Below are 57,671 nucleotides of genomic sequence, written 5' to 3' on the forward strand. Positions count from 1 at the left end.
ATAGCAAAACCCAATAGTAAAAACGGGCTAGTGTTTTGGGCAAAGTAATGTCGCTTCATTGCAAAGTTTAAACACGGAATAAAAACAGCAATACTTGCAAATGCAATTAATAATGCAACTCCCAACTCTCTGCCAAATACACTTAACGTTTGTGTTGCAGTAATTGCGGATTCAGGATTTTTTGCAAGCAGAATAAATATTAAAAATATAGGCACACATAAGCCATCGTTTAAGCCACTTTCAGTATTAATACCTTCGCGTATTTTTTCAGGCACTTTTGTATTACTTAATAACCCCTTACTTAACGCCGCATCGGTTGGGGTTAATATAATTGCGATAAGTGCTGCTTGAATTAATGAAAGCTCAGCAAATAAAAATAACGCAGTAGCAATCCCGAGTAATAGGGTTAAAGGTAAGGCAACAAATAAAAGTAAACTAGGATATTGAAAACTATGCCTTAATACTCCTAATTTTGACTTTGCTGCATCGGTAAATAAAAAGATACTGAGCGTTAATTCTATAAAGGGCAGTAAAAACCGCAAGCCATTTTTAAAATTTTCACTTTCGTTCGGAGCTATCAATGCTAGCAGTATCCCCCCTATAACAAAAAACATCGGCCCGGTAATTTCTGTTTTTTCTAATTGGCGCAGTGTTATAGAATAAATTAAAAATAATGCACCAATAAAAGCAATAACTAAGTATTCCATTAAATCTTCCTTTTTATTCCAGACTTTGCCCGTTCTTTAATATTTGTTTGAATATATATTTGATCGGTTGTGGCTATTTTTGCGTGACCTAAATCTTCAGATAAATGCTTTAAAGGTCGAGTTTGTGCGTCATGCGTTGCACCGGTATGTCGAAGCCAATGTGCAGTGGCCGCCTCTAATTGTTCCGCGTCATCTTTAAAGCCATCATCAAGTAATGACTGCTGAGCAATATCAAAACTTTGTTGTACTAAACGACGAATTTGTCTTACTGTCATACCACCTTGGCCACGAATTTTATGTACTAACGGGTCGGATTCGTCAACACGGGGCAGGGCAGGCAAACCACGGTATAACCGATAACGTTTTAAATACTCAAGAAAATCATCACTTAAAGTTACATCTCGTAATTTATTTCCCTTACCCATTATGCGTAAAAACCAAAAGCCATCGTTATCTTGCCAAAAATGAGACATAACAGGTGACCATTGTGGACGTTCTGATAATTCTGATATACGTAAATATAATCCTTTTAAACAGGCGAGAGTAAAAAGGTTTCTTTCATATTCTGGTTTTTGTTCACACAGATCACGCGTTACACCAAATACGTATTCCCATTGAATATCGCTTAATGTATCGGGAATTTGTATTTGTGATTGTACAACCAAGTAGGGACTGTTTTTCTTAACAACAGGTACAAAGTTAGCGAAGGTTTTTTCTTCTAAAATAGCGAACTTGTAAAATACATTAAGTGCAGTAAACATTGCGGATAATGTTTGCTGACTCGCAATAGATTCTTTTTGCATGAAAGGGCGCCAATTTTGGTTTAACCTACGTACTCCTTGCTCATCTTTATAGCGCCACTGCACCGAAGTTGATGCCCACTTTTTATCCGGCTCGACCATAAAATCAACATACGCCTCAATATCTTCACGCTTTAAATCGAATACTGATTTTTCAGCTATAAGCCATGACCACAAATAAAATCGTTCTAATTCATTGCGAAAACGACTATAAGTTGCTTCTGATTTTCGGCCATAAACATATAAAAACTGGTATAAAAAATTTAGATCGGCCTTTGATTCAGTTACAGTCAAGCTGACTTGCTGTATAAAAGAGTCTAGTTCTGGATATTCTGATTGGAGTGTATTATCTTCAAGGTGAGCTATTTGATAACGTAATTGTTTTAATGTATCGACCAGAGCAACAAGCATAATAGTAAAATATATAAGAAAATAATAGACTTATAGATTAACCTTAAAGTCCGATACTGTCTAGTATTGGACATAACGAAATTTTGATATTTATGCTAAATGCAGATTTATTAACCATATACCTTATTAAAGGAAAAATCATGAAAAAATTACTTCTGTTGAGCATGTTAGTTATTAGCATTTTATTAACAGGTTGCGCTACTACAGGCAGTGCTTCTCCTGGAGAAAAACGTGCTTTAGTACAAAGTATGAAATCGAATACATTAACTGCTCTATACGAAAAAAAACCAGATGTTAAAACTCAAATTGCAAACTCTGCCGGTTATGCTGTATTTGATAATGCCAATGTAAACGTTATTTTAGCCAGTTTTGGTGGTGGGTACGGTGTAGTAAAAAATAACCTAACCGGAAAATCTACCTATATGAATATGGGCGAAGCTGGTTTAGGCTTAGGTTTAGGTGTTAAAGATTTCAATATTGTGATGGTTTTTCACGATCAAGCAGCGTTAAATAGATTTATTAAACATGGTTGGGCGTTCGGTGGTAATGCTGATGCTGCTGCAAAATACCAAGATAAAGGTGGCGCTTTAGTTGCCGAAGCTATTGCTGACCAAGTTACTGTTTACTCTTTAACCGAAAGTGGCCTTGCACTGCAAGCTGTTTTAAAAGGCACTAAATTTTGGGTAGATTCTGAGCTAAACTAAGCTATCAAAACCCTATCATAAGTGGGCTAGTTTGTGTGATTACGCCCACTTTAATTTAAACGCCTCAATTTAACATAACGTAATTTATGGGTTGCCATATTAATTTCTATTTTATGAGAGCTGTAATTATATTAAGTCAAGCCTCTAGTTAAATTCACCTATTGTTTCATGAAGAAGTCTCCAAGCAGATTCTTTATCCCCACTAAGGAGATTGACCAGCTTATTAAGACTAATAGCGCAGAAGTTTCTTTTATTTAAGAAGTCTATTTGTGATGGATGTATAAATTTACTAAGCCGTTTATCAAAATCATGTCCAATTGGACCATTGAAGATAAACAATCCTTTATGTGGTGTTGGATGTTTAGTCATACCTCCGCTCCAAGTGAACTGCTCAGATGAGCCGAGTCCATGTTTTCTAGCATTTTCTTCTCCTGATAAGTTAAAAACCCAGTCATCTAATTGCCTAAGATCACTTAACTTTGGAGATACATTTTTAGAAGATTTAACCTCAATTACAATACTATCTTGAATTGAAAAGTTATCATCTGGAGTGATAGTAAAATCTTCATATCCATTTCTACCGTTATTAATATTGAAACCCGCTTTCTTAAAAAGCTCTTTAACCCTTAATTCTAAAGGTTTACCTGATAGATCTTTGTCATTACCTAATGATAACTCACCAGTTTCATGCAGCATTTCTAAATTGCATTTCAGGAATTCTTCAGCTTCTCCGATAGTTGATATGCTAGCTTCTTTTAAAATAGCTAAAAGCTTTTCTTCATATTTCATTTAAACCTACAAAATTAAAGTTGTGAAAAGTACAGAGTTTTCATTATACATCTAATTAATTTTGATTATCCTACTAAGAACTTAATATTGTTTAAATTTTCATGCAATTATTCAATGATATGTAATAATTTTATGACTTAGTTTAGCATGAAAGTATTTTATCAAACGCCTCGGCCAATTTCTCCGTTTCACTAAATACGGTATTCCAATATTTAATACGCGTGTCTGCATCAAGATCAGTAAAGTCGTTTCTGTCTGGGATTTTTCCGTAAGGTAAGCCGGCTATAAATTCTTTTGATGGGGTGATCATCACAACGTTGTCGTAATTTTCTGGTGCTACTTTTCGTTTTAAATTTTTATCAAACCACCCTGCTTTTGGATCTGAATTAAAATGTGGATACAAAATTAAGCCTGGGTTATTAATTTTTAAATCAAAGTGGTAATCAATAACGCCGCCATCGCGGTAAATCCCTGGTGGCGAACCGGCAATATTTTTTATACCTTGCATTACAAGTGGTATAGAGCCCGATGCAAGTAAGGCATCTTTTAAATTTGTTTGTGTGAGTTCAATGTTTTGTGTTTTAAACTTATAACTGTCGGTAATACTTAAATTACTATTGGGCGCGCCAAAAATAAAACGCTCGTACTGAGCGCCTAATAATTTTCGATTAATTCTGTTAAGCATATAACTTTTTGATAAACCCAAAAGCTGTATTAACTTATGTTCGCTGGCAATAAACCCGTTAGATTTTGCGACAATAAAATGCGCTTTAAAAACAGGATTATTTATAATTTCAGTAACACCATCATCACCAAATACATCATCTAATAATGCGCGGGCTTTTAGTGTAATTTCAGCGGGCGTTGGTTTATTACTAGAATATCGGGTTTGTGAATAAGATTTGGCTAAACGCTCAATGGCAGCAACGGGATCGTTTTGTGCAAAACAGGCTGAACGAAAAGCCCCAGCAGATGAGCCAATTAAATTAAGGGGTTGGGTGCGATGTTTAAAAAATTCGCCAAATATATATTTGTCTAAACCAAATAAGGTAAACCATTTAGGGCCACCACTTGCCCCTAAAAAAGAGGTAAAAAGATCGGGTTTAAAACCTTGTTCGTTTATTATTTTTGCTGCAGTTTTACCCGCATAAATGTCGATCATCTAAAAATACTACCTGTAGAGTCGCAGTTTAATGTTGTTAAAGCCAAACTTAAAAATGAATACTTATGCAATAGCAACACGTTTAAACTTTAATCTTAATCCCAAATTCCGTCTTCACATTTGCCCTGCACTTTTACGTTTTTTACCTTAAACTCAGGCTCTATGCCTTTGTCTCTTTGTGCGTGGTAGTCGTTAGTAACAGACAAAATAGTCGGTGTGAGTAGTATAATAGCGATAACGTTTACCACTGTCATTAACCCTAGAGCAATATCAGCTAAATCCCATACTTGTTTTAAGGTGGCTGATGCGCCCCACAACATCATTGATAAATAAAGCAAAGTATAAATACTGCGCCCTACTTTGTTATCGAGCTTAAATAAGTGGAGGTTACTTTCGGCGTAGGCGTAGTTAGCAACTACCGAGGTAAAAGCAAATAAAGTAATGGCAGCGGCTACAAAATACACGCCGCCTTGCGCTAAGTGTGAGGTCATAGCGCTTTGTGTTAAGCGTATACCTTCCATTTCACCGCTTATATCTACATCGGCCAATAAAATAATAACCGCGGTACAACTGCACAATACGATGGTATCGAAAAACACCCCTAACATTTGTATGTAGCCTTGTGTCGCTGGGTGATTTGGCATTGGACTGGCACTAGCCGATGCATGCGGCACACTTCCCGCGCCAGCCTCATTAGAATATAAACCGCGTTGTATACCATTTTTAATGGCTGCACCCATGGCGCCTGCACCAGCTTCTTGCAAGCCAAACGCTGATAAAAGTATATCTTTAAGCATGGCAGGTACTTGGGTGAAGTTAATCAGTGTAATTACTACAGCAACAAGCACAAACACGATGCCCATAACAGGCACTACTCGCTCGGCGAATCGGGCAATGGCTTTAAAGCCACCTAAAATAATAGAGCCTGCTAAAAGTGTGATCACAACACCTGAGTAAAAAGTGGGTATTTCAAATGCGTAATTTAGTGCATCGGTAATGGTGTTGGTTTGCATGGCGCTAAAGGTAAAGCCGTAACCTAAAAACAAACAGGCGGCAAACACAATAGCAAATGCACGACTGCCTAAGCCTTGTTGAATATAATACGCAGGGCCACCTCTGAATTCGCCATTGCTGTCGCGAATTTTATATACCTGGCCTAAAATACTTTCTGCAAACCCGGTTGCCATACCCAGTATAGCAATGACCCACATCCAAAATATGGCGCCGCTACCACCGAGTGATATAGCCACAGCCACACCGGCTAAATTACCTGTGCCTACTCGAGCACACAGCCCAGTGCAGAGCGCTTGAAATGATGAAATATCGTTTTTATTACACTTACTACTGCCTTTTAGCAGGCTAAACATGTGCTTAAATTTAACTAATTGAATTGCTTTTAAGCGTACTGAAAACCAAATACCTGCAAATAGTAGTATATAAATTAGTATTTGGCCTTCTCCCCATAATAGGCCATTTACACTTTTTACTACGGTATCGAACATGGGCTAATCCTTTTGTATTTATTATGTTTTTACTCATCGAGTAGTTGAGTAATTTGCATTTAATAATGCATGTTAGCCATAGCTTAGCGGAGCTAAGCTGCCTTAGAATGTTGACTTAGAGGTAGGTCATTTACTTTGCAGGTGTATACCCGCAATCATGCATCTAACCGAACCTCCCGCCGACTCTATGGTTGGTATAGGTAACGGAACAAGTTTAGCTGTTTTTTGTATTGCTGCTTTTTGCTCGGTTGTAAGTGCATTAAACGCCGTTTGTGAGAGGGCTAAAATACGACTATTTGTACCTTGTAGCTCAATTGCATTGCCACAAAAGCTATTTATTTGCTCACTAGTTAAGTTTATTACTTCTAAATGGCTTTGTATAAAATAGCTAGTTAATTGTTTATGCTGACTTTTTGGCACCATATTTAAGCTGATCATGGCAAACTCTGTGGCTACACACATCAATACATTAGTATGATAAACCGCAATACCTTGCTCATCGTAGGCATTAAATACAACGGGTTTTAGCTTTAATTGCTCGCATACTGTATTAACCACAGCTTTAGTAGTACGCTTAGATTCTACTGCATAAGCAAGCTTATGTGGGTGGTCAATAACAAGCGATCCTGTACCTTCTAAAAATGCATTTTCTTTCGCTAAAAATGAATAATCAGTCACAGACAACACTTTATAGTGATTAGTCAAAAAATCAATAATATCTTTTCGATATTCTAATCTTCTGTTTTCTGCGTACATTGGGTACATAACTAGCTCGCCACTTTGATGGGTAGAAAACCAATTATTTGGAAACACAGAATCGGGCGTGTGTGGATGTTCGTCTTCAAAAAGATGAACCTTTACGCCCTCGTTTTGTAATAATTTAACCGCATTAGTTACTTCGTCAAAGGCAAGCTGACTCTGGTTTTGTGAGTTGCAGGTACTTTGAAACGTGTTGTCTAACATAGTTTGTGGGTTAGATGTAAAGTGATGCGGGCGCACCATAACCACCGCTGTTGGTGCTTGCTTTATGTGGCTCATGCGACTTGCTCTTGCTTAGTTGTTTTTGATGTTTGCGCACTATTAAGTACCGAAAATAAATTACGCGGATCGGCTTGTTGTGTAATTAAATCAAGTAATGAAAACTCACCCGCAGCCACCAGCGCGTCTTTAATATAAACCAGCGAGGTAAAGTCTTCGCTCGCAAAACCTACCCCATCAAAAATAGTAAGCTCGTCGTTACTTATACGCCCAGGTGTTTGTTTATTAATTACTTTATGAAATTCTGTTACATCAAAACTACTGCTCATTTGTTGAATTTCGCCCTCTATTCTGGTTTGTGGTTCGTACTCTACAAATACATTAGCGCGTTCCAGTAAAGCTGAATCAAGCTCAGTTTTCCCAGGGCAGTCGCCACCAATGGCATTTAAATGCACACCTTGGGGGATCATATCGCTGGTTAAAATAGTGGCATTTTTTTTATCGGCTGTGCAGGTTGTAATAATGTGCGCACTTTGCACGGCTTCTTCTGCGCTATTGCATATAGTTATATTTAAACCGTAACCACTTAAGTTGTTATAGGCTTTTTTAGAGGCGTTCTTATCAATATCGTATAAACGAATGTGGGTAATGCCTAATACGGCTTTAAAAGCTAATGCCTGAAACTCAGACTGCGCACCATTACCAATTAATGTAAGTGTTGTTGAGTGTTTGGGTGCTAAATACTTTGCCACAAGCGCCGATGTAGCCGCTGTGCGTAAGGCCGTGAGTAAGCACATTTCGCTGATCATAACCGGATAGCCGCTATCAACATCCGATAAAATTCCAAATGCCGCAACCGTTTGAAGTTCTTTAAACGTATTTTTTGGATGACCATTTACATATTTGCAGCTAAACATTTCACCGTCGCTTACGGGCATAAGCTCTATTACGCCATCAGGAGAGTGCGCCGCATAACGTGGCGATTTATCAAATTCGTCCCAGCGAGCAAAGTCGTGTTTTAATCTTTGGGTAAGCTCAAGCAATACGTTTTCTATTCCGACTTTATTTATAAGTTTGGCCATTGTCTGTACGCTAACAAATGGAACACCTTGTTTTGGCTCTGCTATAAAATGACTCATAAATACCTCTTTAATGACTAAATAAATTAATAGAAATAAGTTTATAGGCCAGAGGTGACAGTTAAAATGCCAAAAGTTCATACAAATAGTATTATTTTTTAGCAAATTGCTATGCATTAAAGTACAAATTTAGTAATTTGTAATAAACACATAACCCAAGGCGTTTTATGCCCCCTTACATTTACGACTCTTTAGATAACGCATTAATAGCCGAACTAAGAAAAGATGGCCGCGCTTCTATTTCAGCCCTAGCCGATGTTTTAAAGGTCTCGCGCGGGACGGTGCAAAATCGCTTGGACCGCTTAGTTTCATCGGGCGCTATATTAGGCTTTACGGTGCGTGTACACGAACACATAGAAACCGAAGCTGTAAGAGCAGTAATGATGGTGGAAGTGGTGGGTAAATCTACATCACAGGTAATTAAAACCCTGCGCGGCATACCAGAGCTAACAAAGTTACATACGACCAACGGCGCTTGGGATTTAGTAGCTGAAATACAGGCTGCAAATTTAGGTGAGTTTGATGGCGTCCTTAGGCAAGTGCGCGAAATAGAAGGCATTTTAAATAGCGAAACCAGTATATTATTGTCATCTACTTAGGTTTAATTAACGCCATTCTTTACTTAAAGTATTTTAGGCAAGACTCGATTTATTTATTACCGGTTAAACTTAATGGGATTTAAGTTTTACCTTAATACACAGCTACATGGCGTAGCTGTGTGCATAATCTACTATACGTGTATTTTGGCTTTTTAAATAAGCGCGTCCTGCTTTTACACCTAGCTTATGATCAAAGCGTAAATCGTCGTTAGAGCTGCCTAACAATTTGCTATGTAGCTTTTCGTCTGCAAAAATTTGTATAATTTCTACATCACTAGGCGGATTGGCTATAAATGATAGTTCGTCTAGGTATGCTTGCTCGTGTTGAATCAAGTAATCAAGTGTTTTTGGGCAGTAGCCTGATGCACATGCAAATGTTCTTAGCTTTTGAACCCATGCAGTTTGCGCTTGAAAATTCTCATCAACGGTTCTTATTACCACGATTTTTCGTGCGCCACGGTTATAAGCTTCGCGTACAGGCAATGGCGCAGCCAAGCCGCCATCTAAATAAAAATCTTCATTCGATTGCTCTGCAGCTAAATGTGCTTCGTTTGCCGCTTTTGAGCCTAACCAAGGAGTGAGTTGAACACCTTGTTTATACAAAAAAGGTAAAGCACTTGAGGCTTTTAATAGTTCTCGCCAGTGTTTACCATCTCCAGTAGGAGATAAATAATACGGTTTACGATCACGTGCATTGGTTGCAGTGATCAGCAACTCTCTATTACCAAGGCTATTTTTTGCTGTTTTAAAGTCTAATGCTCTATTAACCTCAGTGGTTTTTTCGAAATACCAGTCTAAGTCAACAATGTGTTTACCCATTAGGCCACGACCTAATTGAAAAAAACGTTTATGACGCGAAAGCCCTCTGATCAAGCGTTTAGCGTAGCCTTTTTGACGCGCTAAATAACTGGTTAAATTTTGCGAGCCCGCAGACGTGCCTATAAATAAGTCAAACGGGTCGTAGTTTTGCTCTAACCACGCGTCAAGTACACCGGCTGTAAATATCCCTCGCTGGCCTCCACCTTCAGCAATCAATGCAGTTTTAGGGTGCATAGGCTTATTGAATGTGTGTGGAGCAACATTTATTTGAGATTTCACGGTGTACCTCTTAGTTGTTAACTTAACAGATTATGGCTTTATTTTAACGTGCTTGATTAAATCCTTAAAAAAGATTAATTGAATCAGTTCGATTGAAAATATAAATCACTTATTTTTACTCAATCTGTAACTCAATTCTTTATTTCACTATTAGTTTAACAATGGTTGAGTGTACGCTTGCTTAATAAACAACTTAATTCTTTATTTCTATTAGGATTTGTAACGCTCGATGACGTTTTTCATCGTCATATAAATCGTTGGTGAATATAAGCTCATCGACCCCTAACTGATTCACGATCATTTCTAATTTGTGTTTAATACTTGCAGGCCCACCAGTAACACTTAATCCTAAAAAGCTCTCAACATGAGTACGCTCTTGTTCGCTCCACAAGCCTTCCATTGTTTCAACTGGGGGCTTTAACCACAACTCGTCGCCTCTAATTAATGATAGCACTCGCTGTTTTGAAGTGGTTGATAAGTATTGTGCTTCTTCATCTGTATCGGCAGCCACTAAAGGTAATGCCAACATTACATAAGGCTTAGCTAATACATTTGATGGTTTAAATTCTCGTTTATATAAGGCTATTGCATCATGTACAAAACGCGGTGCAAAGTGCCCCGCAAATACATAGGGTAATCCTTTTTGCGCTGCTAACTGGGCACTAAATAAACTTGAGCCTAAAAGCCAAATAGGCACATTAGTGTTTTCACCGGGTATTGCTCGTACACGCTTAGCTCCCTCGTATGGGCCTAATAGTGTTTGTAACTCGCTCACTTCATTAGGAAAGTTTTCAGCGCGGCTAATGTCGTTATTTAAGGCGCGACTGGTCACCGGATCGCTACCTGGGGCACGCCCTAGCCCTAAATCAATTCGACCAGGATACAAACTCTCTAAGGTGCCAAATTGCTCAGCCACAACTAAAGGCGCGTGATTAGGTAACATAATTCCACCCGACCCTACGCGTATTTTTTTAGTGTTGCCGGCTATGTGCCCTACTAAAATTGAAGTGGCGGCACAAACAATCCCAGGCATATTATGATGCTCGGCTAACCAAAAACGGTTAAAACCTAATTGGTCTGCTTTTTGTGCGTAGGCTGTACTTTTGTTTAAGGTGTCACTAACCGTGGCCCCTTTTTGCATAGGCGCCAGTTCTAGTAATGAAAAAGGGATAGTTGATAACAAAGTAGCATCTCCAAATTAAATAGCGACTTATGACGTGCTAGCCATAAACAATGAGTTTAAAATAAGAGATGGGTGTGTATTACAACTAATTCAAGCCAGCTTATCTTGAAAAGCTAAGGTGTTGCGATTGAGTGATAACAAGGTTAACTATTTTTAGTTGCAGCTTTTTGGCGGTTTAGTTTATATGCCTCTGAATCAAGGCCTTTTTTCCAATAACCCGATGAAACAATTTGACTGCGAGGTATAGCTAATTCATCAGTTAATACGGTTTTTGCTTTGCGTACTAATCCGGCCTCTAGTGCCATAAATACAATAGGTTGTTGCTCACTAAGCGGCACCGATTTTAATGCGTTTATCACATCTGTATCTGGTTTATGTGTTATTAACCAAGTTACATCTCGCGGCGACTCTAAGCTGATCACATCATCTTTTGTTGGTGCATGAATAACCGCGTCAATTTTTGCGTTTTTAGGCAGTTGTTGCACGTAGCCTTTAATTGCATTAACTGAAGTTAAATCGCCAAGTAGTATGTAATGTGAGTGTTCATAATTATCAAGCTTTTTAGGGCCTGGTCCTGCTATACCTACCTCATCGCCTACTTTTGCTTTTTTAGCCCAATTAGTTGCCGGACCTTGGTGCATATTAATTACAAAATCGAGGGTAAGTGCGCCGGTGTGCTCATCAACATGCCTTATAGTGTATGAACGCATACATGAAGTTTTAATATTATAATCAACGCGGCCATTTTGCGGAATAAGCACCTTTACGTAGTTACCAATATATTGAGCGTTCAAGTCGTTAAACTCATCGGAGCCAACAATAATGCGCTGTAAATGTGGGGTTATTTGCTCTGTGCTTAATACTGTTGCTTTGCGTACTTTTTTACCCATATAAATTTACCTCATTAAAAAAGATGAATTGCACAACGCCCAATTGGTTGATAAAATCAACTATATCAATTTAATTGACTTTGTCAACCATTATGGATTCCCTATGCATATCTCATTAGCCAATACATTATTTGCTTTAATACAAAATTATCGCGTTACCATACGCGAAGCTATTAATGCGGGCGAGCTTGGCTTAAACGCAATGCACGTACGTTGCCTGCATATTATTGCAACAACAACTCAGTGCACTGCTAACGATATTGTTAATCAGACCCAGCGCGACAAGGCCCAAATAGCACGCTTAGTGAAAGAGCTAATCGCATTAAAGTTAATTAACAAAGATGCCAGTGAGCACGACAAGCGCTGTTTTATTTTGTCATTTACCTCTGAAGGTCGCTCGCTTTATGGCAAGCTATTAGCCGCCGAGCAGCAAGTAAATGCGCAAATGTGTAAAAACTTAAACCCACAGCAAATCAATGACTTTTTACATACTGCCCAACAAATGATCAAAAACATGGATTGATCTGCCATTCATTACTTGGCATAACGAATATAAAACGCATATACTGTACACTTATACAGTGTCTGCATTTTAGGTTGTGTTATGTTTGTTATTCCCATTTATATAGAGGCCGGTGTTTGCGGGTTTGAATCGCCTGCAGCACAGTATAGTGAGTTAGGGATATCACTCGATGAGCTATTAATAAAACACCCAGATGCTACGTTTATTGGCGTTGCCTCAGGGTGCTCTATGCAAGAAATTGGTATTTTTGAGGGCGACTTACTGTTAGTTGACCGTGCAGAGATTCCTAAAGATGGCGATGTTATTGTGGCGAACTTAAATGGTTTATTTGTATGTAAGTTGCTAGATAAAACCAATGCGCGGCTGCTCTCGGCTTCTGCTGCTTATAAACCCGTGCAATTAACCGAATCTGATGAATTTCAGCTTGAAGGCGTGGTAACTCGCTCAATTAGGTTACATCGGCAAAGTCCTGAGATACTTTCATGTATGCCTTAGTTGATGCGGTTGCTTTTTATGCCAGTGCTGAAAAGGTATTTGACCCCGCAATTCGTTCAAAACCAGTAGTGGTGCTTACCAATAACGATGGCTGCGTATGTGCGGTATGCCCTATTGCCCGTAAGCTTAATATTCCTAAATTTGGCCCCTACTTTAAAGTTAAGCAATTATTAGCAAAACATCAGGTGGTGGTGCGCTCATCTAACTACGAACTATACGCTAATTTAAGCGATAGAATGATGAACGTTATTGCTCGCTTTTGTGATACCCAGCATATTTACAGTATTGACGAATCATTTTTGCACTTTAAAGGCTATCAGCCATTAATTACCGATTGGCACCAATACGGACAGCTAATTAGACGTACTGTATGGCGCGAAACCAAACTCCCTGTTGGGGTTGGCTTTGGGCCAACACCGACCTTAGCCAAAGCCGCGAATCATGCTGCTAAAAAACTAGCTGGCTTTAATGGGGTTGCCGTGATTGATGATGAAGCAAGCCGACAAGCTATTTTACAGCAAATGCACTGCCAGGATGTATGGGGAGTGGGCAAACGTATAGCTAAAAAACTGGCGCTAATGAATATTAATACCGCATGGCAGCTGGCTGAGCAAAGTCCAAGAACAATTCGTCGTCAATTTAGCGTAGTGCTTGAGCGTACAATTAAGGAGCTCAATGGCATTACCTGTTTAAACTGGGATGATGTGCGCCAAGACAAACAAGCTATTTTTTCAACACGTAGTTTTGGCCAGCGCCTTAACGATCCTGATGCAGTGAGAACCGCATTAATAAATCATGCCAGCGTGGTTGCACAAAAATTAAGAGCGCAACAGTCGCTCACTCATCGTATTTATATTTTTGCGGCCAGCTCGTCACATGAGCAAGCCTTTTATAAAAAGTCAGCTATGCATCAATTTGATCCGCCCACTAACGATACCCGTGTTATAGCAAGTGCAGTATCAAAGAATTTTGAGCAGATATATCAACCGGGTATTCGTTTTTATAAATGCGGAGTGGGTGCATTAGAGCTCAGCCCACAGCAGTTTCAACAACATACGTTATTTGAGCAACAAACCGATAACCCGCAGTTAATGGGCTGCTTAGATGCGATAAATCATCGCTTTGGGAAAGGAATGCTTAGCGTGGCAAGCAGCCAACTAAACGAACGCTGGCATATGAACAGGGCTTTTTTATCGCCACAATATACAACCCGTTGGCGCGATATTCCTAAAATACAGTGTTAGTCAGCAACTTTAATAAATTCGCATTCTACACTTGGGTTATCTAAGGTGTATTTAAGGGTGTTATCGGTTAAAAAAGTAATAGTTTGTTTAATGGTTCTTTCGTGAATTGGATTATCACATCGACTCATACGTAAGCCGTTTTCTAGGCCATCAGTTTTATATTTAAGCGAGCTGGTAATAAAACAATAATTCGGCTTTTGAATAGTACGAGTGCCATTGTGTAAAGAATTAAACAAAATTTCTTTGCCTAAGCTAAAACCTTGCTCGGGATCTTCAGGGTTATTAAATTGCAATCGACTGTTAGTGCACAAACCCGAGTTACTTGAGGTAACTTCGTAATTACCTAGCTTAGTTTTTAATAGTGGAATAAAGCGAGTTTTATTACTTGGGCCTGCCACTGCATAACAGCTAAAAAGGCTTATGGTAAGTAAAACCAGTGTGAAACATTTCATTATAAGCTCTATCCTCGTGTATCAACCATGATCAAGCACTGTGATTATGTTTAGCTATTTCTAACTATAACAGAGATTTACTATAAAAGATGCGAAGTCGCTTTACTATGAGCAGCTGCACAAAAACTAAATTAAAATACGTAGCTAACAACAAATAAGATTAAACTAGACGTAAGCTTTATTACATAAAGGGGGAAGAAAATGCATTACTTGTGATTAACCTGAACTCTGGTTAAGAGATTTACTAACATGTTTAATCAAAAAATATTTTTACCTACTTTTCTCTAGCTAGAAATTTTTAGTGAAAACAAGGCGAAATTACGCGTCAATAGCTAGCCTATTGCAAGTAAATTCAACGCAGTTAGCGCTGAAAATAGCTGCTTGGGATGGATTTATTATCCGCAGTTCAGGTTAATTAAGTAATGCATTAATAACAAGCTGAGTTATTGCCAATACTTAGCAAATAATTGCGGGTAATTTTGTTTTAAAAACTTAGGTTTGTCTTTAAAGCGCTTACCTTTAGGTTGGTCAAGCCCTGATGGGATAAAGGGTAACTCATCGTCGTTACGCTCTTCATATAACAAACCTGCAATTAGGTCATACTCATCTAAATACGGATAAGGTTGCTCGTTTAAAAAATAAAGCGGCGTGCACTGAGCGAGGCTATCTGGGTTTTCTAGTGCAGCTTTAAATGCGGCTTCACCACGAGAAATTAACCAACAACGAAATTCTGAAAAACCATATTCATCATTACAGCCCGCCATAACAAACGCGGCACCAAATAAATCCCAGGTATAACTTTGACGCATACAAATACTAAACTGCTTATCAAATTCAATTAATTGCTCATCTGATAAGTCACTCAGTGCCGACTTAAGCGATTGGCACACTGAGTCAGGCTCTGCGGTTTTATCTTCCACTGTAACCAGTCGCCAAAAATCAGTTAAGGTTAACTCACTCATGCAATGATCTCTTTTACCCGACCCACTTGGCCGTCTTCTAATTGTACTTTTATTCCGTGCGGGTGATTAGGTGACTTGGTCAATAAACGCGACACAATACCATTGGTTAGAGTACCACTGCGTTGATCTTGTTTAAGCACAATATTAACCTCTGTGCCTGGCGTTATTTGCGAGCGTGTTGGAACGGCCATATTTAATCTCTATTACAATTTTTTTGCGATTATAGCCTGCTTAATAGAATCTCTCCATATTAAAGCTTTTACTAAGACCATAAATGCCAAATACAGCTTAAAATGAGAGATAATTAAACAAAAACACAGTACCGATTTTTACTGCTTAAGAAATGAAATAGCATTGTTTTTTATATGAATATTTAAACTAGCTAATGCATTACAAATAAGCTGCACAATGTAATCTAGCTGGTTATTTTGTTTAGCCTGCTCTAGTGCAATATCATCAATAAAATAACAACTTACAGTAAACTTAGAAGGTAAATTGTTTAAATCAACCGAGTGAGTAAGAAAGCTAAAGCCCTCAACGTTATCTTTTATTTGCTCGCAAGCAATTGTTAATTGTTGACGAATACGTTTATCTAGCTGCTTTTGGGTTTTGGTCATGGTTTATTACTGCTCGGCGATTTGTTGTTTTTTAAATTCTTTGTAGCTGTCTTGTTGTTGTTTAACACATTCATGGTATTCCTTGTCGGCCATATGACTGCACTCACCTAATCGGGCTGATTGAATTTCATGATAGCGGCTATCGCTGCTACACCCTGCTAACACTACGATTACAGATAACGAAAGTAGATACTTTAAGTTATTATTTAACATTCAAAATTCCTTATATTTTCACCGGAAAACTACTAATTTTCGTTACTTTTGCTGTATATTGCACTGGTTTTATATTTATAACCGTTAAGGGCACGTTATGATGTTGTCGCAGTTACAAGAGCTGTTCCAGCGTATCGATAAAAGTAAATTATTTCAATCATTTGTTATTGCAGTTATTGTGGTTTCTGCACTGACCGTGGGTGCACATACCTATTCATTACACCCTACTGCTGAGCTATTTCTACATTGGATGGATATAGGCATCACAGTGTTTTTCTTGATCGAATTGGTTATTCGTTATATTGCCAGTAAAGGAATCAAAGACTTTTTCTCCAAAGGCTGGAACATATTTGACTTCATTATAGTGATAGGTAGTTTATACCCTGCGGCAGGCTCGACTATTTTTATTGCTCGACTACTACGCATTTTCCGCGTACTACGTTTAGTGTCTATGATCCCAGAGCTGCGCTTATTAGTGAACTCACTAATAAAAGCCATCCCGCAAATGGGCTATATCGCGCTGCTAATGTTTGTGATTTTTTATATTTATGCTGCCACAGGTAGCATGTTGTTTGCTGAAATAAACCCAGTACTGTGGGGCGATGTGTCTATTTCTATGCTTACCTTGTTTAGAATCGCCACCTTCGAAGATTGGACCGACGTGATGTACGAAACCATGGCGGTATACAAATTAAGTTGGATTTTTTACTTAACCTTTATCTTTTTAACTGCATTTGTATTCTTAAATATGATGGTGGGGGCTATTTTAGAAGTAATGAGTGAAGAGCATCGCAATGCACGAGAAGAGCAAGCCGATACAGACTCACTGCCCGCAACCCAAGGCCAAGTAAACGAATTGAAAGCACAACTGGCAGAGTTAAAACAATTACTCAAAAATAAGTAGCAGATTGAATAGGGCAAGTATGCACTTGCCCTATTGTTTATACTTTAAACTTACCTACTAAATCAGTTAATATCGATGAAAGACGACTCATTTCATTGCCATTCTCACTGGTGCTAACAGCAATATCACTCACCTCATCAGCCGAGTTTTTAATTTCTGTTACATTTCGATTGATGTCTTCAGCGACGTGTTGCTGCTCTTCAGCAGCGGTGGCTATTTGCGTATTTAAATCACTAATATTAACAATAGATGCCGTGATCTCACTAAACTGTTGTTGCGCAGAATGCGCAAGTTCTACAGTTTTATTGGTGGTTTCTATGCTGCGTTCCATGTCTTTAGAGACTTTAGAAGACATCGTGCGTAACTTATCAAGCTGCGATGCAACTTCTTCGGTCGACTCTGCAGTACGTTGCGATAACGCACGAACTTCATCAGCAACCACTGCAAAACCACGCCCATGCTCACCAGCTCGCGCAGCTTCAATTGCAGCATTCAATGCTAATAAATTGGTTTGCTCTGAAATGCCACGAATAACGCTCAAAATCGACATAATATTTTCACTTTCAGTATCGAGTTGAGTAATGTCTGCTGAGGCATTATTTATTACATCACAGAGCTGCACCACACTTTCTACGGTTTGTGTAATAACCGATTGCCCTAAATCTGATGCTTGTTGTGTTTGAACCGCTAAATCGGCCGCATTCGCACAACTACTCGACACTTCATTAGCAGTGGCAGCCATTTCATTAATAGCCGTTGCCGCCATTTCTAAAGCTTGTTGTTGTTGGCTAGTAGAGCTTGTTAGTTGGGCTGCTTGTGATGATGTTTGCGATGAGGTTTTACTAACATTTTGTGCGCATTCATTAATTTGCTTCACCAGCTCACTGATTAAATTTAAAAATAAGTTAAAGCTGGTGGCTAATTTAGCGGTTTCATCTTTGGTTTTTATTGTTAAGCGCTGGGTTAAATCACCGCCGCCTTGCGATATTTCAGTTAAACCATCGCTCACCTCAACAATTGGAGCAGAAATAAGTTTAGAAATATAACTCGCTATCGCAACAAATACGGCAATTAATATCGCGCTAATAATTAAAATGGTGTACGCCATCGCATTGGCCGCACTCATTACCTCAGACTTTTCTACCACCCCAATAAACTTCCAACCTAAAATGGGAGACGTATAAATATTGGCCATATACTGTTTTCCATCAATATCTACATTAAACAGGCCTTTGCTATTTTTAGCTAAATCGGCGTATTTAGCCCCCTCAATATCTGCTAGGTTTTTGAATCGGTAATCTGGGTGTTTCACATCCACCAGCACACTGCCGCTGTCTTCAATCAACATTAAGTAACCTGTTTCGCCTAATTTAATATCGGCAATAATATCGGTAAGCCCGCCCAATGAAACATCCATCCCTTGAGCACCAATTAATTCACCGTTATCAATAATAGCTTTAACCGTGGACACAATCACTAAATCATCAGCAGCCCAGTAATACGCATTAGTACGGGTTGTTTTACCGTTCGCTTGTTTAGCTGTTTTGTACCATGGGCGCTGACGAGGATCATAATTGGCGTTTACGTTTCCCATTGGCCATTGAATATAACCACCTTGTTCATTCCCCATGTAAATATAAGCAAGCCCAGGATGAGTCTCACCAAAATGATTAAATAAACTGTAAGCAGCTTGCTCCGTCGGACTTTGATTAGGGTGATCAAGCATTACCTTAGTGCCAACATTCATATGCGTTTTTATGTTTTCACGGGCATTTTTAATCGTTTGGTGGGAGGCTAAGTAGTCCACGTTTTTAGCAATTTCAGCAAAAAACATAGTAATTGCATTATCAACTTGGCGGGCTTCACGTTCACTTAACTGAGAAAAATTATCAAGTGCTTGCTCTCTGGTTTGGGAAATAACTAAAGCAGCTATAATTAATAACGGCAAGGCAATTGCAGATGCAAAAGAGAGCTTTAATTTTTTTGATATATTCATGAAGTTAACCTCTAAAAACACTCTTAAGAATATAGTGTGACTAAAAGGGTTGAGCAAGAAATAATATGAGAATGTTTCGAAGAGGCAATAAAAAAGGCTAGCAATTTGCTAACCCTTTAACTTGATGAACTAGAAACTTACTCACCGTCTACAATAATTCGTAGCATCCGGCGAAGTGGCTCCGCTGCACCCCATAAAAGCTGATCGCCCACGGTAAAGGCGCTGATGTATTTTGGCCCCATGGCGAGTTTACGAATACGACCAACAGGGATACTCAGCGTACCGGTTACTTTAACTGGAGTTAAATCGGTACTGGTAATGTCGCGCTGATTAGGAATAACTTTAACCCACTCATTGTGCGAAGCTAAAATTTCTTCTATTTTTTCTACACTAATATCTTCACGTAGTTTAATTGTCATCGCTTGGCTATGACAGCGCATTGCACCAATACGTACACATAAACCATCTATAGGCACAGGCTGTTTAGATGAGCCTAAAATTTTGTTGGCTTCTACTTGCGCTTTCCATTCTTCTTTTGATTGACCGCTTGGCATAGGCACATCAATCCATGGGATTAAGCTACCTGCCAGTGGCACACCAAATTGGTCTTGTGGCAAATCACTCGATGCCATTTTTTCGCTGACTATTTTATCAATTTCTAAAATAGCTGAACTTGGATTATCTAATTGCTGTGCGACACTTGCATGAATAGCCCCCATTTGGGCAATAAGCTCTTTCATATTTCGCGCACCGGCGCCCGACGCAGCTTGGTAAGTCATTGGGCTTACCCATTCAATTAGGTCGTGCTCAAATAAACCGCCCAGTGCTAGTAGCATAAGTGAAACCGTGCAGTTACCACCTACAAAGGTTTTAACGCCTTGCTCAAGCCCTTGTTCAATGACATCTTTGTTAACAGGGTCAAGTACGATAATACTGTCGTCGCTCATACGCAGCGCAGAGGCTGCATCTATCCAATAGCCATCCCAACCCGATTCACGTAATTTGGGGTACACCGCATTGGTATAATCGCCACCCTGACAGGTAACAATAATGTCCATTTTTGCAAGTTCAGAAATATCACTAGCATCTAAAAGCGGTTTAGCTGGACCTGCTAACTCAGGGCCAAGCTGACCTGCTTGTGAGGTGGTGAAAAAGGTGGTGTCGATATGAGCAAAATCATGTTGTTGTTCCATTCGCTCAAGTAACACCGAGCCTACCATGCCGCGCCAACCGACTAATCCTACTTTTTTCATTGTTTGTTCCACTGTTTGATTCATAAAAGGAGCCTATACATTAAAAATTAAAAATTCATTGCGTGAGATTTAATTTTTACAGCCCTAAGCTAACACCGCCAGCACACTAAAACTAGTCAATAAACTGTAACTTAAATATTTTTCATACACATAAAAAAGCCCTGTACAAAATACAGGGCTAATAAGTAGTTAGGCGTTGTTATAAATCCTATCCTTGGGCTTTTACTTAAAACTCGTAGCTAAAGCTGACGCTCAGTTCTCTAGGCGTTTCTTGAGAACGAATTAACACATCATTTTGTTCTACTTCAAAGTTTTGTCCCAACATATTTTTCACTTTAAGTGTTAATGTGGTATTAAACGTTGGGTAGTAACTATAAACCATGTCTAACGAGTTTAAAGGTTGTTCGTAAGCGTCATCAAAGTTGTTAACACCCGCAGCTAAAATACGGTCACCAAATACGTTATAAATAACTGAAGCTTGATGCATGCCATCATGCGAATCGTAATTCAATTGTAGGTTGGCAACATACTTTGAGTGGCCAGTCATACGTCGCTTTAGATTTGTAAGGTCGGCGCGCTGTTCTTCTGCAATTTCAACTTCTGAATCACTAACCGTTAAATTACCAGAAGTAAAAAAAGCACCTCCTAATAAATCACTATGCAACTCAGTTAACCATTCAGCTTCTATACCGTAAACATAAGCTGTATCTGCATTATCAAACTGCAGAGTAAAACGACCGTCACTTTCGGTTAATAATGCTTCGATTGGGTTATCTATATCTTTATAGAATGCGCCAACTGAGTAGTTATCACCATTGTCCATATAAAATTCGATACGTGCATCAAAGTTATCTAGGTAACTAGATTCTAAGAATGGATTACCAAGCGTTCGATAACCAGTCAACGGATCTTGGAATTGAACAGGGCTTAGCTCACGCAAGTCAGGACGAACAACCGTGCTGCCATAACCAAAACGAACTTGGTACGACTGCTGACTGTATGTCATAGATAATGAAGTAAAATACTCATCTTCCATCACACTTGCTTGTTTTATCGCATCTGCACTTAATTTATCTGCCAATAAAGCAGGATCGAATGCTGAGCGAGAAAAAGCGAGAGCAACTTGGCGGAAGTCCTCGTAACGCACACCACCACTTAAACGCCAATCTTGAGCAAAAGTGATATCAAAAGAGCCGTAATAAGCATCAATCATTTGCGCTGCTAGGTAATCATCGGCTGTAGGTTCTTGAAACAATAACTCTACATCCGTTGAATCGATCACAGCATCATTAGCAAAGAAACTACCAATTGACAGTGCTTCTTCTTCACTTTGTGCTAAATCTAAAGACTGTGTTTGGCTGAAGCGATAGTTAAAAAAGTCTGTGCGGTAATCACGCGTTTTTTCAACAAAATAGCCGCCGCCCGCGATTTCAACTTCGGCGTTATCAAAGTAAAAAACTTTGTTAACATTAACGCCCCAGTTTTCTACATCGTCTTCTAGCTCAACAAATCGATACAAATAAGGATTGCCACCTAAACTGCCATTATAAAAAGTACGTTGATATTCGCCATCGGCGTACTCATCACGCACCGTTACTTCAAGCTCGCCAGGTATACTCGTCGTCGCTGTTGAATCAGTGTATTGCCAATCTACACCAACACCTTCAAGAAAACTCCACTCTAAATTGTGCATTCCACGAAGTTGAAGTATTTCAAGTTCACGTTCCTCAAAAGAGGTTAGGTGGCTTCGCTGTAATTGCCCAGCATCAATGCTTAATGACTTTGAAGGCTCTTGATAAAGCGCAACAGAAGCTTCATCTTCAGTATCTCGTAGCATCATATAGGTGGCTGTTAAATCATGGCCGCCAATTTTATAACCTAAATTTAGAGAGCTATTTAATTTTATATTATGCTTTGTTGATACTTCTTTCTCTGTGGCAGAGTAACAAGTAAAGTCATCTTTTGAACATTCAGATTCAGATGCGTCAACAGAAGAAAGTACTGCGCTAAACTTCTCTGCATTAGACCATTCATTTTCATAAGCAACTGATGCTAAGAAACCAAAAGATCCGTCTAGGCCAAATAAGTTATCAAATCGGTCGCCATAAACAGCCTTAATGCCTGCATCAGGGTTTAAGCTTTCTTTTTCTAAGCCAAAATCTCTTGGTAGTGCTTTTGATAAACTTTTATTTAAGTCTATTGCAGCTGCTTGACCAATATCAGCCCCCTGACGTCTTGACTCCACATCTCTTATATTTCTGTATGAGATATCAGACAAGCCATTGATATAGGTATTTAGCGCCGTTTTAACGGCTCCTGGTAAGGCGCGTGTACCATCGTCTTTACCTAACCAATCATCACTGCCGCCATTGTATGTATAGCCTTCATCGTTTGTATCTTTATAGCTAGCACCAATCTCAACTTTAAATAAAGTATCACTTGGAATGCTTTTCGTCCTGATATTAACGTCACCACCACCAAAAGCCGCAGGCATATTAGGTGAATAGGCTTTTTGAACAGCTAAAGACTCAATAATACTTGATGGGAAAATATCAAGTGGTATTACATTTCTGGTCAGATCTGGGCTTGGAACAACTGCACCATTTAAACGCACGCTTGAGTAACGCTCACCTAAACCGCGTACATAAATAAACTTATCGTTAACTAAAGATAAGCCTGTAACACGGCGAAGTGCTGAAGCGGCATCGCTATCACCCGTTCTAGATATTTGCTCTGAACCCATTATATCAGCAACAAATGCCTGATTTTTACGTTCATCAATTACGGCACTAGCACTGCCTTTAAGGCGTGTACCTGTTGCAACAACTTCTTCTATCGCTTCTTCATTGATTATTTCTTGTGCCTGTTCAGCGAAAGAATTAAATGAAGAAAAAAGGGAGAGCAGAGATAACGTTATTAGATTAGTTTTAAACTGCTTTTGATGTTTCATATTTATATCCTCTAAACCTAAAATTCCCTTAAAAAAGGCGCCATAGCGCCTTATAATTAGAGCCGGTCTAGATTAATTACTAGCGCGTTGTAAAGATGCGGCTACAAAATCAGCCCATTCACTTGATTCACCTTCTTTAAGTGCACCAATATAACCTGCGTTAGTAAAGAAAGAGTCAACTTCACTCATGTCTTTCGCCGTTGTAGCTACCGCAGTACCTTGTGAATCTGTAATAGTTGCTGCAGTTGAAACACCATCAGCACCAAGCACATTTGCAAAATCAGCAAAACCAATCAGCTGATTATTTTCGCCACCAGTAAACCAGGTATTGATATCAAAGCTTGCTAACGCACCTGTTAAAGGAGTGTTTACGTCTTCAAAATTCTTACCACACGCAAATATTGAACTCACAAATGCGATATCACCGTTGTTTGCATTGGCATGCACACCGGCATCCCCTGATTTATCTTTTTCATTATATAAATCAAAACAGCCAGCACCATCTACAGATGATGAGTTTACAAACAACATATTAGCTAATTGCGCTTTACCCCATTCTTTCATTTCCATACCGGCACCAGTACGACGCCCTTCAGCACCTTGATCACCAGTAGTAACAACGGTTGCATTAGCAATAGTTGGGTTAGAAACAGTCGTTACTAAATCTTGTGCGTCTGCAGATAATGGATCTACTTTTGCGCCATCTGTTTCAAATCCATGATTTCCATATTCATTTGAACGTACAAGAATGTACTGTCCGTAACCTTTCCAACCCTCATCCCAGTCAATACCGTCATCACCAGTATCAGTAACAACAATATGTTTAAGATTAACGCTACCACCAAAGAGTTCTATACCATCATCAAAACCATTATGTACATGAACATAATCAATGGTTGTGCCTGAGCCAACAGCATTTAGTGTTAAACCATTTAGCTCATCACCTTCAACGCCAAATCCTGCATACTTAATAACAATATGCTTTAATATACCGCTACTATCTTGCGGGTCATTACCACCGTAATAAGATACAATACCTTCAGCTGAGTGATTACACATGTCTTGTGCCGCAGCAGTCGCTGTACAACGAATAGAATGGCCACGTCCATTTACCTGAACACCACCCCAATCACCAATTTGAGCGGTTGTTGAATCATCACCATCAACTTCTTTAATACTTGTGAAAATAATTGGCTTATCTACTTCACCAATTGCTTCAATATTTGCACCGCGAGCAATACGAATAAAACTCTCTGGCTTGGTAAACGCAATGGTAGCGCCTGCTTCAATAGACAATGTTGGGCCATTAACATCAATAGTAGCGCCTGTAGATGTGTCTACATCGTCACCTATAAATAAAGCACCTTCAAATACATGGGCACCGCCATCGTCTAGCGCAGGGATAACAAAAGAGCTAGTAATTTCTTTTGCATTACTTGCAAATGCTTGGCTGTATAAACAGTTTACGCCTTCTGCTTCACCTGTAAATGTAGCTCCATCTAATGTGTATGTGGCGCAACTTAATGTATCGCCACCATTATCACCACCTGGGTTAGTCACTGAATTGTCTACACTGTTATCAACTGTCGTAGGTGTAACGTTAATATCTCCACCACCACAACCAGCCAGTGTTATTGCTGTAGCCACTAAGCTGATTTTGAATAAGCCAGATAATTTCATTGTTCACTCCGTAAAAGTATTTAATTATTGTGTTAGCGCATTAAGTAATAACTTAAGTCACTTTAAGGCACGATACTCATGCATTAAGGTCACTTGAGTTATCGAATACGAAGTACAATACGGGAGTGATATGACAATGAAGTTACACTTTAATAAACATAAAATGACAATGTTAATTAATTAAAAATCAATTGGTTGCTTTAAAAGCGCGCGCAAAAAAACCACACAAACTAAATGTTAGTGTGGTTTGAGTAGTGCAATTATGAAATGGTTTTTAGTGCGTCAATTAAGAACTAATAATCGCACTATAAAAATTAAAGCAGTGCTGTTTTTAATGTTTGCGCATGCACTTTTTCGCGTTTTACATATTTGATCCATTGCTGGGCTAAACGTTGCGATTTTTTGTGCTTTTCGGCTTGTTCAAACGCAAGGATAGATGCATCAAAATTTTGTAAATTGTATTGTGCCATTCCTAAAGCAACAAACGCATTTGATTCAAAATCAAGGCCGCCTTTATCCAGTGCCATTCGTGCTGCATCAGCTGCTTCGTCATACTGCTCTGTGTTTACATACACTTCAGCCAAGCGCTGGTCGTATTTACCATGCTCTGAACGCTCTGCAGCTTTGGTAAAGTAACTAATCGACTTAGCATCTTCTTTAGCTTGTACCATGGCCTCGGCTACAAAGGCATAATTTTTAGCTGTTGGTTCAGCAATGCCCTGCTCTATTGCCTTACTCATTACACTGGCGGCTTTGTAAGCAAGCTGATTATATAAATATACCTGTGCAAGCTGTCTTAGGTCAGATTTAGAGGTTAAAAATCCTTGCTGGTAAGCCGCTTCTAAAACACTAAGCTGCTGTTTTTCTTGCCCAGTTTCACCGTACATACCGGCTAATTGCACCCAATACTCAGGTTTGTTGTATAGCTTTACCATACGCTCAAGTACGCTGACTACTTTATCCGTTTGGTTAAGTGAGTAATACATAGCACGTTGCAGTACCAGCCAGTTTTCTTTTGGTACTTTGCCTTCGCTATCACTTAAGTTAATGGCTTGGGTAATGTAACTCAGGCCTTGCTCATAGTCTTTTAATTGATAGTAGGTTTGCGCTCTTAATAAATAATATGCATCAGTTTTTGGCTTTGTATTAATGGCATCCCATTTATCTAAAAATGCGATAACCTTTTCATAGTCGCTGTTAGCCATTGCAAGCTGCGCTAAACTGAATGTCGTGCTCAAACGCAATGTTTCTGGAATGCCATCTTCTGCAATCACTTTTTCAAATGAGGCAATCGCTTTTACAAGGTCGTTTTCATTGTAATAAATAAACCCATAAAAGTTATGCATCATCGCAATTTCATAAGAGTTCATACTTGATGAGCGCGCTTGTATGCTGTCAAGCGCGTCTAAACCTGCTTTACTGTCGCCATCATCCGCAAGTTTTTGGGCGCGAGCTAATTGGCTGTATACCTTTTCACGCAGTGCGGGAACTCGTGTTGTTTTCTGCTTTTCAACAGCCTGTACTGTCGCCAAATTTACACCCGGAAGTACACTCAATGCACTTGGTGTAACAACGCTGGCACTGATTGCAACAGTGCACAACATGCTAAGCTTTAATAGCTTGGTTGTTAGTTTTAATTTCATAATTGCCTCACGTTCACTCTTTACTTACTTAATAGAATTAACCATTAATTTGGAAAGAAATTTTATTTTGCACACCGGCTACTTCAACAGCTTCGCCATTAACAACGCGCGGTTTATATTTAAACTTAAGGGCCGCATCCATCGCTGCTCTGTCAAACAATGACTCTGGCTCGGCTTTAATAACTTGTGGCTCTTTCACTGTGCCTTGCTTGGTCACTGTAAACTCAACAATGACATACCCTTCAATACCACGCGACAAAGCACGCCTTGGGTATACCGGTGCCACTTTTACTATCGGTAAATACTCACCATCACTGGTTTCTAATGCTAATCCACCCGCTAGATTTACATCAGCATCGACATTTGCAGCAAAATCAAAGTTGTTGCTAGCAGCGTTGTTATCGCTACTTTGCATTTGTGGCGATTCCATTGGCGGTGGTGGCTCTTTAGGTGTTGGTGGCTTTTGTGGTTTACGCTCCTTTTTTTGTACCGCTTCTTCTTTTTTCAAACGGACAAAATCTAATACATTCCCTTTTGCAGGCTCCGTCATGGCGCCTTCTCCGCCGGTGATCAATGCCTGCATACCTAAAAACAGCATAAAGGTCACCACACCCGCTATAATTAACGCAAGTACATAACGCATCACTCGTTACCCTTCTTGAGCCGCTATTGAAACATCAAATACACCCGCTGCACGCGAGGCATCCATCACTTTTATCAAGGTTTCTGTAGTGGCTTTTTTATCGGCCTGAATAACCACACTGCCTTGTGGATTTTCAGCTTTTAAGCGTTCAATGTTGGCTTGTACAGCACGTACATCAATTTGACGTTTATTGATCCAAATTTCGCCTTGATCTGAAATAGCCACTAATATGTTAGCGCGTTCTTTTTTTACAGCCGTTGCCGCTTCAGGGCGGTTTACATCAATACCGGCTTCTTTTACAAACGAGGCTGTAACAATAAAGAAAATAAGCATAATAAATACAACATCCAGCATAGGAGTCATGTTTATTTCTTCTGCTTCATCTTCTTGGAATAAATTACCTAATGGGGCTCTCATTTTACTTCTCCTAGAATAAGCGGTGATTATGTTCACCGCTTTTCAATAATTATTTAGTGGTCCAACACCATAGTGTCTTGCAACAATTCAACTTCACGCTTTGCTTTACGCTGTAAATAGGTTGAGGCAAACACCCCAGATAACGCACCGACCATACCTGCCATAGTGGGTATGGTTGCTTTTGACACACCCGACGCCATAGAGCGTGCGCTGCCTGTACCTGTAATAGCCATTACATCGAAGACTTCTATCATCCCTGTAACTGTGCCGAGTAAACCTAATAGTGGACACAGCGCCACCATCACATTAATCAGTGGTAAGTTTGCGTTTAATCGCATACTGGCGCGTGACACCATGGCCTGGCGTATTTGCTCTGCATTCCAGCTGTTGCGTTCACTACGAGTTTTCCACGTATTTTTAACGTCTTTTTTGTAGTGTCGATAGCCATTAAAAAAGTACATAAATCGCTCGAGTATCAATAACCACATCGCGAAAATTAACACGGCAATGACCAAGAGAACTTGGCCACCCGTGTCGAGAAAATCACGGATAGCATTGATTGAATCAATCAATAGCACCATGGTTTAAGCTCCTTTCTCGCTTCGCTCGGCAATAATACCTGCACTTTGTTCTTGTAAAATAAGCAGTAAGCCTTTTGAGCGAGTATTCAATAAGGTGTATAAAAACACCGTTGGAATGGCAACAACAAGGCCTAATACCGTAGTAACCAGGGCTTGCGAAATACCGCCTGCCATTAGTTTAGGGTCGCCAGTGCCGAATAAAGTAATTGCTTGGAAGGTATTGATCATCCCAGTTACCGTACCGAGTAAGCCCAGCAATGGCGCTACCACAGAGATAATTTTAATAAGCGTTAAATTACGGGTGATTTTTGGCATTTCGCGTAAAATGGCTTCGCTTAACTTAAGTTCAAGCGTGTCGTACGCCACATTAGGATATTGGTCTTTCACTTTCATGACGCGCCCTAGCGGGTTATCATCACGGGCTGTATCGTCTTTTAATTGACGACGGATTTTTCCACCCATCAGCAGGAGCGATACAAAACGCTCTAACGCAATTAATAACGCTAATAAGCCAACGCCTAAAATAACGTAACCAACTGCACCACCTTGATGAACTTGCTCGCTGGTATCAGGGGCTTGTACTAACAAACCTAAAATTGAACCACCCGTTGGGTCAAGCGCAAACGGCACCACACCGGTGTTTGCTTGCTGCAAATCAGCCGCAGTCGCAGTAAAGCGGCTACTTGGTTGGCGAGTAAGCTGGCTAATAGTATTGGTAGAAGGCGTATACTCTAGGTACTGACCGTCACTAATAAGGTTAAATGCACCCACACGTACCACTTCTTTTTGTACTTTATTGCCACCGTCAACAATTACATCAGTATTGAAGCGGCTTACTTTTCCTTGTTCGGTCATTTCGCGTTGTAGCTCAAACCAAACCTTTTCGATATCTTCAATAGACGCAAGCTTTGAGGTAGAACCCATTTTTTGCGCCAATTCGTCCATAAAAGTACTACGCCCAGGTAACTGAGCCGATACCACCGAGGTTGCAAACTTATTACTAGAATCTCCAGCAACTTGTTGTAGCACACCAAATAGCTCTTTTAATGAACCCATACGCTTTGATAAAGTATCGGTCAGGTTAGCCAATTTAATTTCGTTTTCTTCAAACTGCGTTTCTAAACGCTCTGACTCGCTAAGCATTTGGTTTCGTTTTGCTTGGGTGTTTTTAAGCATTTGCACTTGTTCATTTTGACGTGCTGCAAATTCTTGTTCGCGTTGTTTATTTTGTTCTGATTGCGCTGATTTACCCTGCTCTAACGTTTTTAATAAGGCATCTAAGTTCATTGGTTCAGCGGCACACATCGCACCTGAAAAACCTAAGCTGGCTGCAAACACGGCCATTTTTGTCATTTTTGTTAATAATTTCATGGTAAACCTCTTATTCTGCAGCATGAATTGGCAGTGTTAACATATCGGGGGCTAGTTGTTTGCGAGCAATGCGAAGCCCTTTATTAATTTGGCTAATGGTTGAATCAGGCAGTGCAACAAACGACTGTGTTTTTTGATCCCAACTACCTGCTTGTTTGCCATCGCGGGTAAGGTAAATGAGTTCTAAACGGCCAATGCGCAGAAAGTCGACTTCACGTTCTTTATTGTCCACATCAAGCAATGCGGTATACGCTTCAATAGTGCGTCCGTAATCAACTTCAACTTGATAAGCTTCTAAGACACGACGGAATTTTTCACTTGATGTAATATCAGCGCGTTCCATCATTGCATTTAATGATTCAAGACGCTGCTTTCGCTCTTGCTTTAAAAACGGCACGTCTAAGGCAACAAACTGTTCAAGCCCAGTGATCATACGAAGCATTAAAGGGGTTATTTGGCGCTCAATAATCGATACTTGATCCATCGATAAATTAAGCGATTCCATCTCTTCTATTTGATTATTTAACTGTTTTGTAAGCTGTGCGTTATAAACGGCTAAACCATCTATTTCTTTATTTAGAGTTTTGAATTGCTGCAAACGCCCTTGCATTGAATCTGCAATCTTGTCTATTTTTGTTTGTGATTGCGCAGCTAAATTATTAATTTCGCTGCTTTTATCAATTACCGTGTTTAAATCATTGGCGTGGACTGCTGCACTTGCGGCTACAATACCAGCTAAAAATAATGGTTTAACGCCTTTCATCGTATACACCTTTGCTCGTTAATTATCGGATTTACTAATCGCTTTAGCCTGTTTATAAAAACAATTTAAAGCGAGATAGTTTCAATGAGCGAAATTGTATAGATTAAAAATGACAAGCGTGTTGCGTAAAAAAGTCGCTTTTATGACAGCGGTAATAAATTAGCCTTATTGACCGAATTTAAAGTGCAGGGGTAATGTTTGAAGTGTAAACTTTATAAGTAAGATTGTATTTCACTTAGCGTTTGCCGCCAATCTGTGTAGTTAATAGCAATGGGGTATGCGCTATTGTTTTTTATTAATACTAACGACGGAAAACCTTGAATAGGTAAACTGCGAACATAATTGAGCTCATCATCAAAGCGACGCTTAAGTTCATTAGAATGTAAGTATTGAGAAAATAAACTAGCATCTAAACCAATTTGTTCGCTTAGTTTAATTAAAACCGCCTCATCCGATGGATTTTGCGCCTGTAAATAATACGCTTGTTGAATGGCGTCAATCATCTGTGGCTCTTTGTTAAAGCTACGAGCAATTAAAGCCGCTCTGCAGGAGGGATAAGTAGAACGGCGCGGTTGGCATTCTCGCCAAAAATTAAAATTAAACTCAGTGCCTAATTGGTTGCTAATGTTTTGCCATATGCCTTGTAGTTGCAACTGCATATCGGCACTCATTGGCTGGTCGCTATCAGCAGCTAAACCTCCGATTCTATATTCTATAGACAGAATATTTTCTAGAGCCGATTCAAGTTTTTGCCACGTAGGCTTATATCCCCAGCACCAGCTACACATAGGATCATGCACATAAATAAGCTTATTGACTGACATACTCGCCATGCGCAAATATGACTTTATTGCGCCCTTGTGATTTTGCCTGATATAAATACTCATCGGCTTGTTTTAATGCACTGTCGTAGTCATCAATATGATTAGCTTGTGCAATGCCAATGCTACAAGTTAACGATACTCGTTGTTGTTTATCAGTTAATATTACATGATGTTGCACGCATTCTCTAAAACGATTAGCCAAAATACTGGCTTCTATGGTGGTCATCTGCGGTAAAATAACCACAAACTCTTCGCCACCATAACGGGCTTTAAGGGCGGTTGCAGAAAATTGCGACTCTAATAATTTAGTAAACTCTATTAATACGGTATCGCCAAAATCATGGCCGTAGGTATCATTTAATTGTTTAAAGTTATCTAAATCAATGAGCAAAATAGACAGCGGCAAATAATGCGCTGGCCGTGAAGCAGCAAGCTTTAAAAAATGTGAAGTAATAAAACGACGGTTGGGTGCGCCTGTAAGCTGATCTGTATAGGCGTGTTGTTTTTGTTCTAAGGTGATATCTGCAATGGCAAGGTGGCTTCTATGACGAAAATACTCACCGATAAAAGAAAACACCAGCACTAATGAAAATGCAGCAACAAAACGGGTCTTTTCTACCTCACCATACATAACCTGCCCCATATCGGGGCCATATAACATAACAATACAGCTCAATAACATGGCACTACTTAACCATGCGCCAAGTTTAACACCCAGTATGGCAAATACAGCTACAGGATAAAACATTAGCCAATATAACGCGGTGTTTTCTTTACCGCCGGTGGATACTAAAGCTAAGCACATCACAAATACAATCATCAAGGTAATTAATGCGATAGCATTAAGCTGTTTAGTTTTTATAAAATAAACAATGCATCCTACAATAGTTAAATTAACTGACACTAAAGCGGCAGTTAATATGGGCTCATAAATGCGATGGTTTGTAATCACTAAATAGGTAATTAACACCAAGGCAATCGTTATCATGGTAAATAACGAAAACGCTTGGCGTTGTCTATCAAAGCTATAAACACTGTCAATATTGATTAAACTGAGCCAGTTTGGTTTATTTATTTTTGTTTTACTGCTCATACTTTGAATTTTTTAACCATGCGCTCTAAGTCACTGAATTGATGTTTGAGCTTAGTGCACTCTTCTAAAGTGAGGTTAAGGTTAGATTGACCTTGAATCGATAGGTCGCTAATAACATGGATATCTGAATGTAATGATTTAACAACTTGATTTTGCTCATCAGTAGCATTAGCCACACTATGATTAGCGTCGGTTATTTGCTTTATCGCACTAATTATTTGTTTCATTACATCGCCAACTGCATCAGCTTGCTGAACACTTTTTTCACTTTCTTCTAAACTGGTTTTCATCAGCTCAACGGCAGAGCTTGAGCCTTTTTGTAGTTCAATTACCGTATTTTCAATTTCTTGCGTTGATTGCTGAGTACGTTGTGCTAATTGCCTGACTTCATCAGCAACAACGGCAAACCCTCTTCCCGCTTCACCTGCACGTGCCGCTTCTATTGCCGCATTTAAAGCAAGCAAGTTAGTTTGTTCACTCACGCCTTTGATTACCGCAAGTACATTACCGATATTAGCAGTATGTGAATCTAAACTATTAATTGTTTCTTGTGCTTGCTCTATATTTTGCGAAAGTTGATGAATGCTCGAAACGTTATTCGTTAGTGTTTGCTGATTTTTAGCGCAATATTGATCAGCATCTTTAGCAAGTGTTGAGGCATTACTTGCACTAGTTGAAATTTCTGTTGCAGTGGCTGAAAACTGGTTAATTGCAGATGCCACACTGTTGGTACGTTCACTTTGGTCGTCATACATAGTTAATGTTGAATCTGTTTGGGTAACCAGTTTAGCAACCGCGGTTTCTAGCAACTGTGTTGAAGACTTAACTTGAACAATTGAATTTTGAATTTTTTCTATAAAAATATTAAATGAATTACTTAACTGACCAAACTCGTCATCGTTCTCAACACTGAGTCGACAAGTTAAATCGCCTTCACCTTGTGCTATATCTCTAATAGCATCATTAAGACGATACATAGGTCGCATTAAATAACGCAGTAAAAACTCCAGTGATGCAACAATCACTAAAATACCAATAATTAAAAAGACAATTGCCTTTTGACCAAACGAAGAGACACTTGAATACGCTTTATCTTTATTGACTACTACACCCAGATACCAATCAACATTTTCAATACCACGAATCTTAGTAAAGGATACCAGCGAGGTTTCACCCGCTACTTGATACTCTGTAAATTCTCTTGCTAACGGTGCATTTTTACCAATCAAATCTGCGACTTTTTTTGAATTTAATTTACTATCAGGGTGACTTAATATTTGCCCTTTATTATCAAGTAAGAAGCCATAACCGAGTCCCAAGAAATCAATATCGCCAATAATTTCAGCGATGGTTTGCATATCAATATCTGCTCCCGCTACCCCTTTAAATTGACCATTACTATTAATAGGCGCAACGGCTGAAATTGTCAGTTCGTTGGTGGTCACATCAATATAAGGGGTTGTAAAAGCCGTTGTTGTTTTATTTTCTACTAATTTATACCAAGGGCGACTTGTAGCATCAAAATCGCTGGGGAGCACAACACTTTGATCATTTAAAATAAATGTCCCCGATGATTTACCTATGTAGGTATTTTTAAAATCCCCGGCAAGCTCAGCGGTATTTAATTGCGAAAGCGTTAAAGACTTCGTATCGTTATCTTGATATGTTTTTGCGATAGAGATCACAATCGCCAATTTATTATTGAGCCAACTTGCAATGTTTTTAGAAACCGATTCTGAGTTTTGCTCTAGCACCAGCGACAACTGCTCTTGAGTTTGATGACGCATTGAAAAATAGTTATTTATAGTGAAAACACCTAACACTAAAACTAACACTAATGACGCAGCGATGGTGATTTTGGAGGTGAATTTTAGCGAGCTAAACATAAGTACCTTAAGAATTAATCATTATTACCACTGCCTTTTTAACAAATTTTTAACTGAAAGTCTTAGCAAATATTGTTCAGGCGAGGTTAATAATTAAAAATAATAATAAATAATGAGATTTAAAAACCAAAAAGAACGGTATTTGGTTAAATCTTAAACTTATGACAAGTTGTAATTTAAGCTATATAAGCTTAGCTTTGTTGCTGGCATTGACTAATTATGGGTAACTGTCGCAGAACCTTCATCTGTGGATCGATAACGATAATGTCGCTTTTTTTGGCATTGATAGTGATCAGTCCATCCACTGGAGTGTGAGTTGTCAACTTCCCGTTTATAGAAATAGGAACAGGCATTTTAAACGCTGTGCCATCTTTTTCGCTGTTACTCCAGCTTAAATAAATGACTGTGTTGGTTCGCTCCATTGTTAAGGTTGGTAACGCGGCTTGCTTTAAATACACATCAAATAACCACGTATAATCATCGCCCGTGATCCGGTTAACAATATTAATAAACTCTTGGCTACTGCGATAACGCGACTCGATTGGGTAACTCAAATTAGCTGTTTGCGTTTGACCATATACTAACTCTCGGGCAGCTTGCCAAAATAACTCGTCTCCAATTAGCCATCGCAGAGTGTGAAGCGTCCAACCACCTTTACCATAAATATCTGCATTAAACGCTTCTTTAGAAGTAACTTTCCCTTGTTTAACAATAGGATGGCAATTTTTTAATCCTAAATACGCGGTGTACATAGCATGGTTATAAGCAGCTTCACCAAATTTAAATAAGCTGTAAGCGGGTTGCATATAGAAACCAAAGCCTTCGTGTAACCACGCATCGTTGAGTTTTTCATGGGTCATTAAATTGCCAAACCATTCATGAGCCAACTCGTGCTGAATAAGCCAGTCATAGCCACTTGGATCGCGGGTATACCCTTTACCATAAGCGTTAATGGTTTGATGTTCCATACCCAGATGCGGTGTTTCTACAAAGCCTAATTTTTGCATTCCCCAAGGGTAAGGCCCTAATACAGATTCAAAAAATGCGAGCTGTTGATATACATCATCATTGAGTAGCATAGTGGCTTTGTGGCTGTTTTCAGGTAATGCCCAGAATTCAACAGGTACCTGCGTGCCGTTAATACTTTTATATTGCTGTTGAATACGTTCGAAGGGACCAATATTTAGCGCAATATTGTAATCACTGGCAGGCTCAGATAAAAACCAATCAAATTCAGTTGTATTATTTTTTAATGGCATAATTTTTTTAAGTACACCATTACTAGCAACACTTAACCCCGTAGGTACTGTCACACGAATACGCATACTGTCGGCTTTATCACTGAAGTGATCTTTACAAGGCCAAAATAAATCACAGCCCTCGCCTTGTACTGCCGTTGCTATCCAAGGCTGACCTTGTGCCGTATGGCTAAATACAAAGCCACCACTCCACGGAGGATTAGTAGCTTCATGAGGGTGTCCTGAATAGCTAATGGCAACCTCGACAACTTCACCTGGGTATTTAGTTTCATACAGATCAATAATGATAATGCCCTGCTGGTGACTAAAATTGACTGGTTGCTTTGCAACAGTGACATTTTCAATAGAGAAACGATTATCGAGCTTGAGTTCGACTTGCTGCGTTTTTTTCAGCACGCGAAACATGGTTTTACCTATGCCAGAAATTTTTTTCTTACTGGGCAGGACAACTAGCTGCAAATCGTAAAAAATGACATCAGTGGTTTGGGCTATCGTGGATAACGACTCACCAGTACTTGCTACTTGAGGATCTAAAGCTGCAGGCTTTGAATAACAGCCTGTTAGCGGAATGCTTAGTAACATTAGCCAACAACAGCAAAACAAGTAACGTACCCTATGCATAAAATGTAAAACCTTGTAGTTATTATTTTTTCATTATAATTACATATTTTTACACTTATAGAGTTAAAAAAAGACGAACTGCTTATTTTTTAAGTTGATTAGTTACTTTTATTTACATTTAACTAGGATCTGTTGATGCTTTGCGGATTAATATTTTTTTAAACTGGGGGCGATTTAATCGTGGTGCGAGGTTGGTAAATTAGTGGTGGGCTCGATAACTGCTCCTGCGCTATTCCATTAGCTTACATCCATTTAAGAATAAGTAAAACCGAGCAAAGCTACCACGTCCTGTTCACGCTTATAATGTGTATATTAAGGTTGTTTTTTCCATTTCATTTTATTATTAGTATCGCGTGAGGAAATAATGGTTTCATCGCTGCTTTGAATTCCGCCCAATTTCGCGAGTCGGTCATAAAGAACAACATTACAAGTTGCCGCTAGATTCATACAACCTATAGTTGGGATATACACAACTTCGTCGCACCATTTTAAAACGTCTTTAGGCACAGAGCCGTCTTCTGGACCAAACACATAAAATGCGTTCTCAGGATGAGTAAACTCGGGTAAAGGAGTGGCACCTTCAATTAGCTCTATTACCACTACTTTTGCGTCTTGTGGCTTAACTGATGCTAAATTGTCGGTGGCGGTTAATGGAATACGTTGCACCACATTTTTAGTATCAGTATGAAATTTTTGTGCATTTAAATAACGGTTGCCGGTAAAAAACACCTGCTTGGCGTCATAACAACCTGCTGCGCGTAATACACCACCCACATTGGTTGGGCTTTTAGGGTTTATTAAACCAATACTTGCTTGTAACTTACTCACTAGTTGCAATCCTTGGTTGGCCACTCGGCAATATACAAGTCAAAATCTTCCAGTTTTACATCACAATCTTTTACTGTTTTATCTTTGACTGAAATATTTAGCTCATGCATTTTAGTTTTATCGCCGTTATTAAGTAACGGATGCCACGTTGCTAAACCGCGCCCTTCATGAAGTCGGCGGTAGCTACAGCTTTGGGGCATGAAAAAGATGTCTTTTAGGTTTTCTTTAGTGAGCTTAACGCACGAAGGGACTAAGGTTTGGCGGTTTTCGTATTCACTACAGCCACAGGTATTGTTATCAAGGTATTGGCAAACAATATTAGTGAATATAAGTTGCTCGCCTTCTCTTAGCTGATCGGTAGCAGTAAAGTCATCTTCGTCTTCACTGTCAATAAAGGTGTTTAAACAACACTTTCCACATCCATCACAAATGGCTTCCCATTCTTGTTGGTTCATTTCATTCAGGCTTTTGCTAAGCCAAAATTGGGTATTTGCTAATTGTTGATCAAACATGGTGTTCTCGCCCCTTTTAAGAGCGCGCATTCTAACGTATTGCAGCAAAGCGCGCAAAGCCAATCCCTAATATCTGCATGGCTTCGCGCGATTTTATTACTGCTGAGATTTAACCCAACGTTTAATTTTTTTCTCCAGAATAGGCATAGGTAATGCACCATCAATCAATATTTGCGTATGAAACGCTTTAATATCAAATTGCTCACCTAATTGCTGGAGGGCGTAATCTCTGAGCTCTTTAATTTTAAACTCACCCAATTTGTACGATAATGCTTGCCCAGGCCATGCGATATAGCGCTCAACTTCAGCGATAACATCACTTTTTGCCATTGAAGAATTTGCTAGCATGTAATCAATGCCTTGTTGACGTGTCCAACCTTTGGCATGAAAACCTGTATCAAGCACTAATCGCATCGCTCTTAACTGCTCATCGTTAAGACGCCCATACCACATATACGGATCGGTAAATAAACCCAGTTCTTTGCCTAAGCTTTCTGCGTATAATGCCCAACCCTCAGCAAACACCGTGTAGCCGCCGAATTTACGAAAATCAGGTAAGCTTTGCACCTCTTGTTGCAGCGCTATTTGAAAGTGATGCCCCGGAGCGGCTTCATGAATAGACAGCGTTTCGAGCAAGAACTTAGGCTGTGCTTTTAAGTTGTATGTATTGATATAAAATATACCTGGGCGCGAACCATCAGGAGCTGGTCCTGCATACGACGCTCCCGCAGCCGATTGGGCACGATAGGCTTCAACCGCTTTAACAATATAAGGAGCCTTAGGCTCAACATTAAATAACTTTGGTAAGCGAGCGTCTATTTTTACTTTAATTTGTTCATAGGCGGCAATTAACTCATCGGCTGTTTTATAATAAAACTCATCTGAGTCACGTAAGTGGTTAAAAAAGGCTGATAATTCTCCTTTAAATCCTACGGTGTCTTTAACCGTTTTCATCTCACTTAAGATTCTTGCCACTTCACTTAAACCAATCTCATGAATTTCATCCGCTGATAAACTTAACGTGGTGTTTTTCTTTATTTGGTAGTCGTACCACGCTTTACCGTTGGGTAAATCAGCATAACCAACAGAATCGCGGGCATAAGGAATATAATCGTTAAGTAAGAAATCGCTCATTCGCTGATATGCAGGCACTAACTTATCTAAAATCAATGTTGTATACTGCGATCTTAACTGTTGCTTTTCATCAGCTGAAAAAGAGTCGGGCATGGCTTTAATGGGCGAATAAAAGAGAGAATCTTTTGCGCTTGTAACAACATGCGCTTTAAATTGCGTGAGTAATTTTTTTGCTAATGGCATAGGCAGTACCACATCGGTTTTAACGCCTTGCGCCATTGATTGTTCAACACTTGCAAGCCATTTAACGAAACCATCTGCACGCTTGATAAATTTTTGGTAATCGGCAACGGTATTAAAAGGCTGAGCACTTTGCCCTGAACCAAATCCAGCGAAGGTATTATGCGCACCCGACATTTGATTTATCGGTAACAAATAATTTTTATATTGCATCCCCTCAAGCTTGAGGGCTAAATCTCGGGATAATACTTCAAAATTCAGTAGCGCTTGACCGGTCAGTTGTGATTCATCAATCAGCGTTAAGCGTTGTTGATATTTTTTGTAAAATGCGGCTTTTTTATCGCGATTAAGCTGCGATATTTCAGGCAAAAATTGATCATCAAATTCATGGCGGCCATTGTAAGTAGCGCTTAATGGATTAAAAGCTAATGATTCATCGTAGTACTGAGCAACGATCACATCTAATTGCTGCTCAGCTGATAATTCGCTTATTACAGGTGCGACTGACTGATTTGTGTTTAATTGTGAGCTGGTGCTCATACAACCACTTAAGGCAAACATAACGCTACTGGCAACCAGTGCTATTTTAATAACTTTCATAAATTCCCTTGTTAGTTTTTACCCGCCAATTATGCGGTTTTAAATAGCTTAAATAAAGCAATTATGGTCAATGCTATTCGTCGCTATATTATTTACTCAATAGCGCATGGTTGCTACATTCAAGTGAATGAAAATAATTATAATGACTTAAACATGAAAAAACATTTATTGACTCTATCAATCGCATTAATGAGCTTAACCAGTGCAAGTACACTAGCCACAACCTATATATCGGCAAAAGCTTTACTAGATGTTGAAACAGGCGAACTTAAGTCTAATCCGTTGATTGCCATAGATAACGGTGTTATTAGCCAAATCCAATTTAATAAAAAGCCCAAGCTTAGCAGTAATGATGAACTGATAAACCTACCAACGCTTACCCTGTTACCTGGGTTAATGGACATGCACGTACATTTAACCAGCGATCCAACCGTGTCTCGAAGTGAACGTTTAGGGCAATCTGTTCCGCGAATGGCCATTAAAGCCAGCTATTTTGCTAAGCAAACCTTAGAAGCTGGATTTACTACAGTAAGGAACTTAGGTGCTGAGGGCTACAGTGTTATTGCGGTGCGAGACGGTGTGAATGCAGGTGATATTATCGGCCCACGCATTTGGGCTGCAGGGCCTTCTTTGAGCATTACTGGTGGGCACTGCGATAATAATCGCTTACCTCCAGAGATGAAATATACTGCCACCGGCGTTGCTGATGGCCCGTGGGCTGTGCGTATTAAAGTGCGTGAAAATATAAAATATGGCGCTAATGCAATCAAACTATGCGCCACAGGCGGTGTATTCTCTAAAGGAACAAAAGTCGGCATACAGCAATACGTCTTTGAAGAAATGAAAGCCATTGTTGATGAAGCGCACATGCGTGAATTACCTGTTGCCGCTCACGCACATGGAACTAACGGTATTAAAACGGCAATTAAAGCCGGTGTAGATAGTGTTGAGCACGCTAGCTTTTTAGACGATGAAGCAATCGCGCTTGCAAAAGAGCATGGAACTTGGCTGTCTATGGATATTTATAATACCGAATATACGCTAAGCTTTGGTGAACAAAATGGCGTGGATGAAGAAAATCTAAATAAGGAACGTCTGGTATCAAAAAAACAACGCGATAGTTTTAAACGCGCGGTTGAAGCGGGTGTAAACATGGTGTTTGGAACCGACGCAGCTATTTACCCGCATGGCGATAACGCTAAGCAGTTCTCGCGAATGGTTGAATTTGGTATGAGTGAATTACAAGCCATCCAAGCCGCAACCATTAATAGTGCTAAATTATTAAAAGCTGATAAACAACTAGGGCAAATTAAAACTGGTTTTGCAGCTGATATTATAGCGGTAGACACTAACCCATTAAAAAACATTTCTACACTAGAGCAGATCCCATTCGTTATGAAAGCGGGTGTGGTTTACAAACAGTAAACCCAAAACGTCTCTATAAGGTTGGGCTGCGCTCAACCTTAACAGTTTTTTTGCAAATGTAGCAAAGCAGCTCATTTAACCATCAATTTTTTATTTAAAATAATCTTTCCGTTAAACCAACTAACTACTGTAATACTCCATTGAAATTTTCAAATATGATTACTTTTAAATCACATTGAATAACAATCAAGCAAACGTGCGAATTAAAGTAAAAAAGTTTGAACTTTTTATTTAAATTTAAAATGATAACTATTATCATCCGCGCAAATTAACAAATGCGAATGGTTATCAGTTTATGAAAAGGTTTCAATACTCTCTCCTCACTCTGGCGTGCTTAAACGCAAGTTTAGCAATGGCTAACGAGTCACAAGTTAATTCAGATATTGAACGAATTAGCGTTTACGAGCAACAAAACCGAGTAGTGATGAATTCAGGTTTAGCGACTAAATCAGACATGTCACTAATGGAAACCCCTGCACCCGTGGTTATTGTTGATAAAGCACTGATTGAATCACAAGGTATTGATAGTCTTCAGGATGTGATCCGCAATGTGAGTGGACTAACTCAAGCGGGTAATAACTATGGCATTGGTGACAACTTAGTTATTCGTGGCTTGGGCGCTAATTACACTTACGATGGCATGTATGGCGGCGCAGGCTTAGGCAATACATTTAACCCTACTCGTTCTTTAACCAATGTTGAATCGATTGAAGTGTTAAAGGGTCCTGCAACTGGACTGTATGGTATGGGTAGTGCCGGTGGTGTGATCAACCTGATTGAAAAAAAACCACAGTTTAACGAGCAACATACCCTAGAAATGGATATCGGTCAGTGGGATAGTTATTCGCTTTCACTCGATAGCACCAATGCACTAACTGATGATTTAGCTTATCGGGTAATGGCCAAAACCGCCTCTAGCGATGGCTTTCGTGATTTAAAAGAGCAGCGCGATGAAATTTACTCGTCTTTAAAATATGTGCTTAATGACCAGCAATCTTTTGTATTGTCTGGGGCATATATTAAAGACGCTATCGCAGTGGATTCTATTGGGCACCCTATTCGTATTTTTAACAGTAAATCGGTTAACGGTTTAACTGCAGGAGAAGTATCAGGCGCCGATTTAGTTAATGACCCTACAGCAAGTGGCTTACAATTGAGTGAAGCACAACGAAATGAACTCGCTAACTCTTTGGCAAGCAATGATGGTTTAACACCCTTTAACTTTGGTACCAATGGCATAATATCACCGATGGCAAAGGATAACGAAGGTGAAGAGCTGCGTTTTAAATTAGCGCACAATTACTACATTAGTGATGATTTATTTTTAAATCAACAGCTACAGTACCGTAATTACACCTCTAGCTTTGCTCGCCAAACAGGTGCTTATAATTATGTGTATTGGAACCGACGTGGTGTAATTAACCAAGATCCACGCGCACCGTTAGTTGTTGATAATGTATTACACCCTTTCGCAGCTAGACGCCAAGAATATCGCCAAGTAGAAGCAGATGAGAAATCATGGCAATACTTTTTAGATTTACGTTATGACTTTATGCTCGGTAATATAGAAAACGAATTACTGGTTAATGCCAACTACGAAGACCGAGATATTCGTTTTAAACAATACTCCATTTATGATGCCGATAAGGTCATTAAAAACAAAGCCGGAGAAGTTATTTACCAAGGTGTACTACCGTATATTTTTGATATACGCCAGCCAAATTGGCCTGCGGATGAATTTGCTGATTATGATCCGCTTAAAACCAGTGATTACAATAAAAAAGTACAAGCATGGGGCGTAGGCCTTCAACATGTTGCTTACATTAACGATAAGATCACTACTCGTATTGGTGTTGCTCATAATCGTATTAAACAAAGTTACGAGCACTTTGGTGTTGACCCTCGTTATAGTCAAAGCCGCGCAAATCCAACGCCAGAAGCAAATACCTCAGACAGTGGTTTAACGTATAACCTAGGTGCTACTTATCAAGTAAACGCTGATATGGCTTTGTTTTTAAATCACTCTAAAGGGCGCACAGCTTACAGTGTCCTTGGCTCTGTTGCCGGTAATGAAGCCGATAGAGACGATTCCGAATCTGTGAGTAATGATTTAGGATTTCGTTTTAAAGCATTTGATGACCAATTACTGGCATCAATTGTGGTATTTGAAAGTGCGCGTACTAATTTAGAATATGCCAACCCTCTTTATGAAGCCGGCGTGTCAGCACCTAATGTAGTAGAGAGCTTCTTTGATGGTGAAGAACAAACAAAAGGTGTAGAGATTGATTTAAATGCCTATTTGAACGATCAATGGAAAGTTAATATCAACGGTGTTTATCAAGACGCCCGCGATAAAACCAACCCAAATCGTGACAGCTATAATACTCGTCAAAAAGGGGTGCCTTATGTAACAGCAAGTTCATGGGTTACTTACTCAGCAGCGCTGTTTGAATTACCGCACGCAGTTGATTTAAGCGCAGGTTTAACATTTGTTGATAAGCGTAGTACTAACTCAAGTTCATTTGGTATTGATAATGGCTACGTACCCGCTTATACCGTATATGATGCTGCGGTTAGCTATAAAGCAGACAACTGGCAGATGCAATTAAACATTAATAACCTGTTTAATAAAAAATACTATTCTAAAGCCATGTTTTTAGGCGGAATGCCAGGTGAAGAACGTAATGCAAAGCTAAGCTTTAGTTACACACTTTAATAGTTTAATAATTTAAAAAGCACGGTATTTCAATTGAGATACCGTGCTTTTTTCATGTAAACCTTAATATTAAATCGTAACAACTATGCGGCCGTTTATTTCGCCTTTAAGCATGTCATCAAAAATTTCATTAATATCTTCAAGTTTTTTCTCTTCAATGATGGCTTTTACTTTGCCTTGCGCAGCAAATTCAAGACATTCTTGCAGATCTTTGCGTGTACCTACAATAGATCCAACCACTGAAACACCATTTAATACGGTGTCAAAAATTGGCAATGGCATATCTTCAGGCGGTAAACCAACCAATACACATTTCCCCCCTCGGCGAACACTTTTATAAGCTTGTTCAAAACCTGGTTTTGATACTGCCGTACAAACAACAGCATGCGCGCCACCTACTTGCTCAAAAATAGCCTCACTGGGCACCACTTCTTTAAAATCAAGCGTAATATCAGCACCCAACTCTTTAGCTAGCGCCATTTTCTCTTTACCAGTATCTACCGCAATAACATTAAAGCCCATTGCTTTTGCATATTGCACTGCTAAGTGCCCTAAACCACCCACACCGACAATAGCAACCCATTGACCTGGTTTAGCACCAGATACTTTTAAAGCTTTATACGTTGTTACGCCGGCACAAAATAAGGGGGCCGCTTCAGCAAAACCTAAACCTTCCGGTATTTTGATGATGTAGTCACCATGAGCTAAACAGTATTCTGCATACCCACCGTCAATAGAGTAACCCGTATTATGTTGCGATAAACAAAGGGTTTCGCGTCCATCTAAACAAAACTCACAATGGCCACATGCACTGTATAGCCATGGTACGCCTACTCTATCGCCCACTTCTAAGTGCTTAATATTACTTCCTAGTTTTTCTATTACACCAACACCTTCGTGTCCAGGTACTAATGGCATTTTTGGTTTTACCGGCCAATCACCATGACATGCGTGTAAATCAGTGTGGCACACACCACAAGCGGCTATTTTTACTAGGACGTCGTCAGGGCCTACTTCTGGAATAGGTAAATCGGTGATCGCTAACTTGCCTTTATATTCTGTATTTATTGCTGCTTTCATAGTCATTCCATCGTTTATAAAAAGTTTATGCTATTTAACAAGGGCGTTAAACGGCAAGATTATGTTGCATACCCGCAACATACCTCACTATAAATGCTTAAATATTAATCTATATCAATCATTAGTCTTAAAACGTGGTTTTTTATCCCAGCTTAAGTCTTGCCATACTTAACCAGCGTGCTAGCATAGATTTCATTTATTTTTGAAACTTGTAACAATGACATTATCAGAAAAAAACTTTGCCTTTGTAATGCATTGTGGTGAGATGGGCAGCCGCTGGGGATTTAATCGCACCATTGGACAAATGTGTGGTTTATTGATTATTACTAAAGATCCAATGACGGCAAATCAAATCGCTGATGCGCTAAGTATTTCTCGCGGTAACGTGAGTATGGGGATCAAAGAATTACAATCTTGGCAGCTGATCAAAGTAATGCATATCCCAGGAGATAGAAAAGAGTACTATGCCCCTGCAGGCGATATTTGGGATATGGCAAATCGCGTATTCGAAGAGCGCAAAAAACGTGAAGTTGAGCCTACACTGAGCTTACTCCGAGATAACTTACTAGACGAAGCAAGTAACGACGATGAAATTTATGCTCAAAAACAAATGGGCGAAATCCATAACTTACTTGAAACAGTAACTAAATGGTCCTCAGAATTACAACGTTTAACTCCTGAGCAGCTTAATAAGCTAATGAAACTAGGTTCAGGGATTGGCAAAGTCATTGACCTAAAAGATAAAATATTTAAAAAAGAAATTTAGTCGATATGTAACTCACAAAAAAGCCGCAATTTGCGGCTTTTTTTAGTTATTTGCTTTAGCTTAAATCTTTGGGTAAGCAATTCTATCTGACAAATAGCCCACGCTAGTTGCAAAGTAATATGACCGATTCCAGTGCATAAATACCTTGTAGTTGTCGTATGCTAAATACATGCGCCCATTTACATCATCAGGCATCACTAGTGCAGCATCCACAGCAACATTTGGTAAATCGCTGCCATCAGCACGACGAACCCCTAATGCTTGCCAATCAGCGAGTGAGCGCTCTGAATTGTTCCAATATTCAAGCCATTGCTTACGTGTTTTAGTACCGCGCTTTAAAATATACTGCTGGTCAAAATCAGCAGGTAATTGAACTTGGCGACCCCAGGTTAAGTTGTCATTCCAACCCTCTTGCTTTAAGTAATTAGCAATAGAGGCAAACGCGTCTTCCTTGGTTGTCCAAATATCTTTGCGGCCATCATTGTTGTAATCTACAGCATAGGCATTAAATGAGGTTGGCATAAATTGAGTTTGCCCCATTGCACCTGCCCATGAGCCTTTAAATTTATCAAGCGTAATATGACCCGACTTTAATATATCCAGTGCTGCCCATAATTGGCGCTTGTATAGAGCTTCACGGCGTCCATCAAATGCCAGTGTTACCAACGATGAAATCACGTTGTGGCCACCTTGAATGGCACCAAAATTACTCTCTAAGCCCCAAATAGCCACAATAAAGCGTGCTTGAACACCAAAGTCTTTTGCGACCTTCTCTAAAACTTCTTGGTTTTCTTTATATAATTTACGCGCACGATCAATTTTCCATTGAGGCACACGTTTTGGTAAATATGTTTCCAATGTTTCTTTTACTTCAGGCTGATTTTTATCTGCAGAAATCACTTTTTCTTTATAAGATGCAGTGGCAAATGCTTGCTCAATTAACTGAGTATCGTAGCCTTTAGCTATTGCCTCTTGCTTTAAATTAGTAAGGTATTGTTGAAACTCAGCTTGGGTTTTTGCCATCACCGATGAGCTTAAACATACACCACACAATACAACTGCTAATTTTTTAATCACTATCTACTCCATTTTGTTTTCTTAATTGACTCAGCAAGTTTTCCTCTGGTGGCGGAATTTGTAAATAATAGCCTTGGTCGCTAAGCGACTGTTTTAAAGTGTCTAAATCCGCTACGCCTAATTGAGTTCGCTTAGCTAAGTTAATGATCATCACGTACTGAGGTTGACCAAACATGGCCATTAAAGGTTCCGGAACTTTACTAAAATCGTCTCTTTTTTCAATAAATAAGAAAGTATCTGCTTTTTTCTTACTTTTATATACCGCAGTTAGCATTATGGCCCTATAAAATCTTGCTTAACAGTGCTACACACTATAACATGGCAATAATAATAAGTTATAAAAATTAGTGTGGAAACTTTAATAAAAGCCTTGTTCAGCCTAGGTTTATATAAAGTTACATGCTAACTAGACAATCCAGTTGAGCATCTATGTCGGACCAAATTTTTGAGCTAAAAGGCAACCTTTTTACGTTATCAGTTTTACATCTTTATAGTACTGATATTAACCTTTTAGCAGAACAACTGTATGTAAAAATAGCCCAAGCCCCAAAATTCTTTGAGGGTGCCCCCATTGTCGTTAATTTAATTGAAGTAAAAAACAGTACAATCGACTTTGTTCATTTAAAATCACTTATTGAACGCATGAGCTTTAATGCGGTGGGTGTATGTAATGGTTCGGATGAGCAACACAAACAAGCAAAAGCTGCAGGGTTATCTGTTTTAAACTATTCACAAGACGTTAAGAGTGAACCCGCAAGAGTAGAGCCTAATACGTCAGTGGTTGAAAAAACCGTGTATTTACCAGCACAAATTATTAATGGTGCAGTACGCTCAGGCCAACAAGTTTACGCCAAAGACCGTGATTTAGTGGTGTTAGGTGCAGTAAGCCATGGTGCAGAGGTGATTGCCGATGGTAATGTACACATTTATGGAACTCTACGCGGCCGTGCTATTGCCGGTGCAAAAGGGCTAGAAAACGCATATATATTTTGTAATAAATTAGAAGCAGAACTCGTTTCAATCAATGGTAATTACTGGATCAGTGACTCACTGCAAGGTGAACACTGGGGTAACGCAGTTCAAATACAACAAAAAAATGAATCTTTAGAAATTTCAGCTTTGGTTAAAGGATAAATCTCATGGCAAAAATAATTGTCGTTACCTCGGGTAAAGGGGGTGTTGGTAAAACAACATCAAGCGCAGCAATTGGTACAGGCTTAGCACTAAAAGGCTACAAAACTGTTATCATCGATTTTGATATCGGCTTACGTAATTTAGACCTAATTATGGGTTGTGAACGTCGCGTAGTGTATGACTTCGTTAATGTAATCAATGGCGAAGCCAACCTTAACCAAGCACTCATAAAAGATAAACGTGTAGAGAAGTTATTTTTACTTCCTGCATCACAAACACGCGATAAAGATGCACTCACACGCGAAGGTGTTGAACGTGTACTTAATGAATTAAAAGAAGACTTTGACTACATAGTCTGTGATTCTCCGGCAGGTATTGAAGCCGGTGCAATGATGGCAATGTACTTTGCTGATGAAGCAATTGTAACCACTAATCCAGAGGTTTCATCAGTACGAGATTCTGATCGTATACTAGGAATTTTACACAGTAAATCTAAACGCGCCGAAGAAGGTTTAGAAAACATTAAAGAGCATTTGCTAATAACGCGCTATAATCCAGATCGTGTAACAAAAGGTGAAATGCTATCTGTTGAAGATATCCAAGACATTTTAGCCATCGACTTACTTGGTGTCATACCTGAATCTCAAGCAGTACTTAGTGCATCTAACTCAGGACAACCCGTTATCCTTGATAGCGAATCTGACGCAGGCCAAGCTTATGCCGATGCGATCAGTCGTTTATTAGGTGAAACGGTTGAATTTAGATTTTTAGATGTTGAGAAAAAGGGTTTATTCAAACGGATATTTGGAGGTTAATGTGTCTTTACTTGACTACTTCCGCTCAGAAAAGAAAAACAGTGCGTCATTAGCAAAAGAGCGATTGCAGATCATTGTCGCGCACGAACGTTCTCAGCGTGGTACACCTGATTACTTGCCGCAATTAAAGCAAGATATATTAGATGTCATTCGTAAGTACGTAAATGTAGGCGCCGATGCGGTTCAAGTTCAGTTTGATCAAAATGAAGACGATTTAGCCGTACTCGAGCTCAATGTCACATTACCTGACGAAGAAAAGAAATAACAAACAAGGGCGCTAAGCGCCCTTTTTATTTGTTTGTCACTCGCCTTTATGGCTTTAATTATCCCACTCTTTAAGGGCATCTTTAACAAAGTCATAGCGCCATGAACTGAGTAAATCTGGCTTTATGTGATTTGCTTTTTGTTCATCCGTTAACTTCCAATTCCAACTAATTAGCTGATTAATTTGCTTTTTAGATGCCATGACGTCTTCTGGTATATTGTGCTCTTTAGCAACTTTCGTAATTTTTTGTTTAATTTCTTTCGCTACTTTTTTATACGTAGGAAAATCAATTAAACGTTTTAGTACTTGTGGGTGCTGCTCAGCTGGAATGGCTTTGGCCTGCTCAATACACTTTAAAATTTCAACCCCTGAACGATTCACTTCAATAGGCTCAACACCCGAAATTTGTCTTAGCGCATTTAAACTTGAAGGACCTCGTTTAGCGATTTCAGTCATGTTATGCTCTTTAAGAACAAAATTAAGCGCTAGATTTTTTCGAATTGCTTTATTTCTTCGCCACACAGCTAACTCTTTAAGTACCGCTAATTCATGCGGCTTAAGCTGCCATGCATTTTTAATCTCTTTATAAAGTAACTCATCTGGTGTTTGAAAAGCACGCTTGTTTGCCACTAATTCACTTTCATTGATCACAATGTCGAATAAATCAGCTGCTTTAATGCTGTCTATAATTAACTCAAAACAAGGCAATAAGTGATATGTATCAGCTGCAGCGTATTCAAGTTGTTTTTGAGTGAGAGGACGTTGTAACCAATTGGTGCGCGATTCACTTTTATCAATTTCAATATTCAATAAGGTTTTTACCATTAAGGCAAACCCCATACAGTTACCCTCACCTAATAGCTGAAGTGCAAACTGAGTATCAAACAATGGATAAGGAACAAAACCTGCGTATTTTTGAAAAACTTCAATATCTTCTGAAGGAGAATGAAGTACTTTTAACACGTTTTGATCTTTAAGTATCTGCCAAAAATCAAATAAGGAAAGCTCTGCTAGCGGGTCGATAAGTGCTAAATGTTCGCCATCATAAACTTGAATGAGTGCAACTTCGGGATACAAAGTACGGCGGCGCATAAACTCGGTATCAATAGCAAGAATCGGTTTGTTTTTTATTTGTTCTACAAACGTATTTAGCTCATTTTGGGTTTGGATCAATTGGTAGTGCACTGAGTCTCCTACAATAAAAAAGCCGACATATGTCGGCTTTTTTATAGTTGCTAATCTTTTAAGGCTCTTCTGAGAATTTTACCCACGTTAGTTTTGGGTAACTCATCCTTAAACTCAACGAGTTTAGGAACCTTATAATTAGTTAAATTATCACGACAATGTTTTATTATATCTTTTTCAGTTAAAGAAGGGTCTTTTTTCACAACAAAAACTTTAACTTGTTCACCACTAATGTCATGAGGAATACCAATTGCAGCAACCTCTAATACACCTTCGTGCATTGCAACCACTTCTTCAATCTCATTTGGGAAAACATTAAAGCCTGAAACAATAATCATGTCTTTTTTACGGTCAACAATATAGAAGAAACCTTCATCATCGTACGTCGCAATATCACCGGTTGCAAACCAACCATCTTTTAAACATTCAGCAGTGGCGTCTGGGCGATTATAGTACCCAAGCATAACTTGAGGGCCTTTAACCCATAACTCGCCTGGCTCACCTTTAGCCGCTTCTTCACCGTTATCAAGCATTAACTTAATATCTGTACTTGGCGCAGGTAAACCAATAGAGCCATTATATGCCTCTAAATCGTATGGGCTAATTGTTACTAATGGAGCACATTCAGTTAAGCCATAGCCTTCCATTAATTTAGTATTGGTCACTTTTTGCCACTTTTCTGCAACAGGACGTTGTACCGCCATACCGCCACCCAATGACATTTTAAGGTGACTAAAATCAAGTTCAGAGAAACCAGGAGTGTTTAATAAACCATTAAATAGAGTATTAACCCCTGTAATAGCAGTAAATTTATGCTGGCTCAGCTCTTTTACAAATCCAGGCATATCACGTGGATTAGTAATTAAAACGTTTAAACCACCGTATTTCATAAATGCCAAACAGTTAGCTGTTAGCGCAAATATATGATAAAGCGGAAGCGCGGTAATAACCACTTCACTACCACGGTCAAGAACTTTGTCTAAACAACCAGACACTTGTTCAAGGTTGCCTACCATATTGCCATGGCTCAACATTGCGCCTTTAGATACACCGGTAGTTCCACCTGTGTACTGTAAAAAAGCTAAGTCACTTAGATTGACGTCTGGGCGTGTGTAACCATTTGGATCAGCTTTTAATAAATCACAAAATTTAATCGTGTTAGGTAACGTGTAACTTGGCACCATTTTTTTGAAATGCTTAACTACAAAATTAACTAAATGCTTTTTAAGACCCCCCATCATGTCACCTACTTGGGTAACCACAATGTGTTTCACGTCAGTGTTAGGCAGCGCTTTTTCAAGCGTATCAGCAAAGTTAGCTAGTATAAATATTGCCGATGTTTCAGAATCTTTTAACTGATGCTCTAGCTCACGTACGGTGTAAAGTGGATTAACGTTAACCACAACGCACCCTGCGCGTAAAATACCTAAAATAGCAATAGGGGTTTGCAACAAGTTAGGCATCATCACAGCGACTTTATCGCCTTTTTTTAGCCCTAAGTCGTTTTGAATATAGGCGGCAACACGTTTCGTTGCTGCATCTATTTCGTTGTATGACAATGTTTTACCCATATTTGTAAATGCAGGTAAATCTTTGTATTCATTAAAACTTTTTTCAAACACTTCGAGTAACGAGTTGTAGTGCTCAGGATCGATTGTTTCAGGCATACCTTCTGGGTAGCGCTTAAGCCAGATTTTTTCCACTCTTAGCCCCTGTTTATAATTATATTTTTATTAACCTTAATCTAAGTAAGGCACTTTCACAATTGAGCAAATACTCTAATCTAGAGATAATCCCACATTTATCGGTAATATACAATTAACATGCACTACTTTGCACCATAAATGCGTGAATGTGTTCAAAACATAGCCCACTACTTTGCATATGGCAATGATGTCCACCGGGCACATCTATTACACTCAAGTTATTGTAATATTTACTATACTTGTCTAAATTTTGTTTTACAAATGGATAACCTTTATCACCTAATATTAATTGACATGGTGCAATTAATTCTTTTATTGCACCAATACATTGCGCTTCATCAAATCGAAAACCTGAGTGATTTTTAAGCTTAGGATCAGTCGTTAACTCAAACCCACTGTGCATTTGTTTTATATTTCTGTCCATCAGCAACGCAATTAGTTCATCATTTAAATCAGTTGTTTTTGCACGCGCTTGATAAATTTGCTCTTTAGAAGTATATGTCCTTGATTTTTTAATCGTTAACCGTGCCCTGTTAAGTATGGCATTTCTTAGCTGCGAAGCGACTTCATTTGCTTGCGTGGTAACGCAGCCAATTCCTTCAATAAAAGAAACGGATTTAACATACTCGTTAAAACAACTCGCAAATAAACCCGCGACCATCGCCCCCATCGAATGACCGACCAAATGTACCTTTTTTAATTTAAGCGCTGTGATTAAGGCATACACATCATCCACATAATCAATAAAGTAGTAATGTGCCTGAGGGCTTCGCCAAGATGATAGTCCATGCCCTGCAAAATCAATACAATACCATGTTTGATTTGACGGTACGTCAGTTAGCATAGGTGCAAAGCTAGCACTGTTATCTAACCAACCGTGAAGCGCAATAACAACCTCTTCACCGTCTCCAAATTTAAGGCCATGTATATCTAAGTCGTTGGCTTTGACAGAAAATGGTTGCAATGCAAACCTCTACTTTTTATTTGGTTATAGCAATAACATACAAGAGTTATTACACAAATAATAGAACCGAGCTAGAAGAGCACACACTTAAATCGCGAGATTTCATAACATATTCATTTATTTATCTGGTCATCAGTATACAATAATAGTCGCTATTAAAATAAGTACACTTAAAGGGTACACACAATGAAAAAACAGTTCGGCTTATTAGCGCTTTTATGTACAACAACAGGAGCATTTGCTCAAACAGCGCCTAAAAATGTTATTTATATGATTGGTGATGGCATGGGTCCCGCTTTCACAACCGCTTATCGATATTACAAAGATGACCCAACAACAAAAGAAATAGAAACCACCGTTTTTGATACCATATTAAAAGGCATGGCGCACACGTATCCAGATGACCATACCTATGTTACAGACAGCGCAGCAGGTGCAACTGCACTTAGCAGCGGCCATAAAAGTTATAATGGCGCTATTGCCGTCGACACAGCTAAAAAGCCTGTTAAAACCATGCTAGAAATTGCAAAAGAGCAAGGAATGACAACAGCTTTAGTAGCTACCTCACAAATAAACCATGCAACACCAGCAAGTTTTGCCGCACATAATGAATCAAGAAGAAACTACGATGATATCGCTAATGACTACATTGACAATAAAATTGCAGGTAAATTACCGGTAGATTTAATGTTAGGCGGTGGTACTCAATACTTTATTCGTGATGACAGAAACTTAGTAGACGAATTTAAACAAGCTGGTTATCAATATGGCGATGATATTCAAAACCTTGGCCAAATCACTCAAGTGCCTGCTATAGGTTTATATGCACCTAAAGGCTTACCGTTTGCTCTTGATGAAAACCCAACAAGATTAAAGCAGTTAACTTCTAAAGCGTTTGATTTGCTTGATGGGCAAAATGATAAAGGCTTTTTTGTGATGATTGAAGGTAGCCAAATTGACTGGTGTGGTCACGCAAACGACATTGCCTGTGCAATGGCTGAAATGGATGACTTTGCTAAATCAATCGAAACGGCTAAAGCCTATGTAGATAACAACCCAGACACTATTTTAGTGATCACGGCAGACCACTCAACAGGCGGTTTAACTATTGGTGCACATGGCCAATATAAATGGGAAACAGATGTCATCAAAGGTGTAAAAGCCACTGCGGGCACATTGACCAAATTACTAATGGGTTCTGATAACCTTAAAACGGTATGGCAAGCTAATACCAGTATTGAATTTACAACTGAAAACGAAATTAAGCTTAAACAAGCCAAAGCTATGGGCGAGAAAACCCTAAACTTGGCCGTTAAAAGCATTATTAATGACTTAAGCTTTACAGGTTGGACTACGGGCGGTCACACAGCGTCTGATGTACAAGTATTTGCCTATGGCAAAAATAGCGATGACTTTGTTGGCTCTCAAAATAATACTGATATAGCTAAAAAATTAATTGGTTATATAAAGCAGTAGTCTTTGAAACTTAATAAAAAAGCCCGAATAATTCATTCGGGCTTTTTTTGTTTTTTTAATCTTAGCTAAGCGTATATATCAACACCAATTAAACTTTGAACTTCAGCTCTTCGCTCTAAATTAGCAAACTCAGTATAAGTAGAAATCGCTTTGCTTACTTGAGCACTGGGTTGATCGTAAATAGTTTGGCTGTATTGGGTATCTTTGCTGTTCGCTTTTGTAAACTCTTTTGCAAGTTCAAGCCCTTCTGGGCTGCTTTTGACATAATCGGTATTAGTTTTTTGTGGTTTGGCTTGCTCTATTACTCGTTCAGGCTGCGCCGGAACTACCGAAGTAGAACGCACCTTAGCAGGTATATCACCTGTAAAAAAACCTGAACTTATAGGTAGCGACACAGCGCTTCTCCAACCAACAATATAACTAAATTATGATTTAAAATTGCTTAATTTGCAAACAACCGTGTTTGTTTATTCACGGCCCGGTAATTTTTTCCATGTTACCGTATCACGCACATACTTTGGTTGTGCATCACTGGCTTTTACACCCTTACCTGCAAGGTACTGCGCCTCTACGAGTGCCAACATATAGTGTGCATCCGGTAAGGTTATTTCAGGCTGTATGGTTACATTATTAAATGGCGTTAGTGCATCAGGGTAACTTTTAAAACCAGTCCCCACGGCCGCAGCATCAATATTTGTATCTATCAAAGTTGCATCTAACAATTCAGGTTTGAATACTCGCTCTTCGCCTTTAAGTGTCATTAATCCATCTTTTGCGTGGTATTGAGCAAAGTAGATTTCTCCCATACGCGCGTCAATACTAGAATAAACATCGTTAGCACCAAACTGTTCAAACGCCTGTTGCGCCATGACTGCTAAAGTAGATACCCCAACTAATGGTAAATTAGTTGAATACGCAAGACCTTGGGCAATGGCTACGCTTATACGCACGCCAGTAAAGCTACCTGGCCCTTGGCCAAATCCTATTACGTCTAAATCTTTTAATTTACAGCCGGCTTTACCAAGTAGCTCATCAATAAGTGGCAGAATTTTTTGGCTATGCTGCTGCGGACACTCTTCAAAATGATGAAATGTTTTACCCTGATAATGCAAAACAATAGATAATGCTTCAGTAGAGGCATCTAGGGCGAGAATGTTACTTTTGATCATTTTTGTACTCAATTAATATGTTTTAAAAATGTATTGGCATCTTCTAAGCTACGTGTACGGCGCATTGGCGGTAAACTCTTTAAAAATACTTGTCCATATTGGCGTGTTACTAAACGATTATCGCAAATCACTAGCACGCCTTTATCTTTGTTGTCTCTTATTAAGCGACCTACCCCCTGCTTTAAGGCAATCACCGCTTGAGGTAATTGAATATGCGCAAACGGGTCTTTGCCTTGCATTTGGCAATCTTGCATTTTAGCTTGTAGTAAAGGGTCATCAGGTGCAGCAAATGGCAGTTTATCTATAATAACACAGCTTAAGGTACTACCTCGTACATCAACCCCTTCCCAAAATGACGCGGTGCCCAGCAATACCGCATTACCATGGCGAGTAAATTTTTCTAGTATAATTCGTTTAGACATTTGCCCTTGCATATAAACTGGGTAGTCCATTTGCGTAGTTAAGCCCTCAGCCACTAAATGCATCATACGGTAACTGGTAAATAACACAAAACAACGCCCTTTAGCCGACTTAATAAGCTCTAAGGTTAATTTTACAATCGCATGGGGCATATTATCTTCATGCGATTGTGGTAAATAACGAGGTAAGCACAGCAACGCCTGATTCTCATAATCAAACGGGCTATCTACCATCATACTTTGCTTTGGTTTTAAGCCAAGGCTCGCATTAAAGTGGCTCAGTTCATTGTCGACCGATAACGTGGCCGAGGTAAAAACAAATCCTGAACCCGACTCTTTCATCATTAAAGCAAATTTAGCCGATACATTCAGAGGCGTAATATTAATAGTTAAATAGCGCCTCGTGGTTTCGTACCAGTAACTAAAACCTGTTTGAGCAGTATCGAATACGCGCTCTAACTGACCTTTAAAAGCCAATACTCGTTCAAACGGATGTTCTATTTTATCACTTCGCTCTAAGCATAACTTTAATACCTGATACACAAACTCTAAATCACTAATAACCCGGTGCAAGGCCGAGCAAATAAGCTTATTACTGAGCTTTTCACGCCAGTCACCTCGACTGCCATCTACTCCAAACTGCAGCCTTAAATCAGCGACACTGGTTTCAAGCTTATTTAAACTTTTGCCTAATTGCAGCATGTCTGGAATTTCAGCGCGATAAATAGCGCGCAAATCGTTAATTAAATCCACCAGCTTTTTGGTGCTCATGGTTTCGCCAAAATAGTCACTGGCAATTTCGCTTAATTGGTGAGCTTCATCAAATATGTAGGCATCGGCATTGGGCATTAGCTCTGCAAAACCAGATTCCTTTACCGCCATATCAGCAAAAAACAAATGGTGATTTATTACCACAACATCGGCATCCCCCGCTTTTAAACGCGCTTTGCGAATATAGCATTCTTGAAAGTCTGGGCACTCTTTGCCTAAGCAATTATCAGCAGTTGAGCTTACATACGGCAACACTTTGGCATCTTCTTCAATACCAATACAATCGGCTAAATCGCCGGTATGCGTTTCACTGGCAAATTTAGCAACCATAGCAAGCTGATGCATAACATCAGGGTCGTCTGTTGGTACATGTGCCACATGTTGAGTTAGCCGATAAGTGCATAAATAATTGGCACGCCCTTTTAACAGTGCCGTTTTTTTAGCCGCACCTAAGGCTCTTACTAATACGGGTAAATCGCGGTGATACAGCTGTTCTTGCAGTGCTTTAGAACCGGTTGAAATAATTGTTTTGCCCTTAGATTTAAGAGCGGGAGCTAAATAAGCAAAGGTTTTGCCTGTGCCAGTGCCTGCCTCAACAACAAGTTGAGATCGGGTTTTTAATGCATCCTCAACCGCCACCGCCATATCGATTTGAGGCTGGCGTGGTGTGTATCCATCTATTGATAAAGCCAAAGGCCCGGTCGCACTAAACAGCTGTTTGATAATACCAATCACTATGTAAAAAATAATAGCGGGATTCTACGTAAGCTGTTGAGGAAGGGCAAGCCAAAGTGAGTGAGAATTTAACCAATAAAGGGGCGTGTGCCCCTGTTAATTATTCTGCATTAATAGTTAAGGTAATGCCATTTGCATTACGATAACCTTTAATATCTATGTACCATAAACCTGCTTGGGGTGCAGAGACAGTACATGTTTCTGTGTTGCCATTTTTATAAGGGCGACACACATATTGTGTATTAGATGATGGCGCATCAAAATTTAAATACAAATCAGCATCGCCAGTTCCACCTGAAATAGCAACATTTAGCGAAGAATAGCCTGCAACTAAACGTTGTTCATAACGCTTCCAATCACCT

The 57,671-nt window shown here is 39.3% G+C and carries 55 protein-coding genes (2 of these 55 cut by a window edge); 13 read left to right on the forward strand and 42 right to left on the reverse strand.

Features of this window, described 5'->3' with window-relative positions; all coding sequences use genetic code 11:
• On the reverse strand, positions 1-707 hold the 5' portion of the coding sequence (locus MTF66_RS07825) for a sodium:proton antiporter (RefSeq protein ID WP_138622926.1). Its footprint begins 493 nt before the window's first position; 707 of the gene's 1,200 nt are visible here — the first part of the coding sequence; it begins with the start codon at positions 705-707; its stop codon lies off the left edge, out of view.
• Positions 707-1,918: a tyrosine-type recombinase/integrase gene (locus MTF66_RS07830; protein WP_248526987.1), complete on the reverse strand. Its 1,212-nt coding sequence runs from the start codon at positions 1,916-1,918 to the stop codon at positions 707-709. The genes MTF66_RS07825 and MTF66_RS07830 overlap by 1 nt, the downstream gene beginning before the upstream one ends.
• A 140-nt stretch (positions 1,919-2,058) precedes the next feature.
• Here MTF66_RS07830 and MTF66_RS07835 point away from each other — a divergent pair, with 140 nt between their 5' ends.
• On the forward strand, positions 2,059-2,622 hold the full coding sequence (locus MTF66_RS07835) for a YSC84-related protein (RefSeq protein ID WP_248526988.1): 564 nt from the start codon (positions 2,059-2,061) through the stop codon (positions 2,620-2,622).
• Between the two features lie 144 nt (positions 2,623-2,766).
• On the opposite strand, the gene MTF66_RS07840 is transcribed toward MTF66_RS07835, so the two are convergent.
• The 5 genes from MTF66_RS07840 to MTF66_RS07860 form a co-directional block, all read right to left on the reverse strand.
• Positions 2,767-3,411: a hypothetical protein gene (locus MTF66_RS07840; RefSeq protein WP_138622928.1), complete on the reverse strand. Its 645-nt coding sequence runs from the start codon at positions 3,409-3,411 to the stop codon at positions 2,767-2,769.
• A 142-nt stretch (positions 3,412-3,553) separates the two neighbouring features.
• Positions 3,554-4,573, reverse strand: coding sequence for a patatin-like phospholipase family protein (locus MTF66_RS07845; protein WP_138622930.1), 1,020 nt, complete (start codon positions 4,571-4,573; stop codon positions 3,554-3,556).
• 95 nt (positions 4,574-4,668) lie between these two features.
• Positions 4,669-6,075, reverse strand: coding sequence for a sodium:alanine symporter family protein (locus MTF66_RS07850; RefSeq protein ID WP_138622932.1), 1,407 nt, complete (start codon positions 6,073-6,075; stop codon positions 4,669-4,671).
• A gap of 126 nt (positions 6,076-6,201) precedes the next feature.
• Complete coding sequence (gene ctlX / locus MTF66_RS07855; RefSeq protein WP_138622934.1) at positions 6,202-7,113, reverse strand: citrulline utilization hydrolase CtlX; 912 nt, start codon at positions 7,111-7,113, stop codon at positions 6,202-6,204.
• Positions 7,110-8,192, reverse strand: coding sequence for an ornithine cyclodeaminase (locus MTF66_RS07860; RefSeq protein WP_138622936.1), 1,083 nt, complete (start codon positions 8,190-8,192; stop codon positions 7,110-7,112). The genes ctlX and MTF66_RS07860 overlap by 4 nt, the downstream gene beginning before the upstream one ends.
• 167 nt (positions 8,193-8,359) lie before the next feature.
• Here MTF66_RS07860 and MTF66_RS07865 point away from each other — a divergent pair, with 167 nt between their 5' ends.
• Positions 8,360-8,791, forward strand: coding sequence for an Lrp/AsnC family transcriptional regulator (locus tag MTF66_RS07865; RefSeq protein WP_193049564.1), 432 nt, complete (start codon positions 8,360-8,362; stop codon positions 8,789-8,791).
• 102 nt (positions 8,792-8,893) lie between these two features.
• Here MTF66_RS07865 and MTF66_RS07870 read toward each other — a convergent pair whose 3' ends face one another.
• The 3 genes from MTF66_RS07870 to MTF66_RS07880 all read right to left on the reverse strand — a co-directional run bounded on the left by MTF66_RS07870 (position 8,894) and on the right by MTF66_RS07880 (position 11,962).
• The gene (locus tag MTF66_RS07870) at positions 8,894-9,844 is read right to left on the reverse strand and encodes a patatin family protein (RefSeq protein ID WP_248527180.1); all 951 of its coding nucleotides are present in this window, start codon (positions 9,842-9,844) and stop codon (positions 8,894-8,896) included.
• Between the two features lie 238 nt (positions 9,845-10,082).
• On the reverse strand, positions 10,083-11,072 hold the full coding sequence (locus MTF66_RS07875; protein WP_248526989.1) for an LLM class flavin-dependent oxidoreductase: 990 nt from the start codon (positions 11,070-11,072) through the stop codon (positions 10,083-10,085).
• A 143-nt stretch (positions 11,073-11,215) separates the two neighbouring features.
• Positions 11,216-11,962: a siderophore-interacting protein gene (locus MTF66_RS07880; protein ID WP_248526990.1), complete on the reverse strand. Its 747-nt coding sequence runs from the start codon at positions 11,960-11,962 to the stop codon at positions 11,216-11,218.
• 103 nt (positions 11,963-12,065) lie between these two features.
• Here MTF66_RS07880 and MTF66_RS07885 point away from each other — a divergent pair, with 103 nt between their 5' ends.
• The 3 genes from MTF66_RS07885 (at position 12,066) to MTF66_RS07895 (ending at position 14,224) form a co-directional block, all read left to right on the forward strand.
• Positions 12,066-12,485 (forward strand): MarR family winged helix-turn-helix transcriptional regulator, encoded by a 420-nt coding sequence (locus MTF66_RS07885; protein ID WP_248526991.1) that lies wholly within the window; start codon positions 12,066-12,068, stop codon positions 12,483-12,485.
• Positions 12,486-12,566: 81 nt separating this feature from the next.
• Positions 12,567-12,980 (forward strand): translesion error-prone DNA polymerase V autoproteolytic subunit, encoded by a 414-nt coding sequence (gene umuD, locus MTF66_RS07890; RefSeq protein WP_010388819.1) that lies wholly within the window; start codon positions 12,567-12,569, stop codon positions 12,978-12,980.
• Positions 12,968-14,224 carry a Y-family DNA polymerase gene (locus MTF66_RS07895; protein WP_193049561.1) on the forward strand — a complete coding sequence of 419 codons (1,257 nt, stop codon included), beginning with the start codon at positions 12,968-12,970 and terminating at the stop codon, positions 14,222-14,224. Before umuD ends, MTF66_RS07895 begins: the two co-directional genes overlap by 13 nt.
• Here the strand turns inward: MTF66_RS07895 and MTF66_RS07900 are convergent.
• From MTF66_RS07900 to MTF66_RS07920, 5 genes are all read right to left on the reverse strand, one after another.
• Complete coding sequence (locus tag MTF66_RS07900) at positions 14,221-14,676, reverse strand: hypothetical protein (RefSeq protein WP_193049560.1); 456 nt, start codon at positions 14,674-14,676, stop codon at positions 14,221-14,223. The two genes, MTF66_RS07895 and MTF66_RS07900, sit on opposite strands and share 4 nt — an antisense overlap.
• 443 nt (positions 14,677-15,119) lie before the next feature.
• Positions 15,120-15,638 (reverse strand): DUF4240 domain-containing protein, encoded by a 519-nt coding sequence (locus MTF66_RS07905; protein ID WP_054201571.1) that lies wholly within the window; start codon positions 15,636-15,638, stop codon positions 15,120-15,122.
• On the reverse strand, positions 15,635-15,829 hold the full coding sequence (locus MTF66_RS07910; RefSeq protein ID WP_008468098.1) for a YwbE family protein: 195 nt from the start codon (positions 15,827-15,829) through the stop codon (positions 15,635-15,637). The genes MTF66_RS07905 and MTF66_RS07910 overlap by 4 nt, the downstream gene beginning before the upstream one ends.
• A gap of 138 nt (positions 15,830-15,967) precedes the next feature.
• Entirely contained in the window at positions 15,968-16,255 is a 288-nt protein-coding gene (locus MTF66_RS07915; RefSeq protein WP_138622958.1) for a hypothetical protein, read from the reverse strand.
• Positions 16,256-16,261: 6 nt separating this feature from the next.
• Positions 16,262-16,468, reverse strand: coding sequence for a hypothetical protein (locus MTF66_RS07920; protein ID WP_010388825.1), 207 nt, complete (start codon positions 16,466-16,468; stop codon positions 16,262-16,264).
• A 100-nt stretch (positions 16,469-16,568) separates the two neighbouring features.
• On the opposite strand from MTF66_RS07920, the gene MTF66_RS07925 reads away from it, so the two are divergent.
• Complete coding sequence (locus tag MTF66_RS07925; protein WP_010388826.1) at positions 16,569-17,372, forward strand: ion transporter; 804 nt, start codon at positions 16,569-16,571, stop codon at positions 17,370-17,372.
• 37 nt (positions 17,373-17,409) lie between these two features.
• On the opposite strand, the gene MTF66_RS07930 is transcribed toward MTF66_RS07925, so the two are convergent.
• The 17 genes from MTF66_RS07930 to MTF66_RS08010 all read right to left on the reverse strand — a co-directional run bounded on the left by MTF66_RS07930 (position 17,410) and on the right by MTF66_RS08010 (position 39,606).
• Complete coding sequence (locus MTF66_RS07930) at positions 17,410-19,368, reverse strand: methyl-accepting chemotaxis protein (RefSeq protein WP_248526992.1); 1,959 nt, start codon at positions 19,366-19,368, stop codon at positions 17,410-17,412.
• Between the two features lie 137 nt (positions 19,369-19,505).
• Positions 19,506-20,645, reverse strand: coding sequence for an aspartate-semialdehyde dehydrogenase (asd, locus tag MTF66_RS07935; protein WP_193049558.1), 1,140 nt, complete (start codon positions 20,643-20,645; stop codon positions 19,506-19,508).
• A gap of 202 nt (positions 20,646-20,847) precedes the next feature.
• Positions 20,848-23,571, reverse strand: coding sequence for a TonB-dependent receptor domain-containing protein (locus MTF66_RS07940; RefSeq protein WP_109874983.1), 2,724 nt, complete (start codon positions 23,569-23,571; stop codon positions 20,848-20,850).
• Between the two features lie 72 nt (positions 23,572-23,643).
• The gene (locus tag MTF66_RS07945; RefSeq protein WP_109874982.1) at positions 23,644-25,251 is read right to left on the reverse strand and encodes a hypothetical protein; all 1,608 of its coding nucleotides are present in this window, start codon (positions 25,249-25,251) and stop codon (positions 23,644-23,646) included.
• Between the two features lie 314 nt (positions 25,252-25,565).
• Positions 25,566-26,894, reverse strand: a complete 1,329-nt coding sequence (locus tag MTF66_RS07950) for a lipopolysaccharide assembly protein LapB (protein ID WP_138622964.1) — start codon at positions 26,892-26,894, stop codon at positions 25,566-25,568.
• 37 nt (positions 26,895-26,931) lie between these two features.
• Complete coding sequence (locus tag MTF66_RS07955) at positions 26,932-27,537, reverse strand: energy transducer TonB (RefSeq protein ID WP_248527182.1); 606 nt, start codon at positions 27,535-27,537, stop codon at positions 26,932-26,934.
• A 6-nt stretch (positions 27,538-27,543) separates the two neighbouring features.
• On the reverse strand, positions 27,544-27,954 hold the full coding sequence (locus MTF66_RS07960) for a biopolymer transporter ExbD (protein ID WP_008111500.1): 411 nt from the start codon (positions 27,952-27,954) through the stop codon (positions 27,544-27,546).
• Between the two features lie 53 nt (positions 27,955-28,007).
• A complete protein-coding gene (locus MTF66_RS07965) occupies positions 28,008-28,535 on the reverse strand; it encodes a MotA/TolQ/ExbB proton channel family protein (protein ID WP_008111501.1) in 528 nt (175 codons plus the stop codon).
• 3 nt (positions 28,536-28,538) lie between these two features.
• Positions 28,539-29,906: a MotA/TolQ/ExbB proton channel family protein gene (locus tag MTF66_RS07970; RefSeq protein ID WP_138570563.1), complete on the reverse strand. Its 1,368-nt coding sequence runs from the start codon at positions 29,904-29,906 to the stop codon at positions 28,539-28,541.
• A gap of 10 nt (positions 29,907-29,916) precedes the next feature.
• The gene (locus MTF66_RS07975; protein ID WP_138622965.1) at positions 29,917-30,669 is read right to left on the reverse strand and encodes a DUF3450 domain-containing protein; all 753 of its coding nucleotides are present in this window, start codon (positions 30,667-30,669) and stop codon (positions 29,917-29,919) included.
• Between the two features lie 212 nt (positions 30,670-30,881).
• Positions 30,882-31,493 (reverse strand): DsbA family protein, encoded by a 612-nt coding sequence (locus MTF66_RS07980; RefSeq protein ID WP_138622967.1) that lies wholly within the window; start codon positions 31,491-31,493, stop codon positions 30,882-30,884.
• Positions 31,480-32,586 carry a GGDEF domain-containing protein gene (locus MTF66_RS07985; RefSeq protein WP_138622969.1) on the reverse strand — a complete coding sequence of 369 codons (1,107 nt, stop codon included), beginning with the start codon at positions 32,584-32,586 and terminating at the stop codon, positions 31,480-31,482. The genes MTF66_RS07980 and MTF66_RS07985 overlap by 14 nt, the downstream gene beginning before the upstream one ends.
• Complete coding sequence (locus tag MTF66_RS07990) at positions 32,583-34,472, reverse strand: methyl-accepting chemotaxis protein (protein WP_054201584.1); 1,890 nt, start codon at positions 34,470-34,472, stop codon at positions 32,583-32,585. The genes MTF66_RS07985 and MTF66_RS07990 overlap by 4 nt, the downstream gene beginning before the upstream one ends.
• A gap of 191 nt (positions 34,473-34,663) precedes the next feature.
• Positions 34,664-36,352: a M1 family metallopeptidase gene (locus MTF66_RS07995; protein WP_248526993.1), complete on the reverse strand. Its 1,689-nt coding sequence runs from the start codon at positions 36,350-36,352 to the stop codon at positions 34,664-34,666.
• A 312-nt stretch (positions 36,353-36,664) separates the two neighbouring features.
• Positions 36,665-37,180, reverse strand: coding sequence for an RNA methyltransferase (locus MTF66_RS08000; protein ID WP_054201586.1), 516 nt, complete (start codon positions 37,178-37,180; stop codon positions 36,665-36,667).
• Positions 37,180-37,692, reverse strand: coding sequence for a YcgN family cysteine cluster protein (locus tag MTF66_RS08005; protein ID WP_008468055.1), 513 nt, complete (start codon positions 37,690-37,692; stop codon positions 37,180-37,182). The genes MTF66_RS08000 and MTF66_RS08005 overlap by 1 nt, the downstream gene beginning before the upstream one ends.
• Before the next feature lie 96 nt (positions 37,693-37,788).
• Complete coding sequence (locus MTF66_RS08010; RefSeq protein ID WP_248526994.1) at positions 37,789-39,606, reverse strand: DUF885 family protein; 1,818 nt, start codon at positions 39,604-39,606, stop codon at positions 37,789-37,791.
• Positions 39,607-39,759: 153 nt separating this feature from the next.
• Here MTF66_RS08010 and MTF66_RS08015 point away from each other — a divergent pair, with 153 nt between their 5' ends.
• Both MTF66_RS08015 and MTF66_RS08020 read left to right on the forward strand, forming a co-directional pair.
• Positions 39,760-41,031: an amidohydrolase family protein gene (locus MTF66_RS08015; RefSeq protein ID WP_248526995.1), complete on the forward strand. Its 1,272-nt coding sequence runs from the start codon at positions 39,760-39,762 to the stop codon at positions 41,029-41,031.
• A gap of 295 nt (positions 41,032-41,326) precedes the next feature.
• A complete protein-coding gene (locus tag MTF66_RS08020) occupies positions 41,327-43,747 on the forward strand; it encodes a TonB-dependent siderophore receptor (RefSeq protein WP_248526996.1) in 2,421 nt (806 codons plus the stop codon).
• Positions 43,748-43,816: 69 nt separating this feature from the next.
• Here the strand turns inward: MTF66_RS08020 and adhP are convergent, their stop codons facing one another.
• Positions 43,817-44,827 carry an alcohol dehydrogenase AdhP gene (gene adhP, locus MTF66_RS08025; RefSeq protein WP_010388847.1) on the reverse strand — a complete coding sequence of 337 codons (1,011 nt, stop codon included), beginning with the start codon at positions 44,825-44,827 and terminating at the stop codon, positions 43,817-43,819.
• A gap of 217 nt (positions 44,828-45,044) precedes the next feature.
• Between adhP and MTF66_RS08030 the strand changes: the two genes are divergently transcribed.
• On the forward strand, positions 45,045-45,593 hold the full coding sequence (locus tag MTF66_RS08030; RefSeq protein WP_010388849.1) for a GbsR/MarR family transcriptional regulator: 549 nt from the start codon (positions 45,045-45,047) through the stop codon (positions 45,591-45,593).
• Between the two features lie 60 nt (positions 45,594-45,653).
• On the opposite strand, the gene MTF66_RS08035 is transcribed toward MTF66_RS08030, so the two are convergent.
• Together MTF66_RS08035 and MTF66_RS08040 are read right to left on the reverse strand one after the other, a co-directional pair.
• Entirely contained in the window at positions 45,654-46,670 is a 1,017-nt protein-coding gene (locus tag MTF66_RS08035; protein ID WP_054201590.1) for a lytic transglycosylase domain-containing protein, read from the reverse strand.
• Entirely contained in the window at positions 46,663-46,944 is a 282-nt protein-coding gene (locus MTF66_RS08040; protein ID WP_008111526.1) for a YcgL domain-containing protein, read from the reverse strand. Before MTF66_RS08040 ends, MTF66_RS08035 begins: the two co-directional genes overlap by 8 nt.
• 155 nt (positions 46,945-47,099) lie before the next feature.
• On the opposite strand from MTF66_RS08040, the gene minC reads away from it, so the two are divergent.
• Genes minC through minE form a run of 3 tightly spaced genes read left to right on the forward strand, consistent with a single transcriptional unit; the run spans position 47,100 to position 48,884 of the window.
• On the forward strand, positions 47,100-47,804 hold the full coding sequence (minC, locus tag MTF66_RS08045; RefSeq protein ID WP_008111529.1) for a septum site-determining protein MinC: 705 nt from the start codon (positions 47,100-47,102) through the stop codon (positions 47,802-47,804).
• A 5-nt stretch (positions 47,805-47,809) separates the two neighbouring features.
• Positions 47,810-48,619 (forward strand): septum site-determining protein MinD, encoded by an 810-nt coding sequence (minD, locus tag MTF66_RS08050; RefSeq protein ID WP_008111531.1) that lies wholly within the window; start codon positions 47,810-47,812, stop codon positions 48,617-48,619.
• Position 48,620: 1 nt separating this feature from the next.
• Positions 48,621-48,884 (forward strand): cell division topological specificity factor MinE, encoded by a 264-nt coding sequence (gene minE / locus MTF66_RS08055; RefSeq protein WP_008111532.1) that lies wholly within the window; start codon positions 48,621-48,623, stop codon positions 48,882-48,884.
• A 54-nt stretch (positions 48,885-48,938) separates the two neighbouring features.
• Here the strand turns inward: minE and rnd are convergent, their stop codons facing one another.
• The 3 genes from rnd to MTF66_RS08070 all read right to left on the reverse strand — a co-directional run bounded on the left by rnd (position 48,939) and on the right by MTF66_RS08070 (position 52,739).
• Positions 48,939-50,069: a ribonuclease D gene (rnd, locus tag MTF66_RS08060; protein ID WP_248526997.1), complete on the reverse strand. Its 1,131-nt coding sequence runs from the start codon at positions 50,067-50,069 to the stop codon at positions 48,939-48,941.
• Between the two features lie 50 nt (positions 50,070-50,119).
• On the reverse strand, positions 50,120-51,772 hold the full coding sequence (gene fadD / locus MTF66_RS08065; protein ID WP_010388852.1) for a long-chain-fatty-acid--CoA ligase FadD: 1,653 nt from the start codon (positions 51,770-51,772) through the stop codon (positions 50,120-50,122).
• Between the two features lie 115 nt (positions 51,773-51,887).
• Positions 51,888-52,739 carry an alpha/beta fold hydrolase gene (locus MTF66_RS08070; protein WP_054201592.1) on the reverse strand — a complete coding sequence of 284 codons (852 nt, stop codon included), beginning with the start codon at positions 52,737-52,739 and terminating at the stop codon, positions 51,888-51,890.
• 186 nt (positions 52,740-52,925) lie between these two features.
• On the opposite strand from MTF66_RS08070, the gene MTF66_RS08075 reads away from it, so the two are divergent.
• Positions 52,926-54,215 (forward strand): alkaline phosphatase, encoded by a 1,290-nt coding sequence (locus MTF66_RS08075; RefSeq protein ID WP_010388854.1) that lies wholly within the window; start codon positions 52,926-52,928, stop codon positions 54,213-54,215.
• Between the two features lie 65 nt (positions 54,216-54,280).
• On the opposite strand, the gene MTF66_RS08080 is transcribed toward MTF66_RS08075, so the two are convergent.
• The 4 genes from MTF66_RS08080 to MTF66_RS08095 form a co-directional block, all read right to left on the reverse strand.
• On the reverse strand, positions 54,281-54,610 hold the full coding sequence (locus MTF66_RS08080) for a hypothetical protein (RefSeq protein ID WP_010388855.1): 330 nt from the start codon (positions 54,608-54,610) through the stop codon (positions 54,281-54,283).
• A gap of 72 nt (positions 54,611-54,682) precedes the next feature.
• Positions 54,683-55,384: a tRNA (adenosine(37)-N6)-threonylcarbamoyltransferase complex dimerization subunit type 1 TsaB gene (gene tsaB / locus MTF66_RS08085; protein WP_248526998.1), complete on the reverse strand. Its 702-nt coding sequence runs from the start codon at positions 55,382-55,384 to the stop codon at positions 54,683-54,685.
• A gap of 8 nt (positions 55,385-55,392) precedes the next feature.
• Positions 55,393-57,309, reverse strand: a complete 1,917-nt coding sequence (locus MTF66_RS08090) for an ATP-dependent DNA helicase (RefSeq protein ID WP_248526999.1) — start codon at positions 57,307-57,309, stop codon at positions 55,393-55,395.
• Positions 57,310-57,409: 100 nt separating this feature from the next.
• Positions 57,410-57,671: the end of a M28 family metallopeptidase gene (locus MTF66_RS08095; RefSeq protein ID WP_248527000.1), read on the reverse strand. It continues 1,595 nt past the right edge of the window; 262 of the gene's 1,857 nt are visible here — the last part of the coding sequence; its start codon lies off the right edge, out of view; the stop codon is at positions 57,410-57,412.

This window comes from Pseudoalteromonas sp. 2CM39R, from assembly GCF_023161845.1.

Excerpts from the sequence above, each read along its gene's own strand:
- MTF66_RS07985 (WP_138622969.1), bottom strand. The coding sequence starts at position 32,586 with ATGAGCAGTAAAACAAAAATAAATAAACCAAACTGGCTCAGTTTAATC.
- MTF66_RS08005 (WP_008468055.1), bottom strand. The coding sequence starts at position 37,692 with ATGTTTGATCAACAATTAGCAAATACCCAATTTTGGCTTAGCAAAAGC.
- umuD (WP_010388819.1), top strand. The coding sequence starts at position 12,567 with ATGTTTGTTATTCCCATTTATATAGAGGCCGGTGTTTGCGGGTTTGAA.
- MTF66_RS07995 (WP_248526993.1), bottom strand. The coding sequence starts at position 36,352 with ATGCATAGGGTACGTTACTTGTTTTGCTGTTGTTGGCTAATGTTACTA.
- MTF66_RS07945 (WP_109874982.1), bottom strand. The coding sequence starts at position 25,251 with ATGAAATTATCTGGCTTATTCAAAATCAGCTTAGTGGCTACAGCAATA.
- MTF66_RS07940 (WP_109874983.1), bottom strand. The coding sequence starts at position 23,571 with ATGAAACATCAAAAGCAGTTTAAAACTAATCTAATAACGTTATCTCTG.
- MTF66_RS07845 (WP_138622930.1), bottom strand. The coding sequence starts at position 4,573 with ATGATCGACATTTATGCGGGTAAAACTGCAGCAAAAATAATAAACGAA.
- MTF66_RS07955 (WP_248527182.1), bottom strand. The coding sequence starts at position 27,537 with ATGCGTTATGTACTTGCGTTAATTATAGCGGGTGTGGTGACCTTTATG.
- MTF66_RS07930 (WP_248526992.1), bottom strand. The coding sequence starts at position 19,368 with ATGAATATATCAAAAAAATTAAAGCTCTCTTTTGCATCTGCAATTGCC.
- MTF66_RS07860 (WP_138622936.1), bottom strand. The coding sequence starts at position 8,192 with ATGAGTCATTTTATAGCAGAGCCAAAACAAGGTGTTCCATTTGTTAGC.
- MTF66_RS07885 (WP_248526991.1), top strand. The coding sequence starts at position 12,066 with ATGCATATCTCATTAGCCAATACATTATTTGCTTTAATACAAAATTAT.
- minC (WP_008111529.1), top strand. The coding sequence starts at position 47,100 with ATGTCGGACCAAATTTTTGAGCTAAAAGGCAACCTTTTTACGTTATCA.
- MTF66_RS07850 (WP_138622932.1), bottom strand. The coding sequence starts at position 6,075 with ATGTTCGATACCGTAGTAAAAAGTGTAAATGGCCTATTATGGGGAGAA.
- MTF66_RS07980 (WP_138622967.1), bottom strand. The coding sequence starts at position 31,493 with ATGTCAGTCAATAAGCTTATTTATGTGCATGATCCTATGTGTAGCTGG.
- MTF66_RS08020 (WP_248526996.1), top strand. The coding sequence starts at position 41,327 with ATGAAAAGGTTTCAATACTCTCTCCTCACTCTGGCGTGCTTAAACGCA.
- tsaB (WP_248526998.1), bottom strand. The coding sequence starts at position 55,384 with ATGATCAAAAGTAACATTCTCGCCCTAGATGCCTCTACTGAAGCATTA.
- MTF66_RS07965 (WP_008111501.1), bottom strand. The coding sequence starts at position 28,535 with ATGGTGCTATTGATTGATTCAATCAATGCTATCCGTGATTTTCTCGAC.
- MTF66_RS07840 (WP_138622928.1), bottom strand. The coding sequence starts at position 3,411 with ATGAAATATGAAGAAAAGCTTTTAGCTATTTTAAAAGAAGCTAGCATA.
- MTF66_RS07910 (WP_008468098.1), bottom strand. The coding sequence starts at position 15,829 with ATGGCCGTTCCAACACGCTCGCAAATAACGCCAGGCACAGAGGTTAAT.
- MTF66_RS07990 (WP_054201584.1), bottom strand. The coding sequence starts at position 34,472 with ATGTTTAGCTCGCTAAAATTCACCTCCAAAATCACCATCGCTGCGTCA.
- adhP (WP_010388847.1), bottom strand. The coding sequence starts at position 44,827 with ATGAAAGCAGCAATAAATACAGAATATAAAGGCAAGTTAGCGATCACC.
- MTF66_RS07870 (WP_248527180.1), bottom strand. The coding sequence starts at position 9,844 with ATGCACCCTAAAACTGCATTGATTGCTGAAGGTGGAGGCCAGCGAGGG.
- MTF66_RS07835 (WP_248526988.1), top strand. The coding sequence starts at position 2,059 with ATGAAAAAATTACTTCTGTTGAGCATGTTAGTTATTAGCATTTTATTA.
- MTF66_RS08015 (WP_248526995.1), top strand. The coding sequence starts at position 39,760 with ATGAAAAAACATTTATTGACTCTATCAATCGCATTAATGAGCTTAACC.
- MTF66_RS07970 (WP_138570563.1), bottom strand. The coding sequence starts at position 29,906 with ATGAAATTATTAACAAAAATGACAAAAATGGCCGTGTTTGCAGCCAGC.
- MTF66_RS08075 (WP_010388854.1), top strand. The coding sequence starts at position 52,926 with ATGAAAAAACAGTTCGGCTTATTAGCGCTTTTATGTACAACAACAGGA.
- MTF66_RS07950 (WP_138622964.1), bottom strand. The coding sequence starts at position 26,894 with ATGAAATTAAAACTAACAACCAAGCTATTAAAGCTTAGCATGTTGTGC.
- MTF66_RS08010 (WP_248526994.1), bottom strand. The coding sequence starts at position 39,606 with ATGAAAGTTATTAAAATAGCACTGGTTGCCAGTAGCGTTATGTTTGCC.
- MTF66_RS07905 (WP_054201571.1), bottom strand. The coding sequence starts at position 15,638 with ATGAGTGAGTTAACCTTAACTGATTTTTGGCGACTGGTTACAGTGGAA.
- MTF66_RS07975 (WP_138622965.1), bottom strand. The coding sequence starts at position 30,669 with ATGAAAGGCGTTAAACCATTATTTTTAGCTGGTATTGTAGCCGCAAGT.
- MTF66_RS07880 (WP_248526990.1), bottom strand. The coding sequence starts at position 11,962 with ATGGGTAAAAAAGTACGCAAAGCAACAGTATTAAGCACAGAGCAAATA.
- MTF66_RS07900 (WP_193049560.1), bottom strand. The coding sequence starts at position 14,676 with ATGAAATGTTTCACACTGGTTTTACTTACCATAAGCCTTTTTAGCTGT.
- asd (WP_193049558.1), bottom strand. The coding sequence starts at position 20,645 with ATGAATCAAACAGTGGAACAAACAATGAAAAAAGTAGGATTAGTCGGT.
- MTF66_RS07960 (WP_008111500.1), bottom strand. The coding sequence starts at position 27,954 with ATGAGAGCCCCATTAGGTAATTTATTCCAAGAAGATGAAGCAGAAGAA.
- MTF66_RS07830 (WP_248526987.1), bottom strand. The coding sequence starts at position 1,918 with ATGCTTGTTGCTCTGGTCGATACATTAAAACAATTACGTTATCAAATA.
- MTF66_RS08030 (WP_010388849.1), top strand. The coding sequence starts at position 45,045 with ATGACATTATCAGAAAAAAACTTTGCCTTTGTAATGCATTGTGGTGAG.
- MTF66_RS07925 (WP_010388826.1), top strand. The coding sequence starts at position 16,569 with ATGTTGTCGCAGTTACAAGAGCTGTTCCAGCGTATCGATAAAAGTAAA.
- MTF66_RS08040 (WP_008111526.1), bottom strand. The coding sequence starts at position 46,944 with ATGCTAACTGCGGTATATAAAAGTAAGAAAAAAGCAGATACTTTCTTA.
- MTF66_RS07915 (WP_138622958.1), bottom strand. The coding sequence starts at position 16,255 with ATGACCAAAACCCAAAAGCAGCTAGATAAACGTATTCGTCAACAATTA.
- ctlX (WP_138622934.1), bottom strand. The coding sequence starts at position 7,113 with ATGAGCCACATAAAGCAAGCACCAACAGCGGTGGTTATGGTGCGCCCG.
- MTF66_RS07865 (WP_193049564.1), top strand. The coding sequence starts at position 8,360 with ATGCCCCCTTACATTTACGACTCTTTAGATAACGCATTAATAGCCGAA.
- MTF66_RS07895 (WP_193049561.1), top strand. The coding sequence starts at position 12,968 with ATGTATGCCTTAGTTGATGCGGTTGCTTTTTATGCCAGTGCTGAAAAG.
- MTF66_RS07920 (WP_010388825.1), bottom strand. The coding sequence starts at position 16,468 with ATGTTAAATAATAACTTAAAGTATCTACTTTCGTTATCTGTAATCGTA.
- minD (WP_008111531.1), top strand. The coding sequence starts at position 47,810 with ATGGCAAAAATAATTGTCGTTACCTCGGGTAAAGGGGGTGTTGGTAAA.